At 37.5% G+C, this 48,794-nt stretch carries 51 protein-coding genes (1 of these 51 only partly in view); 29 read left to right on the top strand and 22 right to left on the bottom strand.

All coding sequences use genetic code 11. The features are described 5' to 3' along the window. Positions 1 to 404: 404 nt before the first annotated feature. A complete protein-coding gene (locus tag WFN33_RS20490) occupies positions 405 to 614 on the top strand; it encodes a GNAT family N-acetyltransferase (RefSeq protein WP_419327772.1) in 210 nt (69 codons plus the stop codon). A 353-nt stretch (positions 615 to 967) separates the two neighbouring features. Here the strand turns inward: WFN33_RS20490 and WFN33_RS17450 are convergent, their stop codons facing one another. Further along, positions 968 to 1,399, bottom strand: a complete 432-nt coding sequence (locus tag WFN33_RS17450; RefSeq protein WP_336954287.1) for a hypothetical protein — start codon at positions 1,397 to 1,399, stop codon at positions 968 to 970. 389 nt (positions 1,400 to 1,788) lie between these two features. On the opposite strand from WFN33_RS17450, the gene prfA reads away from it, so the two are divergent. Both prfA and prmC read left to right on the top strand, forming a co-directional pair. After that, on the top strand, positions 1,789 to 2,877 hold the full coding sequence (gene prfA, locus WFN33_RS17445; protein ID WP_336954286.1) for a peptide chain release factor 1: 1,089 nt from the start codon (positions 1,789 to 1,791) through the stop codon (positions 2,875 to 2,877). Next, positions 2,877 to 3,695: a peptide chain release factor N(5)-glutamine methyltransferase gene (gene prmC / locus WFN33_RS17440; protein WP_336954285.1), complete on the top strand. Its 819-nt coding sequence runs from the start codon at positions 2,877 to 2,879 to the stop codon at positions 3,693 to 3,695. The genes prfA and prmC overlap by 1 nt, the downstream gene beginning before the upstream one ends. Before the next feature lie 137 nt (positions 3,696 to 3,832). Here prmC and WFN33_RS17435 read toward each other — a convergent pair whose 3' ends face one another. From WFN33_RS17435 to WFN33_RS17415, 5 genes are all read right to left on the bottom strand, one after another. Next, positions 3,833 to 4,744, bottom strand: a complete 912-nt coding sequence (locus tag WFN33_RS17435; RefSeq protein WP_336954284.1) for a bestrophin family protein — start codon at positions 4,742 to 4,744, stop codon at positions 3,833 to 3,835. A 112-nt stretch (positions 4,745 to 4,856) separates the two neighbouring features. After that, entirely contained in the window at positions 4,857 to 5,690 is an 834-nt protein-coding gene (locus WFN33_RS17430) for an ABC transporter permease (protein WP_336954283.1), read from the bottom strand. After that, positions 5,690 to 6,673, bottom strand: coding sequence for an aliphatic sulfonate ABC transporter substrate-binding protein (locus WFN33_RS17425; RefSeq protein ID WP_336954282.1), 984 nt, complete (start codon positions 6,671 to 6,673; stop codon positions 5,690 to 5,692). The genes WFN33_RS17430 and WFN33_RS17425 overlap by 1 nt, the downstream gene beginning before the upstream one ends. Positions 6,674 to 6,950: 277 nt before the next feature. Beyond that, positions 6,951 to 7,298: a hypothetical protein gene (locus tag WFN33_RS17420; RefSeq protein WP_336954281.1), complete on the bottom strand. Its 348-nt coding sequence runs from the start codon at positions 7,296 to 7,298 to the stop codon at positions 6,951 to 6,953. Between the two features lie 219 nt (positions 7,299 to 7,517). Next, positions 7,518 to 8,534, bottom strand: coding sequence for an AraC family transcriptional regulator (locus tag WFN33_RS17415; protein ID WP_336954280.1), 1,017 nt, complete (start codon positions 8,532 to 8,534; stop codon positions 7,518 to 7,520). A 271-nt stretch (positions 8,535 to 8,805) separates the two neighbouring features. On the opposite strand from WFN33_RS17415, the gene WFN33_RS17410 reads away from it, so the two are divergent. The 5 genes from WFN33_RS17410 to WFN33_RS17390 all read left to right on the top strand — a co-directional run bounded on the left by WFN33_RS17410 (position 8,806) and on the right by WFN33_RS17390 (position 16,129). Beyond that, entirely contained in the window at positions 8,806 to 9,189 is a 384-nt protein-coding gene (locus WFN33_RS17410; RefSeq protein ID WP_336954279.1) for a hypothetical protein, read from the top strand. A gap of 228 nt (positions 9,190 to 9,417) precedes the next feature. Continuing rightward, positions 9,418 to 10,188 (top strand): 3-hydroxyacyl-CoA dehydrogenase, encoded by a 771-nt coding sequence (locus WFN33_RS17405; RefSeq protein WP_336954277.1) that lies wholly within the window; start codon positions 9,418 to 9,420, stop codon positions 10,186 to 10,188. 204 nt (positions 10,189 to 10,392) lie between these two features. After that, positions 10,393 to 11,526 (top strand): acyl-CoA dehydrogenase family protein, encoded by a 1,134-nt coding sequence (locus WFN33_RS17400; protein ID WP_336954275.1) that lies wholly within the window; start codon positions 10,393 to 10,395, stop codon positions 11,524 to 11,526. 272 nt (positions 11,527 to 11,798) lie between these two features. Continuing rightward, the gene (locus WFN33_RS17395) at positions 11,799 to 13,445 is read left to right on the top strand and encodes an AMP-binding protein (protein ID WP_336954273.1); all 1,647 of its coding nucleotides are present in this window, start codon (positions 11,799 to 11,801) and stop codon (positions 13,443 to 13,445) included. A 218-nt stretch (positions 13,446 to 13,663) separates the two neighbouring features. Beyond that, entirely contained in the window at positions 13,664 to 16,129 is a 2,466-nt protein-coding gene (locus WFN33_RS17390; RefSeq protein ID WP_336954272.1) for an ExeM/NucH family extracellular endonuclease, read from the top strand. Positions 16,130 to 16,289: 160 nt separating this feature from the next. On the opposite strand, the gene WFN33_RS17385 is transcribed toward WFN33_RS17390, so the two are convergent. The 3 genes from WFN33_RS17385 to WFN33_RS17375 all read right to left on the bottom strand — a co-directional run bounded on the left by WFN33_RS17385 (position 16,290) and on the right by WFN33_RS17375 (position 21,099). After that, positions 16,290 to 18,230: a sensor histidine kinase gene (locus tag WFN33_RS17385; protein ID WP_336954271.1), complete on the bottom strand. Its 1,941-nt coding sequence runs from the start codon at positions 18,228 to 18,230 to the stop codon at positions 16,290 to 16,292. Continuing rightward, entirely contained in the window at positions 18,176 to 18,868 is a 693-nt protein-coding gene (locus WFN33_RS17380; RefSeq protein ID WP_336954270.1) for a response regulator transcription factor, read from the bottom strand. Before WFN33_RS17380 ends, WFN33_RS17385 begins: the two co-directional genes overlap by 55 nt. A gap of 779 nt (positions 18,869 to 19,647) precedes the next feature. After that, on the bottom strand, positions 19,648 to 21,099 hold the full coding sequence (locus tag WFN33_RS17375) for a SulP family inorganic anion transporter (protein WP_336954269.1): 1,452 nt from the start codon (positions 21,097 to 21,099) through the stop codon (positions 19,648 to 19,650). A 214-nt stretch (positions 21,100 to 21,313) separates the two neighbouring features. Between WFN33_RS17375 and WFN33_RS17370 the strand changes: the two genes are divergently transcribed. The 3 genes from WFN33_RS17370 (at position 21,314) to WFN33_RS17360 (ending at position 23,074) form a co-directional block, all read left to right on the top strand. Next, positions 21,314 to 21,925, top strand: coding sequence for a glutathione binding-like protein (locus WFN33_RS17370; protein WP_004719407.1), 612 nt, complete (start codon positions 21,314 to 21,316; stop codon positions 21,923 to 21,925). Positions 21,926 to 22,129: 204 nt separating this feature from the next. Next, complete coding sequence (locus tag WFN33_RS17365) at positions 22,130 to 22,711, top strand: NAD(P)H-dependent oxidoreductase (protein ID WP_336954267.1); 582 nt, start codon at positions 22,130 to 22,132, stop codon at positions 22,709 to 22,711. 48 nt (positions 22,712 to 22,759) lie between these two features. Continuing rightward, a complete protein-coding gene (locus WFN33_RS17360) occupies positions 22,760 to 23,074 on the top strand; it encodes a putative quinol monooxygenase (RefSeq protein ID WP_336954266.1) in 315 nt (104 codons plus the stop codon). A 221-nt stretch (positions 23,075 to 23,295) separates the two neighbouring features. On the opposite strand, the gene WFN33_RS17355 is transcribed toward WFN33_RS17360, so the two are convergent. The 7 genes from WFN33_RS17355 to WFN33_RS17325 all read right to left on the bottom strand — a co-directional run bounded on the left by WFN33_RS17355 (position 23,296) and on the right by WFN33_RS17325 (position 27,608). Continuing rightward, positions 23,296 to 24,000 carry a hypothetical protein gene (locus tag WFN33_RS17355; RefSeq protein ID WP_336954265.1) on the bottom strand — a complete coding sequence of 235 codons (705 nt, stop codon included), beginning with the start codon at positions 23,998 to 24,000 and terminating at the stop codon, positions 23,296 to 23,298. Next, positions 24,000 to 24,680, bottom strand: coding sequence for a hypothetical protein (locus WFN33_RS17350; protein WP_336954264.1), 681 nt, complete (start codon positions 24,678 to 24,680; stop codon positions 24,000 to 24,002). Before WFN33_RS17350 ends, WFN33_RS17355 begins: the two co-directional genes overlap by 1 nt. Positions 24,681 to 24,757: 77 nt before the next feature. Continuing rightward, positions 24,758 to 25,558, bottom strand: coding sequence for a thiazole synthase (locus WFN33_RS17345; protein WP_336954263.1), 801 nt, complete (start codon positions 25,556 to 25,558; stop codon positions 24,758 to 24,760). A gap of 14 nt (positions 25,559 to 25,572) precedes the next feature. Further along, positions 25,573 to 25,770 carry a sulfur carrier protein ThiS gene (gene thiS / locus WFN33_RS17340; protein ID WP_336954262.1) on the bottom strand — a complete coding sequence of 66 codons (198 nt, stop codon included), beginning with the start codon at positions 25,768 to 25,770 and terminating at the stop codon, positions 25,573 to 25,575. A 50-nt stretch (positions 25,771 to 25,820) separates the two neighbouring features. Further along, positions 25,821 to 26,186 (bottom strand): DUF423 domain-containing protein, encoded by a 366-nt coding sequence (locus WFN33_RS17335; protein WP_336954261.1) that lies wholly within the window; start codon positions 26,184 to 26,186, stop codon positions 25,821 to 25,823. A 174-nt stretch (positions 26,187 to 26,360) separates the two neighbouring features. Next, on the bottom strand, positions 26,361 to 27,230 hold the full coding sequence (gene rpoH, locus WFN33_RS17330) for an RNA polymerase sigma factor RpoH (RefSeq protein ID WP_336954260.1): 870 nt from the start codon (positions 27,228 to 27,230) through the stop codon (positions 26,361 to 26,363). 138 nt (positions 27,231 to 27,368) lie between these two features. Continuing rightward, on the bottom strand, positions 27,369 to 27,608 hold the full coding sequence (locus WFN33_RS17325; RefSeq protein ID WP_336954291.1) for a sulfurtransferase TusA family protein: 240 nt from the start codon (positions 27,606 to 27,608) through the stop codon (positions 27,369 to 27,371). A 382-nt stretch (positions 27,609 to 27,990) separates the two neighbouring features. Between WFN33_RS17325 and WFN33_RS17320 the strand changes: the two genes are divergently transcribed. Together WFN33_RS17320 and rhlB are read left to right on the top strand one after the other, a co-directional pair. Then, positions 27,991 to 28,203, top strand: coding sequence for a cold-shock protein (locus tag WFN33_RS17320; protein WP_004822370.1), 213 nt, complete (start codon positions 27,991 to 27,993; stop codon positions 28,201 to 28,203). 106 nt (positions 28,204 to 28,309) lie between these two features. Next, entirely contained in the window at positions 28,310 to 29,461 is a 1,152-nt protein-coding gene (rhlB, locus tag WFN33_RS17315; protein ID WP_336954259.1) for an ATP-dependent RNA helicase RhlB, read from the top strand. 93 nt (positions 29,462 to 29,554) lie between these two features. Here the strand turns inward: rhlB and WFN33_RS17310 are convergent, their stop codons facing one another. Further along, on the bottom strand, positions 29,555 to 29,935 hold the full coding sequence (locus WFN33_RS17310; RefSeq protein ID WP_004719430.1) for a hypothetical protein: 381 nt from the start codon (positions 29,933 to 29,935) through the stop codon (positions 29,555 to 29,557). Positions 29,936 to 30,261: 326 nt separating this feature from the next. Between WFN33_RS17310 and WFN33_RS17305 the strand changes: the two genes are divergently transcribed. The 9 genes from WFN33_RS17305 to WFN33_RS17265 all read left to right on the top strand — a co-directional run bounded on the left by WFN33_RS17305 (position 30,262) and on the right by WFN33_RS17265 (position 39,431). Continuing rightward, positions 30,262 to 30,837, top strand: a complete 576-nt coding sequence (locus WFN33_RS17305) for a nitroreductase family protein (RefSeq protein WP_336954258.1) — start codon at positions 30,262 to 30,264, stop codon at positions 30,835 to 30,837. Positions 30,838 to 30,912: 75 nt separating this feature from the next. Then, complete coding sequence (locus tag WFN33_RS17300) at positions 30,913 to 31,986, top strand: NAD(P)H-dependent glycerol-3-phosphate dehydrogenase (RefSeq protein ID WP_336954256.1); 1,074 nt, start codon at positions 30,913 to 30,915, stop codon at positions 31,984 to 31,986. A gap of 91 nt (positions 31,987 to 32,077) precedes the next feature. Continuing rightward, positions 32,078 to 32,533 (top strand): SixA phosphatase family protein, encoded by a 456-nt coding sequence (locus WFN33_RS17295; protein ID WP_336954255.1) that lies wholly within the window; start codon positions 32,078 to 32,080, stop codon positions 32,531 to 32,533. A 38-nt stretch (positions 32,534 to 32,571) separates the two neighbouring features. Further along, positions 32,572 to 33,714, top strand: a complete 1,143-nt coding sequence (gene gspL / locus WFN33_RS17290) for a type II secretion system protein GspL (protein WP_336954254.1) — start codon at positions 32,572 to 32,574, stop codon at positions 33,712 to 33,714. Next, positions 33,714 to 34,193, top strand: a complete 480-nt coding sequence (gspM, locus tag WFN33_RS17285) for a type II secretion system protein GspM (protein WP_336954252.1) — start codon at positions 33,714 to 33,716, stop codon at positions 34,191 to 34,193. Before gspL ends, gspM begins: the two co-directional genes overlap by 1 nt. 89 nt (positions 34,194 to 34,282) lie before the next feature. Next, positions 34,283 to 35,287: a quinone-dependent dihydroorotate dehydrogenase gene (locus WFN33_RS17280; RefSeq protein ID WP_336954251.1), complete on the top strand. Its 1,005-nt coding sequence runs from the start codon at positions 34,283 to 34,285 to the stop codon at positions 35,285 to 35,287. 3 nt (positions 35,288 to 35,290) lie between these two features. Continuing rightward, a complete protein-coding gene (locus WFN33_RS17275; protein ID WP_336954249.1) occupies positions 35,291 to 35,884 on the top strand; it encodes a CvpA family protein in 594 nt (197 codons plus the stop codon). Positions 35,885 to 35,908: 24 nt separating this feature from the next. Next, positions 35,909 to 37,453, top strand: coding sequence for an amidophosphoribosyltransferase (gene purF / locus WFN33_RS17270; RefSeq protein ID WP_336954248.1), 1,545 nt, complete (start codon positions 35,909 to 35,911; stop codon positions 37,451 to 37,453). 85 nt (positions 37,454 to 37,538) lie between these two features. After that, on the top strand, positions 37,539 to 39,431 hold the full coding sequence (locus WFN33_RS17265; protein WP_336954247.1) for a M48 family metalloprotease: 1,893 nt from the start codon (positions 37,539 to 37,541) through the stop codon (positions 39,429 to 39,431). A 110-nt stretch (positions 39,432 to 39,541) separates the two neighbouring features. Here the strand turns inward: WFN33_RS17265 and bioB are convergent, their stop codons facing one another. Continuing rightward, positions 39,542 to 40,531 (bottom strand): biotin synthase BioB, encoded by a 990-nt coding sequence (gene bioB / locus WFN33_RS17260; protein ID WP_336954246.1) that lies wholly within the window; start codon positions 40,529 to 40,531, stop codon positions 39,542 to 39,544. A gap of 305 nt (positions 40,532 to 40,836) precedes the next feature. Next, positions 40,837 to 41,931, bottom strand: coding sequence for a tRNA epoxyqueuosine(34) reductase QueG (queG, locus tag WFN33_RS17255; protein ID WP_336954244.1), 1,095 nt, complete (start codon positions 41,929 to 41,931; stop codon positions 40,837 to 40,839). A 46-nt stretch (positions 41,932 to 41,977) separates the two neighbouring features. Between queG and WFN33_RS17250 the strand changes: the two genes are divergently transcribed. Genes WFN33_RS17250 through WFN33_RS17235 form a run of 4 tightly spaced genes read left to right on the top strand, consistent with a single transcriptional unit; the run spans position 41,978 to position 45,002 of the window. After that, positions 41,978 to 43,453 (top strand): NAD(P)H-hydrate dehydratase, encoded by a 1,476-nt coding sequence (locus WFN33_RS17250; RefSeq protein ID WP_336954242.1) that lies wholly within the window; start codon positions 41,978 to 41,980, stop codon positions 43,451 to 43,453. Between the two features lie 7 nt (positions 43,454 to 43,460). Then, positions 43,461 to 43,733 (top strand): acylphosphatase, encoded by a 273-nt coding sequence (locus tag WFN33_RS17245; RefSeq protein ID WP_336954241.1) that lies wholly within the window; start codon positions 43,461 to 43,463, stop codon positions 43,731 to 43,733. 50 nt (positions 43,734 to 43,783) lie between these two features. Next, complete coding sequence (locus tag WFN33_RS17240; RefSeq protein ID WP_336954239.1) at positions 43,784 to 44,668, top strand: hypothetical protein; 885 nt, start codon at positions 43,784 to 43,786, stop codon at positions 44,666 to 44,668. After that, entirely contained in the window at positions 44,661 to 45,002 is a 342-nt protein-coding gene (locus tag WFN33_RS17235; protein ID WP_336954238.1) for a hypothetical protein, read from the top strand. Before WFN33_RS17240 ends, WFN33_RS17235 begins: the two co-directional genes overlap by 8 nt. Before the next feature lie 110 nt (positions 45,003 to 45,112). Here WFN33_RS17235 and ruvC read toward each other — a convergent pair whose 3' ends face one another. Next, on the bottom strand, positions 45,113 to 45,658 hold the full coding sequence (gene ruvC, locus WFN33_RS17230; protein WP_336954237.1) for a crossover junction endodeoxyribonuclease RuvC: 546 nt from the start codon (positions 45,656 to 45,658) through the stop codon (positions 45,113 to 45,115). A 311-nt stretch (positions 45,659 to 45,969) separates the two neighbouring features. On the opposite strand from ruvC, the gene WFN33_RS17225 reads away from it, so the two are divergent. After that, positions 45,970 to 46,536 carry an FxsA family protein gene (locus WFN33_RS17225; RefSeq protein WP_336954236.1) on the top strand — a complete coding sequence of 189 codons (567 nt, stop codon included), beginning with the start codon at positions 45,970 to 45,972 and terminating at the stop codon, positions 46,534 to 46,536. Positions 46,537 to 47,011: 475 nt separating this feature from the next. Beyond that, complete coding sequence (locus WFN33_RS17220) at positions 47,012 to 47,641, top strand: LysE family transporter (protein ID WP_166782296.1); 630 nt, start codon at positions 47,012 to 47,014, stop codon at positions 47,639 to 47,641. On the opposite strand, the gene WFN33_RS17215 is transcribed toward WFN33_RS17220, so the two are convergent. After that, positions 47,638 to 47,826: a hypothetical protein gene (locus tag WFN33_RS17215; protein WP_336954290.1), complete on the bottom strand. Its 189-nt coding sequence runs from the start codon at positions 47,824 to 47,826 to the stop codon at positions 47,638 to 47,640. The genes WFN33_RS17220 and WFN33_RS17215 overlap by 4 nt on opposite strands. A gap of 294 nt (positions 47,827 to 48,120) precedes the next feature. On the opposite strand from WFN33_RS17215, the gene WFN33_RS17210 reads away from it, so the two are divergent. Beyond that, complete coding sequence (locus WFN33_RS17210; RefSeq protein ID WP_336954235.1) at positions 48,121 to 48,372, top strand: hypothetical protein; 252 nt, start codon at positions 48,121 to 48,123, stop codon at positions 48,370 to 48,372. A gap of 258 nt (positions 48,373 to 48,630) precedes the next feature. On the opposite strand, the gene metK is transcribed toward WFN33_RS17210, so the two are convergent. Continuing rightward, positions 48,631 to 48,794 carry the 3' end of a methionine adenosyltransferase gene (gene metK / locus WFN33_RS17205; RefSeq protein ID WP_004719464.1) on the bottom strand. The gene runs 1,003 nt beyond the window's last position, so 164 of the gene's 1,167 nt are visible here — the last part of the coding sequence; its start codon lies off the right edge, out of view; its stop codon occupies positions 48,631 to 48,633.

Here is a 48,794-nt window from a genome sequence, read left to right as displayed (position 1 = left end):
GTTTAATCTTTTCAGGAAACTCGAAGTTTTGATGACAAACCAAACTCTACAATTTACGTGTAGTGATAGCTAATCACTACAAAGAACAAGATACAAGATGACAAAAATCTTTCGTTTAACAGGGCTCTTGCGCTGCAAACAAAGCAGTGCTTTATTTTTGCTCATATACCCTCACCCAACGGAGACATCCATGTCGCCCCACGGTAGGATAACCATCTAGGATTCACAAATACAAAAACTTATTCATAGCCAAAACTTCTCGATTTCATACAAAAAACATTAGCTTCATTGATGATCAATGACTGGATGAAAATCATTTGTATAAATAATTAGGGGGTTTGACTATAACGAAACGTGATAGTGATATGTGAATAAATATGAAGAATCGCTCGGGCTAAAGACAAATGATCGAAACTGAACGTTTAATTTTAAAACCATTTATGGAAAAAGATTTATTGGAAATCTCTGCTTTATTTCAGGATGAAGATTTTATGGCTTTTTCTCCCAATGGGGTTTTAACGACTGAGTCTGCCATAGGGCGATTTTGGGAGATTGAGAAACATTATAAAGAATATGGCTATGCAAAAATGGCGATTTTCTTAAAAGCAACTTAGCAAATTATTGGATATTGTGGTTTTGGAAAATGCGTATTGAATGGTAATCAAACCGTTGAATTAGGATTTCGTTTACTAAAACAAGAAAGGCGAAAGGGCTAGATAAAAGAAGCTGCAATCAAATTATGTGAAGATATTCAAGCTAGAGGCTTTAAAAATATAATTGCATTTTCTGAATAAAATAATGTTTCTGCGCATCAATCTTTACTTAAACTTTTATTTATACAAAGACTTACTTCTCATTTTTAAATATGCAGGTCATTTTTTTTGAAAAAGAAGTTGAAGAAAACGGAGCAGAGTAATATGAAAAATAAAAAAGCACCCGAAGGTGCTTGATATCATTCACGGATCAATTAGTGATGACGACGGTGTTTTTTGTAGTACTTTTTATTGTACTTACGTTGATCTGCATGGCGGTCTTGAGAAACTTTTTTTCCGAGAACCGAACCACCCGCCGCACCAGCAGCAGCACCAATATAACCACCTGTGGTACCACCCATATTTTTACCGACGGTATAGCCACCAACGCCACCTAAACCACCACCGATTGCAGCCGCAGTACGGTCTTTTCTATTGGTTGATGCTGCAGCACCACCTGCACCACCTACTGCTGAACCAATCATTGCGCCAGTGTTACCACCAATTTGTTTACCTACTGCAGTACCAACGACACTACCTAGAGCAGAAGTTGCTGCAATACGTGTTGAGTTGTCAGCATGGGCACTTACTGTCAATACTGAAGTTACTGCTAATATAGTGCTTAATATGATCGTATTAAATTTCATGTGTTGCTCCATGTCCTTATTTGGACAGTTCTATCTATATTCGATGTGGCAAATGTAACAAAAATTTTTCCAAAAAATGTGGAGAGGAATCTGAAAATTGATAGCGTTTGGTATCTGAATGTATATTTTCTATTAAAAGTGAATTTAAAACACCCATATTAGTCAACAAATAGCATGAATAATGGAGAAAACAAACATCTAATCAAAAATCATGTTGATCATCTTGCTATAAATTCTACTGCTTATTTTGATGGTTCTTATATAAATGTGTCATTTAAATGGCAGAATCGGTAAACTAGGCACAATTTTAGAATTTTCTTACCAATTTTAAATGGGCTGTTATAAAGCTCGATGTTTTTGGTGAGGCTTAGATTGAGAATGTATTTAAAATGAAAGAATCGTTACGTTTACGATTAGACCAACTTTGTGATCGACATGAAGAGTTAGAAGCATTATTAGCAGATGTTGAAGTCATTTCAGACAATAAGCGTTTTCGTAATTTGTCCCGTGAGCATAATGATTTATCCGAAATTACTGATGTCTGGAAAAAGTACAAGCAAGCTGAAGAAGATATTGAAACCGCAGAAGCTATGTTAACTGATCCAGATTTTAAGGATATGGCTGTTGAGGAAATCAAAGAGAACAAAGCTTTAATTGAACGACTCGAAAGTGAGTTGAATATTCTCATGATTCCTAAAGATCCCAATGATGCCAACTCAGCATATTTGGAAATCCGTGCGGGTACAGGTGGTGATGAAGCTGCAATTTTCTCGGGTGATTTATTCCGTATGTATAGTAAATATGCTGAAACTCAAAACTGGCGTATTGAAATCTTATCTGAAAATGAAGGCGAACATGGCGGATATAAAGAAATTATCTGTCTAGTGAATGGTGAAGGTGTTTACGGTCGTTTGAAGTTTGAAAGTGGAGCGCATCGTGTTCAACGTGTTCCAGCTACTGAGTCACAAGGCCGCGTCCATACTTCAGCTTGTACTGTGGCAATTCTTCCAGAAGTTGATGTAGACACTACTGTAGAGATTAATGCTGCGGATTTACGTATTGATACTTACCGTGCTTCTGGTGCGGGTGGTCAGCACATTAACAAAACGGATTCTGCTGTACGTATTACCCATCTTCCAACAGGTACTGTTGTGGAATGTCAGGATGAACGTTCACAGCATAAAAACAAAGCAAAAGCGATGGCATTATTGGCTTCACGTTTAGAAAATGCGAAACGCGCTGCTGCCGATGCAGCAACTTCTGAAATGCGCCGTGACTTGGTGGGTTCCGGGGATCGTTCGGAACGTATCCGCACATATAACTATCCACAAGGTCGTATGACAGATCACCGTATTAATTTAACTTTATACAAGTTAGATGCCGTAATGGAAGGTGATTTGACTGAGCTACTTGACAGTTTACATCGCGAATATCAAGCAGATCAGTTGGCGATGCTTGCACAACAAAATGGTGGTTAATGAATATTGCAAAGGCTTTGGCCTTACGTGGAGAAGCTGAAAGTTACGAGCGTCAAGAAAATGCTTGGTTACTTGAGCATATTTTAAAAATTGATGCATTTGATTTGTCACTTAAATCTACGCAAGAATTAACGGTTGAGCAAGAACAGCAATATGTTAACGGTTTAGCGCGGATTGCTGCTGGTGAACCATTGGCTTATGTGACTGGCTCACAACCATTTTGGACTTTGGATTTAACGGTTAGCAAAGATACTTTAGTTCCTCGTCCAGATACTGAGGTCTTGGTTGAAACAGTTTTAAATCTTGATTTGCCTGAAGATACTCGTATGGTTGATTTAGGTACAGGTACAGGTGCAATTGCATTATCACTGGCGAGTGAGCGTCCTAATTGGTCTATTATTGCCACAGATATCTATGAACCAACTCTAGAAGTTGCTCTACATAATGCTGAAAAGCATGACTTAGGGCAGGTCAAATTTTTCTTAGGAAGTTGGTTTAAAGCTCTGAATCGTCAATTTTTTGATGTGATTGTTTCGAATCCACCCTATATCGATGTTGATGATGAACATATGCAGCATCTCGCTTCTGAGCCTGAACGTGCTTTGGTTGCCCAACAGCATGGTTTGGCGGATATTGAGCATATTATTCAGCAAGGTAAAAAATGGTTGGCAACACAAGGCTGGATTGTACTTGAGCATGGTTATGATCAAGCTGAAGCAGTTCAAAACATTTTTAAAGGTGCTGGTTTTAAACAGGTCAGAACTGTTAAAGATTATGGTGGAAATGATCGTGTGACTTTAGGTCAATGGATAAATTAGAATTGGATTGTTGTTTTAAAAAGACTTTGTTGGGTTGCAGTGATTGCTCAATCAACAAAGTCTTTTTTAACGCACAATAAACTTTAAAAGAATTCGATGTATTTTTATATTTTGAAGTTGAGCTTTAGAAAAATAGCTTAAGTCAAATTACTTTTAACCAATTGAATTGGCTCTAACAGTTCTTCACCTAAAGAGCTGAGCATTTCTCTTTCAATTAAACGGGTAATCGAATCTAAAGGTAAATCATTTTCTTGTAGGCCAAATGGTTCTTCAAGCTGGGCACTCAAAGCATCTAGACCTAAAAATAAATAAGCAATTAAACTGACGATAACAGGTGTCCAAATACCTAAGCTAGCTTCTAAGCTAAATGGTAGAATCAAGCAAAAACAATATACTGTACGATGTAATAAGACTGAATAGGAATAAGGCAGGGGGGTACTTAAAATACGATCACATCCGGCCTGAATATTACCAAGTGCAACAATATGTTGGTTTAAACCCTGATAGATAATGTCAGAAATTTCACCTGTTTTAAGTGATTGAACTAAAGATTTTTGAATTTCTTCTAAAACAAATTGTGAGGCATTGAGGTGATTTTTCAGCTGGTTAAAGGTCAATTCATCTAAATCGACTTTATTATTATAAAAATTAATGGATTGGTTTTGATTGCGTAAGCGATTTCTTAATAAACAGGTAAAAAGCATCACACGATACATTAAAACTTTACGCTGGCTTTCTTTTAAAACATGAGTATCACGAGAAAGGTGTCGTGATGTTGCAATCAATGAACCCCAGAGTTTACGACCTTCCCACCAACGATCATAGCAAGCAGTATTCCTGAAACTTAAGAAAATAGAGAGGATAATGCCGAACACGGTAAATCCAATTGCTGGTACAGCAGGAATTGTAAAATAGTGATGTGATGATAGGTAAACCAGAACTGTCGAGATCAGCACAACAAAGGTTAATGCGGGTAAGACTTTGGGAAGAATGGTGCCGTGCCAAGCAAAGAGAAGTGCGAAGCTGTTACTTTTATCTCGAATGATCATACTGTCTACCTAAATATTACTGCGACAGTGTTTCATAGAGAAAAGCAGAAATGCAAGTTGCAAATAAGCAATTTAAAAAAATACGGCTGATCAAAAGCCGTATCTGAATGGTTTAAGTTCTCCAACGTAAAAACCAGTTTTCAATCAATTTCATTAGACTGTCTGTGATTTTACCGAGGACAGCCAGCAAGATAATCGCAATAATCACAATATCGGGCCGTGAGGTTTCTCGACCATCACTGAGCAGATAACCGATACCTTGTGTAGCTGCAATCAGTTCTGCTGCAATCATAAACATCCACGCTAGGCTTAAACTATTTCTTAGTCCAACGAGAATTCCAGGAGATGCAGCAGGCAGAACAATTTGGAAGATAGTTTGTAGATAGGTCAGACGGTATACTTTTGCCACTTCTAACAACTTTGTATCAACACCATGTATGGCAGATACGCTATTGGTATAGGTGGGAAAGAATGCACCAATCGCGATTAAAGTAATTTTGGAGGCTTCATCAATGCCTAACCACAAAAGCAATAACGGAATCCAAGCAAGGCTTGGAATAGATTTGATTGCTGAAAATGTAGGTTCTAAAAATTCCTCAATGTGTTTGTTTAAACCCACTGCAAGTGCAAAAATTAGCCCCAATAAGCTACCAATAAAAAATCCTAAAAATACGCGCCAAGTGCTGGTATAAATATGGGTAAATAAATCACCTGCGGCAAGCTCCTTGAATGAGCTAACTAAGCTACTTGGGGCAGGGAGAAGATAAGACTCAATCCATCCAAAACGAACTAAATACTCACATAATAAAATGAACAACAACGGAATCGTAATTCCTTTGACCCATTTTAAAACATTGGTCTTAAAGGCAGGTTTGTATAAACCCGCCTGCGCTATATGTACATTTGATTGTCTGTGCGTCGATTGAGTATGTGTAAACCTTGTCATTACTTCTCAGCAACCTTGCCAATGACCTTTTGCGCATATTTGCTGTCAAATAGTTGATCCACAACTTGATTTACATTAGTTCCTTTTCGAACCAATTCCTCTTCAGTCAAAATAGTGCCTGCTTTCTTTAGCGCATTAAGATGTTTCGCGGTTGGAATATTTTGATCTAGATTAGTTCGACTCAATTGCAACTTCGCCACTTCAAGTGGTAATTTTGCTTCACGTGCTAATAATTCTGCAAGCTTATCTGGATTGGCTTTTGCCCATTTACGTGCTTGTTCATAAGCTTTAATTACAGCCTCAACTGCTTCTGGGCTTTGGGTTCTAAATTGATCTTTTACACTTAACACACTGTAACTATTGAAAGCGATATTGCGATAGAGCAGTTTTGCACCTGTTTGCAATTGTGCAGACGCCATCAGTGGATCAAGACCAGCCCAAGCATCTACCTGACCACGTTCTAAAGCTGTTTTTCCATCTGGATGTTGTAGATGTACCAATTGCACATCGCGTTTATTTAAGCCAACCGTTTCAAGTGCTTGAAGAGTGAATAAGAATGGATCTGTACCTTTTGTTGCAGCAATTTTTTTCCCTTTGAGGTCTTTTAAGGATTTGATTGCTGAGTTTTTAGCTACGACTAATGCAGTCCATTCTGGCTGGCTTTGGATATAAACCGTTTTAATCGGACTGCCATTGGCACGACTCAATACTGCTGCTAAACCCGCAGTCGAGGCGAAATCGATACTGCCACTGTTTAAATATTCAAGTGAACGGTTACTGCCTTGGCTAAATACCCATTTGACCTCGGTTTTGGGTAAGGCTTTTTCTAACAGCTTTTGTTCTTTAACCACTAAACTTGTTGGGGCGTAATAGGCATAGTCTAATTTCAATGTTGTTGGGATGGCTGCAAAAGAATACGTTGCGGTTAAACTTAAGGCTAAGGTGGAAACTAAGCGTGTCATTTTTTTGCTAAAAACTTTCATATATACCCCATAAAACTCAAAGAGAAACACAGAGCTAGATATGTATATTTTTTAGGGTGAAAGCACAAAAAAGAAAAACAGATATTGACTTCTTAAAATATGAAATGTAAAAAATATTGGTTTAACCATTTGAATTAATTTATGTTTCTGGGATATGCATATTTGTTTGTTGAATAGATGATTATTGAAATGAGTTATAAAAAAATATTCTAATTAAATTTTAGTCATTAGACAAAAAAAATGCCTCGGTATCGAGGCATTTTTGGATTGGGGTAAATTAAACTGGATAATCTTCCAGACTATCTGCAATTTCAACTTGGTCTAATGCATTGGTTTCAAGTGCCAGACAGAGCGCAACAATTTTTGCAGTATCAGCAATATTTTCTTTTTTCATTGCTAAGCCTGATTGAATTGCATCTAATCGTTCTTGGTGAATATCAAGCGCTTGTGCGACTTCTGATGCATCATTGGTTTTGAAAAAATCATTCATGGCATGTTCAAAGTCATGATCTGAAGCTTTTAAAATACCTTCGATAAGCTCATCTAAATGTTCAGTTTGAGCAGAAAGGGAATGGATAAAGTTTTGAACTAGATTTTGTTCTAGTACATCAATCATCTTAATCATGTTAGTGACCTAAAAGTGATTAAAGGGGAGGAGGGTACAACAGGGAATAAGCAGAAAATCTGCTTTAAATTGGGTAATAAATATACCATTTTTGATCAAATTGCAACCTGATTCAGATGAGCTGTAAACAGAGAGCCTGACTTTATATTGATATATTTTTTTATTATAGTTTTGATTTAAAAGAAATTTCCTAAAATACTGTTTTTTTATTGAACGATGTTATTTGGGTTCTCTATAAGCACCTGGACTTAGACCAGTCCATTTTTTAAATGCCCGATGAAATGCGCTGGCATCCTGAAAATTCAACAGCTCACTGATGTCTTGTAAGGTATATGTGGTTTTACAAAGTAGTTCAATCGCCATGTCCCGCCGTATATCATTTTTGAGTTGTTGGTAACTGCTACCTTCATTTTTTAAACGGCGTTGTATAGTGGCTTCTGAAATATTGAGCTGCGCAGATAGTTCACCAAGTTCTAACCATTCAGCAGGAGCAATAGAAAGTAATTGCTTGCGAATCATTGAACTTAAAGCCAAAGGATTCTTAAATCTTAATAGTAGATTTTCGGGGGTGTTTTTAATAAAACTATACCAAGATTTTTGGTCGCGTTTGATTTGAATATTTAAGTAGTTTGCATCGAATTGCAGATAATTTTCAACTGCTTGGTAAGTAATATTTTCACAGAATCGAACGCGATAATCGTTGTCATCTTCAGGAGGCATGCATTTTAATTGTAATTGATTGAGTAAAATTCTTTGATCTGCTAACCAACAGATTAAACTGTGAACCAACATGATATAAGTGGCATAGCAGAACATGCGCTTGGTTTGTAATTTGTCTGTAATGACAATGTATGCATAATTTTCATCTACAATCATTTTGCTGGAGAAATCATCCAAGACAAAATTAAAATATTGCAAAATTTGTTCAATCGCAGTCTGTAGGGTATCCGCTTGCATGACCATTTTAGACAATAAATTATAACAACCACGTCGCATCTGATGCGAGTCCATGCCAAAGAACTCATCATTCATATGGTCAGCTATTTTAGTCCAAAGTTTTGCATAAGCAGAAACAGCAATACGTGATTTGGCTGCCTGAAATATTTCCATTGGTATTTCTGCATCATGCAAAATCTGCTTTATATCATAGCCCTTATCTTGGGCACTGTTCAGGGCTTCATGTACCAATGCAATAGAAATTGTGCCTTTGCTTTCACTGAATTGTTGAATATTCACAAGGTATACTTTAATAAAACCAGATAATTTATGAAATTTTAAACAAAATTAAAGTAATTATGCATTTATTTTATTGTGGAAATAAAATGAATACAGAAACATATACTCAAATTTTATTCTAGATTCGTCAATGAATAATATGCTTTTTCTTGGCTTTAGCTCAATCTTTTATTACAAGAATGAAAGGGCTAGCTGTTGCAATTGATTAGCATTGAAAATAAATGATAATTTGTTATTTTAATGCATCTATGATCAAAAATAATGTATAAAAATGAAATATTCACTTTTATTGCCATTACTGGTATTGCCAATCACAGTATTTGCACTTGAAAATACAAATAAAGAGCGACAGTGCCTGAATGTAAACGAAAGTATTACAGTTAAGTCTTGTCTAATAGTCCATGGGATTGGTACTGATGCTGAATATGTTGAACTTAATTTTAGTAAAAAAGTGTTTTTTATTGAAAAGCCAATAATATGTTATAACACCGAGTGTGATGTAAGACTTGGTGATCAATTTAATCATCTCAAAGTTGCTGAAGTCTATTATTTAAGTGAGAAAAATAAAAAGCAAACAACACGGTTAATTGGTAAATATTGGACGTGCTATAAACAAATCGATGGAAAAATTAATGTGTGTTATAGAGAAAAATAAGTATTTTAAGATTATAAGAGCATTGATCCATTCTCTCCTATTCTTTTATGTTGTGATTTGACGCTGTTGATCTTATGAAATATTGCTATTGTCCAAATACATCATACAAGATGCAACTTTTGGAAATTGTACTCAAGCTTGACTATGTTTACTCTGCATCTTAAGTCGAAAGTGGGTTTAATTCATCATTTAAACTGCTCTATTCAAACAATGAACTAGGAAAATAAAATGAAAATTGAAGGAAAAGTTTTTGTAGTGACTGGTGGTGCATCTGGATTAGGTGCTGCTACAGCCACACATTTGATTGGTCAAGGTGCGAAAGTGATCATGGTGGATATGAATCACCAGCTTGGCGAAGAAATGCAGAAGCGCTTAGGTGAAAAATCAAAATTTGTTCAACTTGATGTGACGGATGAAATTGCTGTTGAACAATTCTTTAAAAATGTGGAACAGGATTATGCGCAATTAAATGGCTTAATTAATTGTGCAGGGATTGGTCCATCCGCCAAAGTTCTGGGTAAAAATGGCATCCATGCTTTAGATGCATTTCAAAAAGTATTGAATATTAATGTCGCAGGAACATTTAACATGCTGCGTTTTGCCGCAGATGTCATTTCTCGTTATGAGTTACAAGTAGGTGAAGAAGATCGTGGTGTGATTATTAACACTGCTTCAGTGGCTGCGTTTGATGGCCAAATTGGTCAATCCGCTTATGCTGCGTCTAAAGGTGCTGTTGTTGCAATGACATTACCTTTGGCTAGAGAACTTGCGCAACATGCCATCCGTGTGATGACCATTGCACCAGGGATTATGGAAACCCCAATGTTGAAATCATTACCACAAAATGTTCAAGATGCGCTGGGTGATATGGTGCCTTTTCCTAAACGCCTTGCGAAGCCTGAAGAGTTTGCACAGCTTGTTGGTCATATTTGTGAAAATAGCTATTTAAATGGTGAAACAATTCGATTAGACGGCGCAATCCGTATGCAGCCAAAGTAATCCGGTCTAATCTATCTGCTTATGTCTAAATTTGCTTTAACGCAAGCAATAGCAAACTTTTAAAAAATCAATACTGCCTGACATGATCTCAACCATCGTGTTAGGTGGACTTCAGCCTAAATTTATACAAACAACAAGATTTGACTGGTCGCTGATCATGATTGCAGTGATTTAAAATTTAAAAGTGCTGAGAGGGATGCTCATATGATTCTCAATGATGAACAAAAAATGGTTCAGGAAATGATGCGGAATTATTCGCAGAATAAACTTAAATCCACTGCTGCTGAACGTGATAAAACTGCAAAATTTCCTCATCAAGAACTCAAAGAATTGGGTGAACTGGGTGCATTAGGCATGACCGTATCTGATCAATGGGGTGGCGCAGGTTTGGACTATATTTCCTTGGTGACGGCAATTGAAGAAATTGCCGCAGGAGATGGTGCAATTTCAACCATTGTCAGCGTACAAAATTCTTTGCCTTGTGGAATAATCCAAAAATATGGGACAGACCAACAAAAACAAGACTACTTAATACCATTGGCAACAGGTCAATGGCTTGGCTGTTTCTGTTTAACCGAACCACAGGCGGGTTCAGACGCAGGTGCTTTGCTATGTAAAGCAGAACGTGATGGCGATTCATGGGTAATTAATGGAACCAAACAATTCATTACGTCTGGAAAGCACGCACAAGTGGCGATTGTATTTGCAGTTACGGATAAATCCGCAGCGAAGAAAGGGATTTCTTGTTTTATCGTTCCAACCAATACAGAAGGTTATATCGTTTCTCGGATTGAAGACAAAATGGGGCAACATTGCTCAGATACTGCAACAATTGTTTTTGAGAATTGTCGGATTCCTGCTGAGAACATATTAGGAAATGAGGGGGAAGGATATAAAATCGCCTTGTCGAATTTAGAGTCAGGTCGCATTGGTATTGCCGCTCAATGTGTGGGAATGGCACGAGCAGCATTGGAAGCTGCGGTTGAATATGCCAATCAGCGTAAAGCTTTTGGAGTAGAGTTGGTACAACATCAGGCTGTAGCATTTCGCTTAGCCGATATGGCCACTCAAATCGAAGCAGCACGGCAGTTGATTTACCATGCCGCAACTTTAAAAGATACAGGTTTACCTTGTCTAAAAGAAGCATCAATGGCGAAGTTATTTGCATCTGAAATTGCTGAAAAAGTCTGTTCAGATGCGATACAAATTCATGGTGGTTATGGTTATGTCGCTGATTTTCCGGTTGAGCGAATCTATCGAGATGTTCGAGTCAGCCAGATTTATGAAGGCGCTTCCGATATTCAACGTTTACTTATCGCAAGAGCGGTGATTCAGTAAGTTCAATTGTAGATTAGCGCATCAAAATTCTATCTCAAGACCAGCTTCGCACTGGTCTTTTTTTTAAAGCCTTCCACCATGACAGGAAAAACAGATGTTCAAAAACCGCAATACAATTGAGGTATTTGGAAATTGTGTGTGAATTCTAATCATGATTATCTATAAGCATAGAAACACATGTTGAATGATTCAACATTTTTAAGAAAAGCTAGAAAGCAAAATATGGAACCGCACATCGAGATGGTTTGTGCTGAAAATACAAGGATATTGCCATGAAAACATTGGAACAAGCCTATCAAGAATTCGATTATGAAAAACTAATCAATGAGCAACTGGTTGGCAACCCACAGTCAATCAATGCCTATATCGAGTGCTGCGAGCGTTTTGTTGGTTTAAATAAAGTGGCTTTGATCTGGGAAGGAAAAAACGGTGAGTGTTCACAATGGACCTTTGAACAACTGGCACAAGCAGCAGGAAAATTAGCCAATTATTTACAATCGCTCGGTTTAAAAACAGGCGATTGTATTGCTGGTTTGTTACCACGTACTCCAGAATTATTGATCACCATATTGGCAACATGGCGTATTGGAGCAATTTATCAGCCCTTATTTACCGCTTTTGAATCAAAAGCGATTGAGCATCGTGTAGCAACGGCCAATACCCAACTGATCATCACCAACATCGAACAACGTCCCAAACTAAACGGGATTGAACTTCCGCATATTCTGACCGTTCATCCACAAGATTTTGCCACAACAAAGCATGCAGATTTTTGGCAAGAACTAGAAAGTCAATCAGCTGAATGTGCACCCGTCATGATGAGTTTTGCAGATAATTTTTTAATGATGTTTACCTCTGGAACAACAGGTTTGGCAAAATCTGTTCCAGTGCCATTAAAAGCAATTTTGGCCTTTAAAGAATATATGCGTCACGCTGTTGATTTACGTGAAAATGATTCATTTTGGAACCTCGCGGATCCAGGTTGGGCATATGGTCTATACTATGGTATAGCGGGCCCATTGGGATTGGGACACAGTATCATCATGGATGAACGAGCATTTAGTGTCGACCATGCTTTGGAAATTATTCAAAAATACCAAGTCAGTAATCTTACAGGTTCACCTACAGCATTTCGTATGTTCTTTGGTTTTAAAGAAAAATTTAATACTTCGATCAAAGATCATTTACGTGCCGTTAGTAGTGCTGGTGAACCTTTAACTCCTGAAGTAATTCATTGGTTTAATCATGACTTAAATGTCAATATTTATGACCAATATGGGCAAACAGAATTAGGTATGGTAATAGGTAACCATCATGCTTTAACACATGCAATAAAAGTCGGCTCAGCAGGTTTTGCTAATCCTGGTCATCGTTTTGCAGTGTTAAATCAAGACAACCAAGAAGTTGAACGAGGTGAGATTGGAACGCTAGCAATTGACTTCTCTCAATCGCCACTCACATGGTTTAAAGGTTATGGTGGGAATAATCGTAAATCCTTTGTTGGTCATTATTACTTAACTGGAGATACGGTCCGTTTGAATGAATTAGGTGGGGTGGATTTTATTGGTCGTGCAGACGATGTCATTACAACTTCAGGTTATCGTGTTGGGCCATTTGATGTTGAAAGTACACTTTTGGAATGTGTCGAAGTTTTAGAATCTGCAGTCATTGGCAAACCTGATCCAGAAAGAACAGAGATCGTAAAAGCTTTTATTGTGCTCAAGCCTCAATTCAAGGGTTGTCAGCAATTGAATGCTAAATTACAAGAATATGTACGTTCACGATTATCTAAGCATTCTTATCCACGAGAAATTGAGTTCGTTGAAAGCTTACCTAAAACATCTAGTGGCAAAATTCAACGTAATTTATTGAAGCAGCAAGAAGTAGCTAAATTACAGCAAATACAATTGCTGGCTTAATATATTTTAAAGTTCCATGCTTTGCACCCGAAAGGGTGCTTTTTTTTATGATCAGCATGAGATCTCGTATTTCTAAGGTTCTTATAACAATTTTAGTCCACTTTGCCAGTAGTATATTTTGTCTAAACTATAAATGGATCAAATAGAATGATTTAAATTCACGATATTGTCATTAATAAAAATTAATCTGCTTTAAATTTCAACAAACGTTAAAAATTATGCAAAATTTAAAACTACATACACTTTGTTTAAGCCTTGCACTATTGGGCTGTTCATTTCCAAGCTATGCACAATTGATGTTTAGCCAATACATTGATGGTACAGTAAATAGAAAAGGCTTAGAAATTTATAATCCAGATGGCAGCACTGTAAATCTTGCAGATTATCAAATTGAACAATATACCAATGGGGCAACGAGTAAAACAGCAACTTACACCTTAGAGGGAAATTTAGCCAGTAAAGCAAAATTTATTATAGGTCGTACCGAATTACAGGCTGAACTTGGCACTAAAGTGAATCAGGTTGCTGGTTTGTCATTTAATGGTGATGATGCCTTGGTCCTTGTTTATAAAGGTACACCTGTAGACCGCTTTGGACGGATTGGGGAGAAACCAGCAAGTGGCGGGTGGGGAACAACAATCACCAGCTATCAAAATAGCCTAAGTAGAATAAAAAATAAAAATGATGTCAGCGCTGTAGATCCAAATAGTGCCTTTGATTTGGACAGTGAGTGGAGCAAATGGTCAGATCGTAATGCATTCAGTAGCTATTTAGGTACTGGTACAACGACACCGCCAATCACTGCAATCAGTTGTAGTACTGCTGATACTGCAATTGCAGATTTACAATCTGCGGCACAAAACCAACAATATGTGGTTCGAGGTGTAATTACTGCGGATTATCGCTATCAAAATGGTTTTTCAGGTTTTTATATTCAAACTCCTGACAGTAAAGCTAAAGCAAATTTAAGCAATGCGATTTTTGTCTATCTCCCTGCTGCAAGCACAATCACTGGCGGTAAAGTGGGTGAAGAAGTGATTCTGAAAGGGCGTTTAACCAATTATGAAAATCAATTGCAAATTGATCAACTGAGCAGCAATATTCAAACTTGTAATAATCAAGCCGCAAGTTTGGTGAGTTCTACTCCGATTCAACTGCCATTTTCAAGTTTAACCGATGCTACAGGCAATGCACCTAAGCGCTATCAAGGCATGTTGGTGAAAATTCCTCAAACCCTAACGGTTAGCGAGAATTATGATTATGGTCGATATGGTCAATTGTCTTTAAGTTTGGGACGCTTATATATCCCAACCAATTTATATCCTGCGAAATCCAATGAAGCGGTTGCTTTAGCAAAACAAAATTTACTGTCTAAGATTATCTTGGATGATGGTTATAACAATCAAAACAGAACACCATGGTTGCCACAAACATTTAATGCGGCAAACACTTTACGTACAGGCTATCAGCTTAAAAATGTTGAAGGGATTTTGGAATACCGTTTCAATGCTTGGCGTATTCAACCGATTCAAAACAAAGCTTTGCCTGAGGTTGTCAAAGACAGTAATCTGCGGAATTCAACCGTCTTGGCAAAAGAGACTAAACAGGTTCGTGTTGCCGCATTTAACGTCTTAAATTATGACAATTCTCCGCTGATTGGTGTTAAACCAGATCGTGGTGCAAACACCGAGACAGAATTTAATCGTCAACATGCCAAAATAGTCAGTGCGATTAAAACCATTGATGCAGATGTTTATGGCTTAATGGAAATTGCCAACAATGGTTATGGCGAAAAAAGTGCTGTGAATTACTTAACCAAAGCTTTAGGTGCAGATTGGAAATATGTCATCCCACCGAATATGGATAAGTTAGGTACTGATGTGATTGCAGTTGCGATTATTTATAATAGCAAACGTGTAAAAGCTGTTGGTAATCCTGTGGTATATGATGATTTGACACAGAAAAACCGAGTCACGATGGCACAAAGCTTCCAAGCGGTAACGGGAGGAAAAACCTTTACTGTTGTACCAAATCACTTAAAGTCTAAAGGTAGTTGTCCTGACGATAAAACTTCACCAGAAGCAAACCAAGGTGATGGTCAAGGCTGTTGGAATCCGACTCGTGTTACTGCAGTACAAAAGTTGATTCAGTGGATTGCAACCAACCCGACCAAAGCTGAAAAACCAAATTATTTATTGGTCGGGGATATGAACAGTTATGCCAAAGAAGATCCAATCTTGGCATTTGAAAATGCGAACTACAAAATATTGCTAAATGATGAAAAAGTAGGGCAAGGTAAATCTGCATATAGCTATGTCTTTGGTGTGGCCAGTGATGCAACCGGGAATGGTGGTGCGGGTAATTTAGATCATGCCATTGCAGATGCAAACTTATACCCAATGGTTAAACGTACTTTTGCATGGCATATCAATGCTGATGAACCAACAGCATTAGACTACAATGAAGAATATAAGACTGAAGAGCAAATTGCTTCTTTCTATGCGCCAGATGCTTTCCGTTCTTCTGATCACGATCCGGTTATTGTTGATTTAGATTTAAATGAATCAAGTGGTACTACAGGTGGGCATAAGAGCAGTGGGGGCAGTACGGGGCTGTGGTCTTTATTTGGACTGATGTTGCTTACAACGAGCTCAGTATTAGCGCGTTCTAAAAAGAAATCCTAATACGCGATATCTTTTTTAAAGAGAAACTAGTGATCTAGTTTCTCTTTTTTATGCTTTTATAAAACTATAGAACATAAAAAATTGCACCAACTGATTTAAGACTGAATCTCTTCATAGATCAAGCGAATGATTGGTCGAAATTCTATTTCATCCATCCAAATCATTCAGTTTTATCTTTCAACGGTATTATGGCTCGGATCACGGTAAAACCCTGCTGAGAATGGATTTCAAAACTACCTCCAATTCTTTTTACTCGCACTTGCATACTCTGCAAACCCACATGCAAGCCAGCTTGAACTTGATCTACTTCAAAGCCAATGCCATTGTCTTGAATGGTTAAAACGAGTTGTTGTCGTTCATCTTCAACCAATGAAACTTCGACATCAGTTGCATGGCTATGTTTTACAATATTGGTTAAGGCTTCTTCTGCGACACGAGAAAAGGTTAAACAAATCAATGCAAGCGGTTTATGTTTCCATTTTTCTGCAAAAATCCAAGTCGATTCAATCTCCATTTCTTCGAAAATTTGTATAAAACGATGACGCAATGGCGCAACCCACATCACTGGACTTTCTGGTATTTTTGCCCCAGCACTGCTTCCTGAGTCAATCACTTGGCGTAAGTCATTTCTTAACAGTTTAAACATAGAGATCACTTGTTGTTTTTCAATATGTTCACTGTGATCCAGTATAATCATCGAGCGAACAATTGAACCACCCAGTCCATCATGTAATTCATGGGACAGGTTTAGACGCTCTTGCAACCGCATATTATCAATTTCGAGTTGGTATTTTTTATCTAAAGATTGTTCTAAGTCAAACGTGACTTTTTCAATAGTTTCTTCAAGCGTCTGATTAAATTTTTCAATACGTCCAACATTTTGCGAAATACGATAAGCCAAGATAAACGAAATCGCTAAGCTGGTAATTGGTGCGGCCAATGGCGTCCAATAGAGCGTTTGATCCAGATGATGGATCATGCTATAAAAATCATGAACAATAATAAGTAAATAGATAAGGAAAATAAACGCAAGCAGGAGAATGTCCATCTTTCTACGTTTAAAAGCAATCCACTGGAAAAACAAGCAGTTAAAAATAAATACCATGCCAGAATAGAAAAAGACAGAGGATAAGCTACGTTCTAGATAATTGATCGGTGTCAACAGCAATGCCGCAATTGCGATTGTAGAAGTTACTAAAAGTAAACGTTCTAAATACGGATAATGGCGATTGGCAAAACGCCAAGCAAATAAACAGAGGCAATAGGTATATCCAACTAAAAACACCAGATTTAGACGTGCTGTTAAGATACTGTCGGTAAAAGGAATAGGAATGGTCGAAATAATATTATAGGCAAACAATACCCATAAAAATGAAGTTAAACCAAACCACCCAAAGGCTTTTTCTTGGCGTCGAAATAGCCAAATGGTAAAACCTGTAGTTCCCACCACAAAGGTAATAATAATATTGATAAAAAATAAAGTTCGCCGTTCAAAAACCAACTGATCCTGTTGATTGGCGATATCTTCGGCCTGACCAAATTTAATTTTTCCTAGGCCTGAATGTTGTGATGCAACCCCTACAACACGGACTAAAATTTCATTTTGCTGGTTTTGAATAGATGTCGCAGGGAGTACCCAATACCTTGGCATATTCCAACTTCTAGACAATGGCTCTACTAAGGATTTGTCTTTCCATAACAGTTCATTATTGCTATAGACAGCTCCTGCAATATTGATTCGTTCAATCAATAAAGCGACAGGTTGATTTTCCTGATCACACTGATATTGCCATTTGATTTTATACCAAGCAGCGCCTGTGTAGTTTTTCCAGCGCGTTTCCCAGTCATCGGGTAGTTTGACTACTTCCCATCCCCGCTGGGGAACTTGTTCCAGATTTGGAAGCGCTTTGACAACTTGTATACTTTGGATTTGAAAATAGCAGACTGCATCTGTTGCATTGGGCTGAGCTGTTAAGAGAGCACCAGCAAAAGCAAAATGTTGTGTCAAACTTAGGATAAGACCGAAAAGCCCGATTAACTTTAGAATTAGTCGAGTAATCCTAAGTTGCGTGCTGTATCGATGGCTTTGGCTCTGTTGCATACCGCAAGTTTCCGATAAATATGTTTAATATGAGATTCAACGGTATAACGGGATAAATTGAGTTGATCTGCAATTTCCTTATTGCTTAAGCCTTGAGAAACTAGTTCTAAAATTCCCAATTCTCTTTTGGATAATACACTGTCCTGATCCATTACCTTCTGAATGGGCGATGTTTTATTTGAATTATTTTTCTCATTAAAATGTAGTTGTTTTAAAATTTTTTGGGCAATAAATGGATCAATAGGGGCCCCACCACGTAAAACACTTTTAATCGAAAGAGAAACTTCCAAGTCATCTCTTTCTTTCAAAACATAGCCTGTTGCACCTGCACTTAATGCATTGAGAATGGCATCTTCAGTGCTCCAAGCTGAGATCACTAAAATCATGATGGTTGGATCATAGTTTTTTAAAATTTCAATAAACTCAATTCCATTTCCATCAGGCAAGCCTAAATCAACCAATGCAAATGAAGCTGAATGTATACTGAGTTGTTCTTTGGCTTGAGCTAAACTTTGGGCAAAACGTAAATCTGAAATTGAGTATCCAAGATTAATTAATATGTCAGTCAGTCTTTTTTGTATAAGAGGCTCGTCTTCTACGATGATAACTGGAACAGGTAAACTTAACTCATTGTTCATGATGTAAAAAACTCGCCCATGTCTATTGGACTTAGTTTTTCAGATATTGGTGACTTTATCTATACCTGATAATAGGTATTTTTAGTATTTAATAAGGGTCTGTTGATATTTCATAAATGGCTTGCGTTGTAGGTTAAAATTGAGCATGAGACGTATACGTCGTAAAGCATGAAGAGAATAGCGAGACTATTTTCAAGTTTCATAATGAAGGCTGAGATAATTTTAACCACAACCCTGAGCAAGAACAAAGCACTGCTTTGTTTGCAGCGCAAGGCGCAGCGGGGACTAGCGTGTTTTTTGCCTCTACGTCGTTACCTTGCGAAACGATGTTTCTCATCATTTAGAATGACTAAATTTCGTATTTCGCGCCTAGTATCATCTAAAAATATTCGTAGTCGCAAACATAGACGAATTGTCAACAGACCCAAAGTGATTAGAAATGAATATTCAGTTTATTACAATCGAGTTTTAACGCGCTAAATGAGTATCAAATGATGTCTAAAGTCAATTTATTGAGATCAAGTTAACTTTTTGAGATAAGGTTATTGAGACTGGTTAAGTAAATATTCAAATTTTAGTAGATAAAAATCACAATTTAAAAGCAAAATATCGGTTATATTCGATAAATAATGGATTATTTTTATAATGGATGTCGTTTACGATGATTAAATTCCTTAGAAATTTGGCAGTGATACAATGTATTGCGATTACCATTTTGGCTATTGTTCTTTACTTGTATTAAACACTTAGCATCACTGCCTTAAGAAAAATAAAGATGTTTATTTTACCGCGCTAAATTGATCAACTAAGCTTCGACTTGCTTCATTCATCCCTATAATTTCAACCTGAATGTTATTTTGCAGAAACTTGTTCTGTGCCTGATTGAGCATACTGACAGAGGTAATATCCCATATATGGGCATGAGTTAAATCGATAATGACATGATCAATAGATTCATTAAAATCGAAAAACTGAAAGAATTTGTCTGAACTGCTAAAGAAAATTTGCCCAAAAATTTGATATTTACGGGTCGTGCTGTTCAATAGATGAGACTGGACACGCACTGCATTTTCTAATTTATTGACTAAGAAAAGTGCAGATAAAAGTACACCAACCAATACACCTAAAGCTAAATTATGCGTCATTAGTACAATGACCACCACCGCAAGCATCACGCTATTGCTTTGTTTGGGATGTTTTGAAAAGTTTTTGACTGAATCCCAGTTGAATGTAGTAAAAGCCACCATAATCATAATTGCCACAAGTGCAGCCATTGGAATATAAGACAGCCATTCTTTTAAAAAGACCACTAAACACAGTAAAAAAATACCAGCAATCAAGGTCGATAGGCGAGTTCGTGCGCCAGAAGATACATTGATAATTGATTGCCCAATCATGGCACAACCTGCCATCCCTCCCATAAATCCACTGACCATATTGGCGATGCCTTGACCACGACATTCTTTATGACGATCACCTTCAGTTTGCGTCACTTCATTAACAATTGTAGTTGTCATCATGGTTTCGAGTAAACCCACGGTGGCTAAAGTGATGGCATAAGGAAAAATAATTTTTAAGGTATCCACGTTAAGTGGAATGTCTGGAATCAGAAATAGTGGTAAAGTGTCTGGAAATTTTCCTAAATCACTAACTGTACGCATATCCGAACCCAAAAATAAGGCAACTAAACTTAGTACAATAATGCACACTAAGGGTGAGGGAATGAGTTGACCGATTTTGGGAATATAGGGAAAAAGATAAACCAACCCTAAGCCAAAGGCGACAAATAGATAAGCCGTCAGATCCATACGTTGTAATTCAGGAATCTGTGCCACAAAGATGAGAATGGCCAATGCATTAACAAAACCATAGACGACAGACTGTGAAACAAAACGCATCAGCTTTGCAACTTTAAAATAGCCAGCAAGAATCTGAATAATTCCAGTCAAAATTGTGGTGGCAAATAAATACTGTAAACCGTGATCTTTGACGAGGGTAACCATGAGCAATGCCATCGCGCCTGTGGCTGCGGAAATCATTGCAGTACGTCCACCGAAGAAAGCAATGCTCACTGCAATACAAAATGATGCATACAGACCAACTTGTGGATCTACACCTGCAATTGCAGAAAAAGCAATTGATTCAGGAATAAGTGCTAAGCCCACGACCATTCCAGCAAGTACATCTGTACGAATATTGGAAAACCATTCCGCTTTTTTTAGACTAATCACTACAAACCTTTCATCATTCTTTAAAGATGCGTATGTTAAAACATCTCTTAGTGAAAAAGCAGTTAACTTTGACTTGAAAAAGTCTTCATTTTGTTGAATATTCAAGTTATAGCTGATTTTATAAATTTATGCTTTTTGCAATTTTATGTTTTACGACTTGAAATTGTGATCTGAGCCATTTACAACTTAAACAGTCATATAACAAGGATTAGATATGAAATTATATTATTCACCAGGTGCATGTTCTTTAGCGGCCCATATTTTACTCAACGAAATTAATGTTGATTTTGATCTAGAACGTGTTGATTTAAAAACGCATAAAACAGAAAAGGGCGCAGATTATTACGAAATCAATCCAAAAGGCTATGTACCCGCATTAGAAATCAATCCAGGGTTACTTTTAACTGAAAATGTTGCAGTACTGCCTTTTATTGCACAACACGATCCTAAACAAGATTTGATCCCACCATCAGGTTTGGGACGTGCTAAAGTTTTAGAATGGTTGGGTTATTTAAACTCAGAGTTGCATGATGAATATGCTGTCTTCTTTGATCCAGCAATCACTGAAGATGAAAAAGTACGTGGCTATGCAACCATAGATAAGATGTTGAAATATATAGATGACTATCTTGCCGAGTCTGAATACGATTATTTGGTTAATGACCGCTTTGGTCCTGCTGATGCGTACTTGTTTGTACTGACAAATTGGTCGAATTCAATTCATCATGATCTAACTCCATTTACCAATATTGTGGCATTACGTAATAAAGTTGCTGAACGTCAATCTGTACAGATTGCAATGCGTGATGAAGGTTTAATTCCTTAAGTATAGTGGAATAGAGCTACAAAGCACCTACGGGTGCTTTTTTATTGAATTGATTAAAGTGAAATGGGCAGAAGTAGAAAGAATTAGATATTTATTGTTGATTTTTAGTCAATAATGTTTTGTTTATTTTTACGTTTTTTGCAATAAAAATAAGCTCTATAGTTGCGCCATAAATCAAACGTATTGGCAAAACATAGGTAAACAATGAGTAATATCTTAATCGTAAATGGTGCAAAACAGTTTGCACATTCAAAGGGTGAATTAAACGATACTCTGACTGACTTGGGTAAAGCAGTACTTACCGATTTGGGGCATAGTGTAAAGGTGACACGTACTGATGCAAATTACGATGCTCAAGAAGAAGTGGAGAAATATCTCTGGGCTGATGTAGTGATCTATCAAATGCCAGGTTGGTGGATGGGTGCACCTTGGACCATGAAAAAATATATTGATGATGTTTTTACCACTGGTCATGGCCGTTTATATGCCAATGATGGTCGTAGCCGTTCTAATACTGCCAAGAAATATGGTTCAGGTGGTTTAATTCAGGGGAAAAAATATATGTTGTCATTAACTTGGAATGCACCCTTACAAGCGTTTGATGATCCTGAGCAATTTTTCCATGGTGCTGGTGTAGATGGTGTTTATTTACCTTTTCATAAAGCCAATCAATTTTTAGGGATGGAAAGCTTAGAAACATTTATTGTCAATGATGTGATTAAAGCACCGCAAATTGCGCAATATGAACAAGCATATCGCCAGCATTTGCAGCAGCTTTTTGCTTAAATTAATTGGTATTTTGAATATCTCATTTAAAAATTTAAGGAGTTTAAAATGTTGACCATTGTGGCTGATATCCGCGCATATCCAAATGGATTACACAAAGATAAAATTATCCAAGCATTTAAGAAAATCACCCCAACAGTATTACAAGAGCAAGGTTGTCATGGCTATCAGTTATTGGTTGACGCTGATGTTGATGTAAGTTATCAAATCAAGGATTGTGATTTGATTGTGATGCTTGAAAAGTGGGAAAGTATTGAGCTTCTCAATGCACACTTGCAAACTGAGCATATGCAAGCTTATCAACTTGAAGTAAAAGAGCATGTTGCTGATGTTAAAATCCGTATTTTAAACAATGGATTTTAAAATTTATACATTGCTGGATAGATTAAAAATATATAAATCAAAATGTCGAGCTTGATTATTGAATCTAATACTTAAAGTCAACCCAGCCGAGTTGGAGCGAAGTAGTTTAGTTTACTTTTGTGGGGGAGTGTTGGCCTTATTGCTTTTGTATGGAAGATACAGAGCATCTTCCATACATTCTTCCCCAGCTTTATGAATCGTTGGTAGATGTGAAAAGTGTTCTATTCAAATTCACCGTAGTCTTTAAAATTAATCTGCTCAAGTTTAAGTGAATAACTGTTCTTTAATTTAGACCAAGAAACTTGCTTAGCTTGATCCTGATTTTCAAACGCACTACCTCCCGTAGTATTTTTAATTTTACCTGTTAGAAAATTGATACTTTTCGCACTGGTTTCACCAGAAGCGCGATGGAAGTAATCTGTATCGTAACCAATTAGTTTAAAAGACTGGTTTTGATAACGAAAAGTAAAAGCGTTGTTATAGACAGACCATGAACCGCAACTGAGCCAATAATGTAAATTAATTTTAACTAATCCATTTTTGATGTTGAGTGGATCGCTTTCACCTAAAGGGTCAGTAAGACAGGGTGATTCTTGATCTCCCTCAGTAGGAAGCAAGGAATTACTTGCAATAAGACGATAGCCTTGAGGGCCTTTAAATAAAATTAATAACTTTCGATTGTTTAAATTCAGCTGAGGATTACCTAATCCCTCATTTGTCACAATATTTTTTGGATCTGTATTTTCAATAATTAAAGCAAGATCCGCTTGTTGATCACCATTTAAATCACCTTGTGCTTTACTCAGTACTTTCCAGTTTTTGGGGACAAATGATTGATAGTCAGCTTTGGTATTGGTGTCTGCCCAAACCAAAGCTGAGCATATTGTTAATGTACAAAATAAAAGTAACCCAGTTTTGTTTTTCATTATTTTTCTCCAATAAATTTAACGCTAAAGTTATGAATAAATTCTTCACTATCCCAAGGGATATTTTCCAAAGTATAGCCTGTCGAAGTTCTCAGTGTTTTCCAAACAATTTTGGCTGGCGTTTCAACTTGTGCAAAGATATTTGGAGTTGTGGTTACTTTGGCTTTGTTGCTTAGAAAGTTAAGGCTGGTTTCTTTTAGTTTGCCACTAATTTTATCTAAATCATAAACATCAAATCCAATGAGGTGGAATTGATTGTTCTTCAGTTTAAACCCATAGGTATACATCAAGCCATATGTATTGCTACAAGATGACATGGTATTGAATAACACATCTAAGCGTTGATTTTCTATCGTCAACGTAGAATCATCTAAAGCATCTTCGATACAGAGTTCTTCTGAACGATAGGTCCAGTTAGAAATTTGCCGACTTAGCTTGAGTTGTAATTGTTGATCTTTTCGAAACAGCACTAATAGCTTTCGATTGTGCTGGTTTTTATTTTTGGGTTGAATGATGATAGCAATATCCTGTCTACCATCCTGATTCAAATCACCCTCTGCTTGAGCAAGAATTTCCCAATTATTTGGAATAAATTTTTGTAATGAGTTGGAAGGTTGATTTGCAAAACTTAGCGATGAATAAGCGATCAGGAGAAGGGTGGTATTTATTATTTTAGTCATGATCTCTCTCAATGAATGTATCAAGATATTTTGAGCCTAAAAGTACTTCGGAAAATCCTTTTAGGCAATTCAAACTATTATTTAAAGAAATAACCTGTTTCAGGTGAGCTTGCATTTGCCATACGTTTACGTGGCATACGACCCGCCAAATACGCTTCACGTCCAGCTTCAACCGCTTTCTTCATTGCTGATGCCATTAAAACTGGATGCTGTGCAGCGGCAATCGCGGTATTCATGAGTACACCATCGCAACCTAGTTCCATTGCAATTGCGGCATCGCTCGCAGTACCTACACCAGCATCAACCAAAACTGGCACTTTGGCATTTTCTTTAATAATTGAAATAGTATGTGGATTTAAAATGCCTAGACCAGAACCAATCAAGCTACCTAAAGGCATAATCGCAACACAACCCATGCTTTCGAGTTCTTGGGCGACAATAGGGTCATCTGATGTATACACCATCACTTCGAAGCCATCTTCAATCAATGTGCGAGCAGCATCAAGTGTTGCTGTTATATTGGGATAAAGGGTTTTCTCATCACCTAATACTTCCAATTTGACCAAGTTATGACCATCTAAAAGTTCACGTGCAAGCATACAAGTACGTACTGCGCTATTGGCATCAAAACAACCGGCTGTGTTTGGTAAAATGGTATATTTTTCAGGAGGAAGTATCGACAGTAAGTTGGGTTGATCTGGATTCTGCCCAATATTTACTCGGCGAATCGCAACAGTCACAATTTCAGCGCCACTGGCTTGAATTGCTAAATCAGTTTCTTGCATATCTTTGTATTTACCCGTACCAACAAGAAGGCGTGATTGAAAAGTACGAGAACCGATAATAAGAGGGGAGTTTTCAGTAGGAAAATCTAGCATGGGAGAGCTCCAAATTAGCCGCCACCGACAGCGTGAATGATTTCAATACGGTCTTTTTCAGTAATAGGGGTAAGTTCAAGTTTACTTTTTGAAATGATCATTTCATTCATTTCTACGGCAAAGCGTTTACCTTCGAGTGAAAGTTCCTGAACCAGTTGTAAAAGATTTTGGCAAGCGGTTTCTTGAGGCTCACCATTTAAGAAAATTTGCATATACATTCCATTCGATTGCGCAAATTGTGAGGTCTAAAATCAAAATAAATTTATTTAGCGTATTTCAATGCGTTCCATGCAAGAACTAGCCAACCTGCAATCATGAGTGCTCCACCAATGGGTGTAATAGCACCTAAACCTCGTGGTAAACCTAGTGCCATGACATAAAGCGAACCGCAGAAAAATAAAATACCGATTTGGATGAGTAAGAAGCTAGCTTTGATTGGAAGTTGTGGAATGACTTTACCGAGAATCGCCAATGCCAATAGACCTAGTGCATGGTAGAAAAAATAATCGGTTGCTGTTTGCCACCATACCAACTGAGCTTCAGTTGCATGAGCTTTTAAACCATGTGCGCCAAATGCACCTAAGATTACTGCAAGCGCTAAATTCAGTGCTGAAATTGCAATCCACATAAGCCAGTCATCTGCATTAATTTGCGCATAACATTAACACAATTTCAAAGCGGGATTAAAGGCAAAATCTATTAAGAATAAAGATTTGACAAAAATATCTGGCAAAATAAAAGGGCATGTCGCCCTTTTATTGAAAATTTAAATTTTATTTTGTATGTAGACAGTTTTGAAGATTTAGTTGGATGACATGGCAACTTTAATTTTGTCCATAGCATTTTTTTCTAACTGACGAATACGTTCAGCAGATACATTGTACTCTGCAGCCAGTTCATGCAAGGTCGATTTATCATCATCTAACCAACGGCGCTGTAAGATGTTGCGTGAGCGATCATCTAACTGTTCCATGGCATTATGCAAAGCTGATGTACTTTGTTCTTCGTAATCTTCTTCTTCGACTAAACGGGCAGGATCATAGCGGTTATCTTCAAGATAAAGTGCTGGTGCAACATGGGTTGAGCCTTCGTCATCGTCATCGCCTTGAGCTTCAAATGCAGCATCATAAGCAGTTAAACGACCTTCCATTTCCAAGACTTGTTCAGGTGTTACATTTAAGTCGTTGGCAATCGATTTTGCTTCTTCAAGTGTGAGTTTTTTACTCGATTTTTTTAGGCTACGTAAATTAAAAAACAATTTACGTTGCGCTTTGGTGGTCGCAATTTTGACAATACGCCAATTGCGAATCACATATTCATGAATTTCAGCCTTAATCCAGTGCACAGCAAAAGACACCAAACGTACACCCATATTCGGGTCAAAGCGTTTGACTGCTTTCATTAAACCGAGATTACCTTCTTGAATTAAATCACCTTGTGGCAAACCATAGCCCGCATAACTGCGCGCAATATGCACCACAAAACGTAAGTGAGACATCACTAACATTTTCGCAGCATCTAAATCTTGATCGTAAAAATAGCGATCAGCTAACTCTTTTTCTTGTTCAGCTGTCAAGATTGGAATCTGATTTACGGTGCTGATATAAGCACCTAAGTTAACACCTGGTGCAGATAAGGACAGGGGCATCAACTGATTGCTGCTGTCACTCATGGGTTCTCCTTATAGGAATTTCGTTGTATAGCTAATGTATTCATCTTAATTCGAATATTGTACATAAGTAAGGAAATTTGGGTATCGAAATGTAAAAATATATGCAAATTTGCAAAAAATAATTTGAATCGAAAATAATTAAGATTCAATTAAGTAATGAAATTCATGCTCTGATCGTTTAGTCAATTGGCAAGTTATCTTATTGATCTCGCAATAACGAGTAATGTCAATTTCGCTGTGCGGATCAGAGGACATTAAGAGAAATATTTGATTAGGCAATGCTCTTTTTAGTTCACGTTTTAACATTAATAGAGGCATTGGGCAGGGTTTGCCCATACAATTTATTTCAATAGTTGTCTGACCTAAAGTTTCATTCATTTTTTGGCAAGGTAACAATAGGGTGATGGAACGCATATTTTACCAAGTTTATTGAAACACCCCAACAAAAATTGGAAAATTCTTCAACAAATAAAAAATAATCGTGAAGCTGTTTAAAAAACACGCTTGATATCGAAAATAATTATCAAAAAAAATTCTATTAATTGTCATAAACCCATGTTAAGCTCGTTGCGTATTTAGGATTTATCAGAAACAATTCTTGTTTTGAAACCCTATTACAAGATGGATGTAACCGGGATTTTGTTAATAGTTTTACAGAATGATTACAAGCTTTGAAATTAGAAAATATTTTAAAACTTTGTTTGCTCTGCTGTTTGCAACACCGGGTGGTCCCTTTTTCTTAATAACTGAGGATTAACTTATGACAGCTCGTGAACAAGGCGTAGTTAAATGGTTCAACGACACTAAAGGCTTCGGCTTTATCCAACGCGCAGGCGGTGATGACGTATTCGTTCATTTCCGTGCTATCCAAGGTGACGGTCATCGTTCACTTCGTGACGGTCAACGCGTTGAATTCAGTGTTGTGCAAGGTCAAAAAGGTTTTCAAGCTGAAGAAGTTCAGCCTTTAGACTAATCTTAAATTTTTAAAATTTAAGTGGCGCTCCAATTTCTTATAAATTGGGGCGTTTTTTGTTTATAATGGGCGCAATTAAAAGTGTCTACAGTTAGAGCTCGTATTTATGTCATCAGGTTTCGAAACCCTTAATTTACATCCGCAACTTAAACAAGCGATTGATGCTTTAGGGTTTAAAGAAATGACCCCAATTCAGCAAAAAGTATTGAAATATACTTTAGCAGGTCATGATGCGATTGGTCGTGCTCAAACCGGCACAGGTAAAACAGCAGCATTTTTAGTCAGTATTATTAATGATTTGCTCACAAACCCAATTCAAGAACAACGTTTCCGGGGCGAGCCACGTGCATTGATTCTTGCGCCAACACGTGAACTGGCAATTCAAATTGAAAATGATGCAAAGGATTTGGTCAAATATACCAATCTAAATGTCGTGACTTTGGTTGGTGGTGTAGATTTTGATAAACAAAGAAAGCAATTGGATCAAGGTTTTGTCGATATTTTAGTAGCAACCCCGGGTCGTTTAATCGATTTCACCGAACAAAAAGAAGTTTGGTTAGATCAAATTGAATTTTTAGTGATTGATGAAGCTGACCGTTTATTAGATATGGGCTTTATTCCATCAGTTAAACGGATTGTGCGTTTTTCTCCACGTAAAGAACAGCGTCAAACGTTAATGTTCTCGGCAACATTTAGCTATGATGTTCTCAATCTTGCACAACAATGGTTATGTGAGCCAGTTACAGTAGAAATTGAGCCTGAAAAGAAAACCAATGCTGATGTGGAACAACGTGTATATGTGGTCGAAAAGAAAGATAAATATCGATTATTACGTGAAATTTTGGCAGATGAACCCATTGAAAAAGTGATGATCTTTGCCAATCGGCGTGATCAAGTTCGTAAACTTTATGACCATTTAAAAGCTGATGGTTATAAGGTGGTGATGCTATCTGGTGAAATAGCGCAAGATAAACGTTTGAAAATGTTGGATCAATTTAAAAATGGTCAACATAATATTATGATCGCAACAGATGTTGCGGGTCGTGGTATCCATGTTGATGGCGTATCTCATGTGGTGAATTTCACTTTACCTGAACAGTCAGATGATTATGTACATCGTATTGGGCGTACAGGTCGTGCAGGTACGCAGGGTGTGAGTATTAGTTTCTTATCTGAAGATGATGCATTTAATTTACCGACTATTGAGAAAGCGATTGGACAAAAATTGCCTTTAACTCGACTAGAAGGTTATTGCTAGGTTTTTTGTTTCTTTATCGGATTGTGCGTAAAAAACCCACTTATTTAAAGTGGGTTTTTTAATGGCTATTTTTAATTTAGAAGACTAAACGGATTAACTTGCTTTACAGCTAAAGGTCAGAGTTGTTTGATAGTCAGTATCTTTTTCAATACCGTAATTTTTGCCCATCACTGAACCTAATACGCCTGCTGCTGCAGTGATCATTTTTCCAGTTTGTTCATCGACTACACCTTTTAAGCTGCCATGGTATTCAGTTTTTTCATCAACCAAGACGGGCGCACCTTTTTTACCACAAGCCTTGTTTGCTGCAGTAATGGCATTGTTTTTTGCCGTAATTTGATCTTTACCTAAGCCAGTAACTTCATACTGGTTATCTGCTTTTTGAATCGCTAAAGTTTGTGTTGGATTTGATGCACATGCTGTGAAGAGTAATGCTGAACTAGCAAGTAAAGTGATCGTTGTTAATTTATTCATATTGATTCTCAAATTCCTGTACTAAAAATTAAAAAGATAGTGCTTTTAAATTAGTTATAATTTGAGCATAGAATGTGGGCTAAATATTGAGAAACATGTATAAATTTTGCAGTTTTTTTTGAGTTTATTGATGATTTGGCTTTATTTTTAAAGCCACAGGGTATTGAAGGCATTTTTTTTGTGAGCAATCATGATCATTGATAACCTAACAATAAGTTGTATGCATTATTGACAGATGCTAAGTAAATTTTGTTGGAGATAGCTTAATGATTTTAGATTATGCTAATCTTGAAACAAGTGAAATTAACTAGATAATAGATAGGTCAATGTCAGATTTAAATTTCAAAGCAGTACATGACAATATTCATCAACGTCAATCAGTCGGTCATTTGGTTGAACCAGCACCTTCACACGAACAACTGAATATTGCATTTAAAGCCGCTTTAACAGCACCCGATCATCATCGTTTAAAGCCAACACAATTTATTGTAGTGGATGTTGAACAACGTGAAGCATTTGGCGCATTACTGGCACAATCTATTGCTGACTTAGGTGAATTAGATCCAGCCCAAGTTGAACGAGTAAAACTTCATCCTTTTAGAGCACCTATTTTAGTACTTGCTGTGACTAAATTCCAAGACCACCCTAAAGTGCCTTTTTTTGAACAAACGCTGAGTTCAGGGGCAGCAATTGAAAACTTTTTATTGTCGATGCAGGCACAAGGTTTCGCAACAATGTGGCGGAGTGGGGCTGTTGTTGAATCTAAATTATTAAAATCAGCATTGGGTTTAGCTGAGCGAGATTTAATTTCAGGCATTATTTATGTTGGCACAGCGGCAAAAGCGATTGCCTCGCGTGCAGAGGTTGAAACAACACAATATGTTCATTTTTGGCAAGCTTGAGTCAAAAAAATATTGATATTTTCAGATTGAAAAAATCATTGGGTTATTAGGATAAGCATTTTAGGATAACAATAAATGTCGGATTTACAATTTAAAGATTTAGTTGAACCTATTGTTTTGGGTCAGAAAACAGCATTACGAGTGACTGTACTGGGTGGCGGTAGTTTTGGTACTGCAATGGCAAATACAGCAGTACGTAATGGTTGCGACACCATGATTTGGATTCGTGATGAAAGTATAGCTGCCGAAATTAATGCAACCCATGTAAATAAACGCTATTTACCTGATTTTCAATTGGAGACGGGCTTACGTGCTGAGTCAAATCTAGAAGATGCAGTGCGTGATCGCGATATTATTCTGGTCGCAATTCCAAGTCATTCTTTTCGTGATGTTTTACGTCAAATTAAACCTTTTATCAGTGCGCAAGCCGTTGTTTCATTAACCAAAGGGATTGAAGCAAAAACCTTTAGTTTTATGAGTGACATCATTCGTGAGGAGCTTCCTGAAGTTCCTTATGGTGTTCTTTCAGGGCCAAATTTAGCCAAAGAAATTGTTGCAGGACAACCTGCGGGTACAGTGATTGCCAGTGATAGTGAGTTAGTACGTTATGCCGTACAACAAGCACTGCATAGTGCCTTGTTTCGAGTATTTGGCAGTGACGATGTGCATGGTGTCGAATTGGGGGGGGCACTTAAAAATATTTATGCTGTTGCAATGGGAATGGCGGCAGCTTATAAAGTCGGTGAAAATACCAAGAGTATGATTTTAACCCGTGCCTTGGCTGAAATGAGCCGCTTTGCAGTTAAGTTGGGTGCAAATCCTTTAACCTTCTTAGGCTTGTCTGGTGTTGGTGATCTTTTTGCGACCTGTAATAGCCCGTTGAGCCGAAATTATCAAGTTGGTTTTGCCTTGGGTTCTGGAAAGACACTGGAACAAGCAACATCTGAACTGGGTCAAACCGCTGAAGGGATCAATACCATTGTACAAGTCAATGCACGTGCAAAGGAGTTGGATGTCTATATGCCAATTACAACTGCGTTGTATGAGGTTATTTTTGACGGTGCACCACCACTCAATATTGCTGTTTCTTTAATGAAGAATGGGCATCGTAGTGATGTAGAGTTTGTCCTTCCACATAACGAAGTTTAATGGCATGTTGTTAGGACAATATTTCAAGCTTTAGAGATGGATTTGTAACAAAGCCTCGTTATAATCAGTGCAATATTTAAAAGGAAATCTTATGCAACTGACTTTGGTGCGTCATGGTGAAGCAGCTCCACCCGTCAATGGGGTGGACAGTAAACGACCTTTAACACAACGCGGGCATTTACAAGCAGAACAAACGGCTAATTTTTTAAAACAAAACGTACAGCCTGATGTATTTGTTGTAAGTACTTTATTGAGAGCACAAGAAACATTGGCGCACATACAGACTTACTTCCCAGATGTATCAGTATTAGTCTGTGATAAAATAAAGCCAGATGATGATGCAAAATTAGCAATCGAGTGGTTGTCACAATTGCCATTTGAACGTATTGTTGTGGTATGTCATATGAATGTTGTTGCACATATTGCTGAACAGTTGACACATGAACATTTTAATCCTTTTGCCTTAGCAGAGGCTCGTATCTATGAGCAAACTGTGATTGCAAATGGTCTATCTACACAAGATAAAGCCTTTATTCCAACTGTATAAAAGCATTGTTAAAAGAACTTAACGGCAGAAAACGATAAATGTTGTACTTATGGATGCCTGAAGCCAATGGGGTTTGGCAGTGGTCTCGAGGAAGTGATTGGACTAAATCTTCGACCCTAGAACAATTAATACAAGATATTAAACTTTACCAAGGTGAAGAAGCTGTGGTTTTCTTCCCCAGTCGTGAAGTGCAAATTCTTCAACAGAAATTTAGTAAAACTCAATATAAACAATTGGGTGTAGATGGTGTCAAATATTTATTAGAAGAATATGTGATTTTGCCGATTGATCAGATGAAAGTGTTTTCATACTTTCAACAACCGGATCAGGTTTCAATATTGGGGATTCATCAATATGCTGTCACAACAATGCAGCATTCCTTGTCATTGATTCCGTTAAAAATCGTATCTTTATTACCTGACTTTTTGATGCTGCCCGCACCAGAAGCTGGACAGACGATTTTGGCCAATATCAATGGGCAATTATTGGTTCGAGAAGGTGAGTTTCTTGGTAATTCGATTGATGATATCAGTGTATATTTAGATTTTGCTGATCGAGAAAAAAATTATCTATATAGTGGATTGACAGATGAGCAAGCGGTCAGCTTATTTGCCATTGCTACAGCGGATCAACGTGAGCCTTTTGATTATCAATTTAGTGAAATCAAAAAAACTAAACAACATCCTTATAATGTATTGCCAAAAGCCAAGCAAGCCAATCAAGGTGTTTCTCGTTATTGGCAAGCCTGTGCAGTATTGGTGGTTGTGTTGATCATTGCGCAATTGAGTTATGATGCTTTGCGTTGGATTAAACTAAAGAAAGTTGCGGATCAAACTGCTTTAATTGCAGTGGATCAGTACAAAAAGTGGTTTCCAAATGAGCAACGGATTACAGAAGAGTCTGTAGAGCGTCAGTTTAAAAATAAATTAGCACTTAGTCAGAGTGCCAATACGCAAGCTTTACAATTACTCAGCCGTGTTGGGCCTATTCTGATGCAACATCAGATCATTGCCAGTCGTGTGAATTATGATACAGCTGTGTTAAATATGGATCTGGTGGCGAAAAATGCTGAAGGCTTACAGACCTTGGTAACGCAACTGAATCAACAGGGCTTTAAAGCGGAATTAGGTAATGTTCAGACGCAAGGTGCATCTGTCGTTGGTTTGGTGAAGATACAATAATGAAAACAATGGAAAATGTGCAAAATCGACTGGATATATGGTCTGAGAAAATCGCAGATAATTTAGAAAAAATATCACCACGTGAACGTGTCATGGTTATTTTCACTACGATTTTTGTCACTGTGGCAATTGTGGGTGCGGCATTGTGGTACACCCATAAAGCTGCCGAAAAACAGCAAGCACGTTTAAATCAGATGAAAGATCTTGTGGTTTGGATGCAAAGTAATGTGGTGACTATGAAGCCTGCAGATGACTTGGCTTTAACCACCGCAGATAAAATTCAACGTGTAGCACAACAACAAGGGCTTTCGGTTGCCTCGCAGCAAGTGGGTGAGCAATTTCAGATTATTGCACAACATCAAAACTATGCCGTTTTAGCAAACTTTTTAACCCAAATTGCCCAAATGGGTGTAAGTTTGGAAAAGATGGAGTTAGCCAAAGAAGGTGGGAAGATTAAATTAACAGCGACGGTACAGTAGTAGCGAAAATAAACACAGTTCAAGCATAGCCTTTTCAACATACTGTGCCTATAATATGGCAACTTAAAAAGCAGTAGACTTTTGTAGCTATGATGTATTCACTTGCTCGCCCTTTGTTGTTTTCTTTAGCACCAGAGCGTGCACATGAACTCACATTATCCATGCTTAAATCTGCCCATAGAATGGGGGCGATTCGTCAAACTGTTGCTGCCAAACCAGTCACTTGCATGGGAATTGAGTTTCCAAATCCAGTTGGCCTAGCAGCAGGACTAGATAAAAATGGCGCTTATATCGATGCCTTAGCGGGTTTAGGATTTGGTTTTATTGAAATTGGAACCATTACGCCTAAACCACAAGAGGGCAATCCCAAGCCACGCCTTTTCCGTATTCCCCAAGCCAAAGCAATTATTAACCGTATGGGGTTTAATAATGATGGTGTGGATCAATTGGTTGAGAATGTTAAAGCCGCAAAATTTAAAGGCATTCTTGGTATCAATATTGGTAAAAATGCCACAACACCAGTTGAAGATGCAGTTTCTGATTATTTAGTTTGTCTTGAAAAAGTTTATAACTACGCATCTTATATTACTGTTAATATCTCATCTCCAAACACCAAGAATTTACGTTCTTTACAAAGTGGCCATGCCCTCACTGAACTTTTGGAAACACTGAAAAAACGTCAGTTAGAGTTGGCAGAAGAATTGCAACACTATGTTCCTTTAGTGTTGAAAGTTGCACCAGATCTAGAAGCTTCAGATATTGAATTTATTGCATCACAATTGTTGCAGTTTAAAATTGATGGATTGATTGTGACCAATACAACATTATCCCGTGAGGGGGTTGAAGGTTTACCATTTGGTGATGAAGCGGGTGGTTTATCCGGTGCGCCAGTATTTGAAAAGAGCACGGCATGTTTGGCGGCTTTTTCAAAAATTTTGCAGGGGAAAATTCCTTTAATCGGTGTTGGTGGAATTTTATCTGGTGAACAAGCTGTTGCAAAACAACAAGCCGGCGCAAGCTTAGTCCAAATTTATAGTGGTATGATCTATACAGGTCCTATACTCATTAAAGACTGTGTTGACGCTATGATTTAAAATATGAATACCTTAGACATTATTATTCTGATTCTATTGCTCATTGGAGGGCTAAACGGTTTGCGACAAGGATTCGTGAAAGCCTTTGCGAACTTGATAGGATGGATATTTGCACTGATTGTCGGTGCCAAATATGCCAATATCATCGCACCTTCAATGTCTGCACTCAGTCAGGATCCTGTGGTGCAGAAAATTGCTGCATTTGCTTTTATTGTCTTGGTCATTATTGTTTTAACATGGATTGTCACTGCTTTACTTAATCAGATTTTAAAAACTTTAAAACTCGGTCCATTAAATCGTTTAGCTGGAAGTGCTTTGGGTGCCTTGAAAGGTTTGTTCATCGTCCTCATTACTATGCAAGGTTTAGGGCCGTGGGTTGAAAGTTCTCCAACTTGGAAACAATCCAAATTCATTCAGACGCTTTTACCATTTGCACCTTTGGCATCTGAAATCTCTAAAGATGCTGCAAATGAAGCATTACATCATATACATTCAGAAGATCGTTCCGATGATGCTTCTGTAACGAAGACTGATCGATCATCGGATATTCAAAACGATGAAAAATCAGCACATTCGACAAAGAATCCGTTTTATTAGTCCTAGCTGGTCTGCGAGGTAGTTATGTGTGGAGTCGTTGGTATAGCAGGTAAAGCACCTGTAAACCAAATGTTATTTGATGCGTTGACGATGTTACAACATCGTGGGCAAGATGCGGCTGGGATTGTGACTTGTCATAATGGACGTCTTTTTCTAAGAAAAGATAATGGTATGGTACGTGATGTATTTCATACTCGCCACATGCGTGCGTTACTCGGTAACTATGGTATTGGTCACGTGCGTTATCCAACTGCTGGTTCTTCAAGTAGTGCAGAAGCGCAGCCTTTCTATGTAAACTCACCGTATGGGATTACTTTGGCTCATAATGGTAACTTAACCAATGCAGCTGATATTCACGATGACTTATTCAAAACTGACTTACGTCATATGAATACGGACTCAGACTCAGAAGTATTGTTAAACGTTTTTGCTCATGAATTGCAAAAATGTGCATCATTAACGCCAATGCCTGATGATATTTTTCATACGGTTAAACGTGTGCATGAGCGTTGTAAAGGTGCTTATGGCGTCGTTGCAATGATCACAGGGCATGGCATTGTTGGTTTTCGTGATCCGAATGGTATTCGTCCACTTATTTATGGTTCACGTTTAACTGAAAATGGTGAAACAGAATATATCATCGCATCGGAATCTGTTGCAATAACAGCATTAGGATTTAAGGTAGAGCGTGATATTGAGCCTGGTGAAGCGATCTTTATCAATTCAAAAGGTGAATTCTTTTCACAACAGTGTGCTGCAAATTCGCGCTACCGCCCATGTATTTTTGAATACGTTTATTTTGCGCGTCCAGACGCAATAATTGATGGTATTTCGGTATATAAAGCACGTTTGAAAATGGGTGAAACCCTTGCGAAGAAAATTCTTCATGAATGGGGTGATATGCATGACATCGACGTGGTGATTCCAATTCCAGATACAAGTCGTACTTCTGCTTTAGAGTTGGCGAATATGCTGGGTGTGAAATTCCGTGAAGGTTTCATGAAAAACCGTTATATTGGCCGTACCTTTATTATGCCGGGCCAACAACAACGTACCAAATCCGTACGTCAAAAACTCAACCCTGTAGAGCTTGAGTTTAAAGGTAAGAACGTTTTGTTAGTTGATGATTCGATTGTACGTGGTACGACTTGTAATGAAATCATTCAAATGGCACGTGATGCTGGTGCAAAAAAAGTCTATTTTGCCTCTGCTGCACCTATGGTGAAATATCCAAATGTGTATGGTATTGATATGCCAGCAAAAGCAGAATTGATTGCTTCACATCGTAGTGTCGAAGAAATACAGGGAATCATTGGCGCCGATCGTTTAATCTTTCAAGACTTGGATGATCTAAAAGCTGCAGTAAGAACCAGTAAGGTTCCTGTAGTGCAAGAGTTTGATTGTTCAGTGTTTGATGGTGTTTATGTGACAGGTGATATTGATGAACAATATTTAACTGATCTGGAGCAAAGTCGTAGTGATACTGCTAAAAAAGAGAAAGATGGTTATATTGATGTCAATATCGATGCTGCATCTGTTGATTTGAGTGGTATCAAAGAAGAAATGTAATCAACTTTGATTTACATTGAGAAAAAGCGGGAAGTTCCCGCTTTTTTCATTTATAGTATTTTGCAATGTAATGAGGAATTTTACATTGAAAGATGTCAGTCATTATTTGATAAAAAACAAAAATATGTTGTGGTCTGCAAGTATTTGTTTACTTGCGGTCATTTTGACGATTTTTATTCTAAATACTGTTTTAGGGTTGCTGGTTCACTATGCAGACCCAGATCAAGAGATTTGGTGGAATATTCTCAGCCCATACTGTGTAGGCTTGATCATTGTCATTATTGGATGGTCAATCGCATATGAATTTTATGTCTTCCGTACAGGTGGTCATTCACTTGCAAAGCAATTAAAAGCCCGTCGTTTAAGTCAAATTGAAAGCACACCTGAAGAAAGTGTAGCATTAAAACTAGCAGATAAATTTGCGGAGACTTTTGAAATTGATGCACCTACATTATATGTTTTGCCAGATGAAGTTGGGGTTAATGCATTAACTGCTGGATTCCATCCAAGAGATACAGTGATTATCCTGACTTGGGGTGCATTACAGAACTTGGATGAATTAGAACTTTATGGTTTGCTCGGTCATGAGTTTAATCAAATTTTGTCAGGTGAAGCACGTGAAAATACCCGACTTAAAATTTTATATAGTGGTTTAATTACCTTTAGCCAGTTGGGAAGTAAAATCGCAAAACAGGGTTTTAATCGTTATAACGCCAAGGGAAATCAGCATAAATTTGAAACCAGTTTTGTTGCTGTTGGTGGCGTGATTTGGCTGTTAGGTAGTATGGGGATTTTAATTAATCGTTTGATTAAATATTTCACTTTAGGGGGGCGTACTTTTTATAACGATTATAAAACTAAAAAGTTATTGTTAAATAATGCCAATGTACAAACGTTATTACGGATCTATGTGCATCACGCAGGTTCTCAAATTCATAGTGAGTTTTCAGAAGCCATTGCGCATATGTGTTTTGCTAATTCATTAAGTCCGCAAAGTTGGTTAAATATCCATCCAAGTATTGAAGACCGTATTTATGAGTTAAATCCAACACTATTACAGGATTTACAGCTCGAAAATTTAAAAAAATTACGCAGTCAGCCTTTATTTAGTTTGTTGCGACCTTTGGAAGAATCAACAGGGGATGTTTATAACCCGTGGGTATCTCCACAGCCGCTACCTCTGTTACGATTATCGCCGATTAGTTTTGCTTTAAACGATGCAATTAAGCCTTTAAATCCAGAAGTACGCCGTCAAATTGAGCGTTCTGACTTGATTCAGCGCGCTATGCAAACAGCAACGGGTTCTCGTGAGGTGATGGTCGCCATCTTAATGATTCGACAGTATCGCGAATTTATTCCATCTGATGCAGAGGTGAGTCGTGCAATTATTGACTCACTTTTGAATTTAGATGGTCGGGTGCATATTCAAATTTTCCATGATGCCTGTGAAAATCTTGGTAATATGCCTGCGACCAGTGCACGTCAATTTGTGACCAAGCTAGCGAAAATTATTCAAGAAGATGGCGAGATTGGTTTGTTAGATGCATTGCTGATTGAACGTGTAAAGGCTGAATTGCATTTGCTGCCGATGCATACACCCTCATCATTGGAAACGGTGAAGCCGCAAATTGTGCGCTTGATTGATGCATTACTGCACGTACAGCAAATTAACAGTGCCAATCAGCTTGATGTACGTTATGAGATTTTAGAACGGGTTTTGTCTAAGGATGAGTTAGAACTGTTTGAGGAAATCTCAGATGAACCTATTGATTTGGGAGAAATCTTAAATGATATTGCAGGGTTATTATTACGTGATCGCCTAAGTATTTTGGGCGTGGCTGAAATTTGTTTGTGGAATGATCGAATTATTACGCAAGATGAACTAGATGTACTGCAATTGCTGTATTGGCGACTTGGCTTTGTCACAGATGATATCGTAGATCAAATGCAAAAAAAGAATAGTGTGATGATTATTTAACAAATGTAAAGTAAGTTGTAGTGACGTAATCATAGAAAGTATAATAAAAAGAATCAAATGGGAAACGCGAACACCCCTTTTTTTTGAAGTGGTGTTCACGAAACTTTGAATTAACTCGCCATAGCATCGACAGAAAGCTCAGCCACTGTTGGTTTGGCTTTTTCTGCTTTTAAACCTAACTTATTAAACAGTTGTTTGTCTTTACCTTCGCCTGCATTCGGTGTGGTTAATAATTTTTCACCACTAAATAGCGAGTTTGCACCTGCCATAAAGGCTAAAGCTTGATCTGAGTCAGTGAGAGATTCACGGCCAGCAGAAAGACGGATATAGCTGTGTGGCATGATAATACGCGCAACCGCAATAGTACGAATCCATTCTGTGACATCAAGTTTTTCAACATCTGCAAGTGGTGTACCTTCAATTGGGACAAGCATGTTGATCGGTACAGATTCAGGATGAACAGGCAAGGTTGCTAATTCATGTAATAATCCAATACGATCATTACGATTTTCACCCAGTCCAACAATACCGCCACTACAGACTTTCATACCTGCATTACGAACATGATCCAAGGTGTCTAAGCGATCATCAAAAGTACGGGTGCTGATAATATGTGAATAGTATTCACGAGACGTATCTAAGTTATGGTTGTAATAATCTAAGCCTGCTGCATGTAAACGTTCAGCTTGTGATTGGTTAAGCATACCCAGTGTCATGCAGGTTTCTAAACCTAAGGCTTTAACTTCACGCACCATTTCGAGGACATAAGGCATATCACGCTCATGTGGGTTTCGCCATGCTGCACCCATACAAAAACGCGAAGAACCTGATTCAATGGCTTCTTTTGCTTCACTGATTACTTTATCAACCGCAATACGTTTTTCAGCTTCTAATTTTGAATCATAGCGTGCAGATTGCGAACAATATTTGCAATCTTCAGGGCACTTACCAGTTTTAATTGAAAGTAAAGTACTGACTTGGATGGTATTGGCATCAAAGTGTTCACGATGAATTTGCTGTGCTTTGAAAACTAAGTCTAAAAAAGGCTGTTCATATAAAGCTTGAATTTCTTCACGAGCCCAGTCATTACGTACTGTCATTAATTAAATCCATGATAATCATTATCTATCCCTGTATATAATACATAATTCATGCCAATTCTATAGGGCAAAAAAGTACAAATATGATGGTATCTTACGATTAAAATGATCAAGAGTATAGAGAACTAAAATTATAAATATAGTTGCAAAGTTAATCACATTTCTTGTGATTTACTCACAAAATTTTAACTTTAATTTTTGTTAACTTCAGTGTATTGGTTATTAAAATATTCAAAAATTACGAACTTTGTAACGATCTGAAAATTATAATTTGGCACAAATTAAGGGCATAAATGAGCTTGAATTTAGCCTTGTTTAGAGCTTTGCTCTTTAATAGCCCAATCAATATGGACTTGCACAACTTCATCATGTAGGGCTCTATTTTGGGTCAAAGCTGTAATAATTTGGGCTGAATACGGTGCATTACCTAAGCCGATTGCAATATTGCGCATAAAGCTTTGAAAGCCTGTACGTCGGATGGGACTTCCTTCAGTACAGTTGAGGAAGGTTTTCTCATCCCATTGCCATAAATCTAATAAATTAATATTGTCTAAGCCATAACGTGGATTAAAGTCTTCAATTGAGGCTTTTTTGGCAAAACTGTTCCAAGGACAAATCAGTTGACAATCGTCACAGCCAAAAACACGGTTACCAATACCACGTCTTAACTCTTCAGGAATAATTCCCTTATATTCGATGGTTAAATAGGCGATACATCTACGCGCATCCAGCATATACGGCTCAACGATCGCTTGTGTTGGGCAAATATCGATACAGGCTGAACATGAACCACAATGAGGCGTTGACGGTTCATCAAAGGGTAAATCAAGTGAAGTAAATAATTCACCTAAAACAAAAAAGGAACCCGATTTTTTATGAATCAATAAAGTATGTTTACCCGTCCATCCCATTCCTGCACTTTCTGCCAGTGATTTTTCAAATACTGGTGCCGAGTCCGCAAAGGGGCGAGATTCAAACGGACCAACTTTTTCTTTAATGAGGGTTGCCAAGGTTTTTAACCGACCACGCATGATTTTATGATAGTCACGTCCACGTGCATAACGGGCAATAATGGCTGAATTGGGTTCATCTGGGACATAACGTGGTTTTGGTGTTTCAACCAAATAGTTCATTCGTACACAGATGATACTTTTCGTGCCTGGAACCAGTAGTGTGGGATCCGCTCTTTTTTCTAAATTTTCTTCTAAAAACTTCATATCGCCATGGTATCCGCGTTTTAAATATTCTTTAAATCGTGGTAATTCAGCTTGAGCATCAGGACGAGCAATGACACAATCAGCAAAGCCCAGTTGCAAAGCCTTTTGTTTGATCCAAGACTTTAGTTCTTGAAGATCAAGCTGTTGCAAGGGAATGGATTGCGAAGTTAAAGTTGCCGACATAATGAATCAATGCGCTATAAAATAGTGAGAAGAAAAGGACAGAATGATGCATCAGCAAGTTTATCACAGCCGTGAAATACAAGCATGGGAAGCGCGTTGGTTTGCTCAGCAAAATAGCACTTTTGGTTTAATGCAACAGGTGGCTTGGTCGATTGCGCAACACTTAAATATTTTGTTTCAACAAGCTTCTCCCCCAATTACTACTGTTGCGCTGTGGTGCGGTGCGGGAAATAATGCTGGTGATGGCTATTGTGTTGCTCATTATTTGCATCAATACGGTTATCAAGTCGAAATATTTGCAACTGAAGCAGGGCATTCTCAGCAGTTGAAGGCGGCAATTGAATTAGCACAGGCAGATCAACTCAAAATCCATCCACATTTTAATATCCAAAAGCGGTTTGATTGTCATATTGATGCATTGTTTGGTATTGGTTTAAATCGTGATTTGGATGATGCATTGCAATCGATTATTCAACACTATAATACCCAATCAGGTTTAAAAGTAGCCATTGATATTCCGAGCGGTTTAAGTGCCAATACAGGACAACCTTTACCTGTGGCGGTAAAAGCAGATCAAACATTGACTGTTTTAGGCCTTAAAGCGGGTTTGTTTACAGGACAAGGTCGAGAATATACGGGGCAAATTGAGCTCATTTCAGTCGTCCCAGTAGACTCGCAATTAAAAGCAGTCGCACAGTTGTCACCCAAACAGATCCAATTGCCACAACGCCAAGCGTTTGGTCATAAAGGCAGCTATGGGCATGTTTTGGTAGTTGGTGGGCATGCAGAGATGGGGGGAGCAGTCATGTTGGCTGCTGAATCTGCATTTAGTGCGGGTGCAGGAAAAGTCACGATTGTATGCCATGCCAAACATCACACTGCAATTCTGGCACGCTCTCCTAATATCATGCTGAGAGATATCAATGCTTTAAATGATTTAGATATTCAAGATTTATTAAGCCATGTGGATGCTGTTAGTTTTGGCATGGGTTTAGGACGTGATGCTTGGGCAAAACAACAATTTTCAAAATGGTTTTCACCTATTCAATTAAACCCACAGCTACAGGTGGTTTTAGATGCTGATGCTTTATGGTTTTTAGCTGAACAAGCTGTTCAACTCAATCAACGAACTTACCTGACCCCTCATCCTGGTGAGGCTGCTAAATTATTAAATTGCTCAGTGGCAGAAATTGAACATGATCGTATTGCTGCGATTCAAAAACTTCAGCAAAAATATTCAGGCCAGTGGGTACTTAAAGGTTCTGGAAGTTTGATTTTAGAAAAACATTTATGGATCTGTACTGCGGGGAATGCAGGCATGGGCACTGGTGGAATGGGGGATGTTCTTGCAGGAATGATTGCTAGTTTAAAAGCACAGTTTGATGAAAATATTCATTTACATGAAATTGTCACCTTGCATGCTTTGGCAGGTGATAGGCTCGCAAAAAACGGTATGCGCGGTTTACAGGCACAGCAAATGCGTGATGCTGTGTACTATGTGGTCAATCATTGTGAGGAGTGAGTTTGCGATGAAAGCGGTTAAATTGTTAATTCGTGGTAAAGTTCAAGCTGTAGGTTACCGTCGGTGGTTTGAAAAAGAAGCTTTACAATTGAATTTAAAAGGTTATGTGAAAAACCTAACTACAGGAGAGGTTGAAGCTGTTGTGATCGGAGATGAACAAGCGATTTTAAGTTTGATTCGTCATTGCTATGTTGGTCCGTTACGTGCTGAAGTGAGCAGTATTGAACAACAAAACCTTAATCATGGTTTAGACTATACTGATTTTAAGATGATTCGTTAAAGAGATTATTTAGAATAGCAACCACATACTGATATCAATCAATATTACATATGATGATCAACAAAATTTTATTAAGCTGTATTTTGATTTGCGGTATTCATACTGAGCTTGTCGCACAACCAGTAGATGCTGTGACAAATAAGAATAAGATTGCTTTAAAAAATTTGGACTTTAAAACTGTGATGAAGTCTTTTTATCAAAAACAGATCCAATATGTCAAAATCCCTCAATTAGATCAGAGTAACATACAGTATGTCGGGATTAAAAATCCCGAATATACCCATGTCTTTGATCGTGATGATGCTGTAATTGTATTTAGCCCTGCGAGTGCTTATCAAAATGCTCAAAATGAGTTGCGCTATCTTATAAGTACGACAGAAGTTTCGATAGATAAAAATAATGAACTACTAAACTTTTGTGGTGTATGCGCAACATTTACTAAAATCTACCTATTTAAGAAAAATGCTTTAGGTCAATTTGAGTTAGTGAGCCAGAGTCAGGATGAAAATAGTTGGATGAATGCAGATTTTAATTATTTGCCTTATCCGACTGAAAATATAGTTAAAAATATTCGAAAAATTGGTCCGAGAATAAAAGGCTATGTTGAAGAACAAGCCTATAGTCGACAAGGCTATTCAACGAGCACGCTCTATATCATCCCATTTGATGAAAACCCTGCAATGGTCAAATTGGAAGTTGCAGAAATTGGGAATGACAATGAAGTGACAGGAAGTGATAAAATCTACAATACACAAGCTGATTATCGTTTTTTAAGCACTGAGCATGAGGGTTTGTACGATATTGAAATTCACTATTCTGGTACGCAACAAATCTATGTTGGTGATATCGCTAAAATTGTGCCTATAAATGAAACCCATGTTTATCAGTATAATGAAAAACAGCAGAAGTATATTCGAGTGAAATTACATGATTGATAAATATTTAGTTGTTGGAATTGTATTTGCTGCGTGTTTGGTATTGATTATTTATACCCAACTCGATAGTGGAAAAAAAGAAGATAAGTCTTTGTCATTTAAAGCAAAGTTGCAAAAAGAATTTCCAAGTTATACCATTCTTGAACGGAATCAAAATTTCATAATATGTCGAGAAGGGAGTAATCCACGTATCCCTGAAGAGTTGGTGTTGATTCGTGTTGATTCTGAACAGAAGAAAAATTTAAGAACTTCTGGAAAAATGTTAATTGCAACCTATACGAAGCAGCCCAGTATTCGTGAGATTCGAAAAGATACTTTGCCTTATTTAACTTGAGATGGGCTGTACCATCTCAATAAATAAAAACGCTTTGAATTCACCTTTATGACTGATATAGCTTGGGCTTAGACATGGGTAGAGCGAGGCGTTTTGGTGGAGTATATAAATTAACGTCGACGACTACTATTGCGACTCCGCCCACGAGCCATACCGCCTAAAGCATTCAGTACAGCTAGTTTGCTCATACTGCCAGAAGCATGGGCATGGCAAATTGCTGCAGCGAGTGCATCGGCAGCATCTTGTTGGGGTTGGATTGATAAGTTGAGTAACTTCATCACCATCAACTGAACTTGTTCTTTGTCTGCAGCACCATAGCCCACAACAGATTGTTTAATTTGACGAGCTGTATATTCTGCAACTTGTAAGTCTAAATTGACCAATGCGGCAATTGCAGCACCACGCGCTTGCCCAAGTTTTAAAGCAGAATCAGGGTTTTGTGCCATAAATACTTGCTCTACAGCAGCTTCTGTAGGGCCATGAAACTGAACAATGCGTTCAACTCCAGCAAAAATTCGTTTGAGTCGCTCAGGCATTTCAGTTGTTTCAGTGCGAATTGTACCAGCATCAACAAAAGTAAGTTTTTGACCATCTTTTTCAATGATGCCATAACCTGTTAAGCGTGAACCGGGGTCAATTCCAATAATTAAAGGCATAATACTGCTTATCGTAAGTCTTGCTTCAATTATATGATTCTAAAAATGAATTGTAAGTAAAATTTTCACTTAGTTGTATAATCAAAGTACACATCAGTATTATTTCCTATAAGCACAGTGCGAGGGTGCTCATTATTTGTAAAACCTTAGTCAATAAATTGCACAAATATACAAAATCGCTGTTAGAACACAAAATTACCCTTTAAAATTTTTTAACTGCCCATATAAATGATAGAAGCAACGAAATTCATTGTTTTTATATGTGAATTTTCAAGCTCACTTTTAATTTATCTTTGAGATGCCTTGTTTCGATGAAACTTTTTCCTATTATTTTAATTGGTACGATTCTTGAAATTGCTGTATGGATTGGTGTAGCCCAGTTCATTAGCGGTTGGTACGTATTTTTCTGGTTTATCATTGCTTTTGTAATTGGTTTAAACTTATTGCGCTCAAGTACCGCAACAATTATGCCGCAATTACAACAAATGCAAATGACAGGAATGATGGGGAATGATCCTGCAATTGCCAAAAAAATGGCGACAGCATTTGCGGGTATTTTGTTGATGATTCCAGGTTTAATCACCGATGTCTTGGCGCTACTGGTTATTCTTCCACCTGTACAGAATGCAATTAAAAATGCAGGTATGAAATATATGGCGAAAAAGCAACAAGCCATGATGAACAATATGATGGGTGGAATGGGGGACATGGGTGGTGCTCAAGGTCAAAACCCATTTGCAGATTTGATGCGTCAAATGCAGGATATGCAAAACCAGCAATCTGGGCAACATCGTGATTCAACCATTATTGATGGTGAAGCGCATGAAGTTGAACCGCAGCATAAACAAATTGAATTGAAAGATATAAATAAAAAGTAAAATACAGTCTACGATGTTGAATAGAACGCCGAATCAATGATTCGGCTTTTTTATGCCTGAAATCATAGGGTCTGTGGACAATTCGTCTACGTTTGCGACTATGAGTTTTTTTAGGCGATACTAGGCACGAAATACGAAATTTAGTCATTCTAAATGATAAGAAACATCGTTTCGCAAGGTAACGACGTAGAGGCAAAAAACACGCTAGTCCCCGCTGCGCCTTGCGCTGCAAACAAAGCCGTGCTTTGTTCTTGCTCAGGGTTATGGCTAAAATTATCTCAGCCTTCGTTATGAAACTCGAAAATAGTCTCGCTATTCTCTTCATGCTTTACGACGTATACGTCTCATGCTCAATTTTAACCTACAACGCAAGCCATTTATGAAATGTCAACAAACCCTAAAGCAAGCATAATTTCTTAAACATATTTTTGATCAAACGATATAATCACTGAGTCACAATTTCTAAGATTTTATTATGTCGATGTTATTGACTATTTGTGCACTACACTTTGTTGCACAGTTGAGTCCTGGTCCAGATGTATTACTTGTCGCTAAAAGCTCAGCATCGACAACACGTGCCAATACTTTAAAAATCATTCTAGGCATCTCTGCCGGTGTGGTGGTATGGGTTGCTTTAACTTTGCTTGGTTTTACGGTTTTATTGGAACAATGGCCGTGGATTCAACAGGTCTTGATGCTGATCGGAGGCCTGTTCCTTGCCAAAATGGGCTATGCAATGTTGAGAGGCGGCATTGCAACACTTAAACAAAATACCAATTTAGATGGCGTGATCGAGCAACCCCCTAAAAACTATTTTCTATTAGGGCTTTATACCAATTTAGCTAATCCTAAGATTGTGATTTATTTCAGTAGTGTTTTTTCATTGGCATTGAGTTCAACAGCAGGTGCAGATTTAAAACCGCAATTGGCAGTGATTATTCCCATTCAAACATTTTTAGTTTTCAGCCTATTGATGATGATCATGTCAATTCCTAAAATTAAGCGCATTTATCAAAAATCTGGAAGTTATATCGATATTGTTTCAGGAAGCTTTTTCTTATTATTTGCTATTTTCCTGTGGGTCGATGTTTTGAAAATGTTTTAATGGTCAGGATGTGGTTGAGATTTTAAAAGCTGTTCTTGTGACGGTTGATCATTGCGACTGTGGTTCGGATCTTGAGTGGTATACCGATGCGGATCTAAGGTTTTCATATTATTCTCAGATTGCGTGTATTTACGACTGCGATTTGCACGTTCTCTTAATCCGCCTTTTTTAATCAGCTGTACCAAAATAATCTCCAAAACAATTTCTTTCACTTCGTAGATTATAGCCTGAATCAGTGTGATACAGAATATTGAATGAATGATCCACAATTAGATAGTATTGATTTATAATCATTTATTTTTATTATGTAAATTTAAGTTGTTGAATTTATATAAGAATATATTGAAACAAATTTGTCTTGTCAAAAGATGCGAATCATGTACACTAAAAAAAGAAACAGATTTTTTGCATTACATATATGGATATAATTGTAGTGTAATAATTAAAAACAATAATAGTGCCTAAAAGGAGATCTGAATATGATTCTACAATATCATTGTGCTTGTTGTGATGAAGCGGTCAGTTCAACACAAAAAGTTTGTCCAAAATGTGGCTCTCAACATATTAAAAGCCCATATGGATTATGGACGTTTTGTCTTGTTGCTTGTTTGATTGCAGCAGTAACGTTTAAAGTGGGACATATTTATTTGCAAAATCACAATACAGAAACCCCAGCACAAGTTTCTTTATTGAGTGTGTTACAGCCAGATTCTAAATCAGATGGTCAATAATTCATGTACGTGTAGATGGTAGGTTTAATTGTATAAAGGTTTGATTTTTTAAAAAACAATAAAATTAGATCATGCTAATGATTAAAATAAACAAACCATTAGAGCTGTTTTAAGTTATAAATATCGATAGGATATTTAACATATAGAAATTCAGTGGTGTAGAGGAGGAAAAATTTTGAGGTATTCATCCCGATAACATTAATTCAATAAAAAAGCTCGCATTTGCGAGCTTTTTTAGATTTAGATCTTAGGCTAGAATTACAAATTTGCAGAAGCTTTAAGCGCTTCAACTTTATCTGTCTTTTCCCAAGTAAATGCAGTATCTGAACCTTCTCGACCAAAATGGCCATAAGCAGCGGTTTGCTTATACATTGGTTGAATCAAGTCAAGCATACGTGTGATACCGTATGGACGTAAGTCAA

It is taken from the genome of Acinetobacter sp. AS167 (genome assembly GCF_037152175.1).
Classification (GTDB): Bacteria; Pseudomonadota; Gammaproteobacteria; order Pseudomonadales; family Moraxellaceae; genus Acinetobacter.
Note: the sequence above shows the minus strand (reverse complement) of the source record. Positions and strands in the feature narration are given on the sequence as shown.

Bases quoted from the DNA above. Each gene is read 5' to 3' on its own strand.
- WFN33_RS20490 (WP_419327772.1), top strand. From the start codon at position 405: ATGATCGAAACTGAACGTTTAATTTTAAAACCATTTATGGAAAAAGAT.
- WFN33_RS17450 (WP_336954287.1), bottom strand. From the start codon at position 1,399: ATGAAATTTAATACGATCATATTAAGCACTATATTAGCAGTAACTTCA.
- prfA (WP_336954286.1), top strand. From the start codon at position 1,789: ATGAAAGAATCGTTACGTTTACGATTAGACCAACTTTGTGATCGACAT.
- prmC (WP_336954285.1), top strand. From the start codon at position 2,877: ATGAATATTGCAAAGGCTTTGGCCTTACGTGGAGAAGCTGAAAGTTAC.
- WFN33_RS17435 (WP_336954284.1), bottom strand. From the start codon at position 4,744: ATGATCATTCGAGATAAAAGTAACAGCTTCGCACTTCTCTTTGCTTGG.
- WFN33_RS17430 (WP_336954283.1), bottom strand. From the start codon at position 5,690: ATGACAAGGTTTACACATACTCAATCGACGCACAGACAATCAAATGTA.
- WFN33_RS17425 (WP_336954282.1), bottom strand. From the start codon at position 6,673: ATGAAAGTTTTTAGCAAAAAAATGACACGCTTAGTTTCCACCTTAGCC.
- WFN33_RS17420 (WP_336954281.1), bottom strand. From the start codon at position 7,298: ATGATTAAGATGATTGATGTACTAGAACAAAATCTAGTTCAAAACTTT.
- WFN33_RS17410 (WP_336954279.1), top strand. From the start codon at position 8,806: ATGAAATATTCACTTTTATTGCCATTACTGGTATTGCCAATCACAGTA.
- WFN33_RS17405 (WP_336954277.1), top strand. From the start codon at position 9,418: ATGAAAATTGAAGGAAAAGTTTTTGTAGTGACTGGTGGTGCATCTGGA.
- WFN33_RS17400 (WP_336954275.1), top strand. From the start codon at position 10,393: ATGATTCTCAATGATGAACAAAAAATGGTTCAGGAAATGATGCGGAAT.
- WFN33_RS17395 (WP_336954273.1), top strand. From the start codon at position 11,799: ATGAAAACATTGGAACAAGCCTATCAAGAATTCGATTATGAAAAACTA.
- WFN33_RS17390 (WP_336954272.1), top strand. From the start codon at position 13,664: ATGCAAAATTTAAAACTACATACACTTTGTTTAAGCCTTGCACTATTG.
- WFN33_RS17385 (WP_336954271.1), bottom strand. From the start codon at position 18,230: ATGCAACAGAGCCAAAGCCATCGATACAGCACGCAACTTAGGATTACT.
- WFN33_RS17380 (WP_336954270.1), bottom strand. From the start codon at position 18,868: ATGAACAATGAGTTAAGTTTACCTGTTCCAGTTATCATCGTAGAAGAC.
- WFN33_RS17370 (WP_004719407.1), top strand. From the start codon at position 21,314: ATGAAATTATATTATTCACCAGGTGCATGTTCTTTAGCGGCCCATATT.
- WFN33_RS17365 (WP_336954267.1), top strand. From the start codon at position 22,130: ATGAGTAATATCTTAATCGTAAATGGTGCAAAACAGTTTGCACATTCA.
- WFN33_RS17360 (WP_336954266.1), top strand. From the start codon at position 22,760: ATGTTGACCATTGTGGCTGATATCCGCGCATATCCAAATGGATTACAC.
- WFN33_RS17355 (WP_336954265.1), bottom strand. From the start codon at position 24,000: ATGAAAAACAAAACTGGGTTACTTTTATTTTGTACATTAACAATATGC.
- WFN33_RS17350 (WP_336954264.1), bottom strand. From the start codon at position 24,680: ATGACTAAAATAATAAATACCACCCTTCTCCTGATCGCTTATTCATCG.
- WFN33_RS17345 (WP_336954263.1), bottom strand. From the start codon at position 25,558: ATGCTAGATTTTCCTACTGAAAACTCCCCTCTTATTATCGGTTCTCGT.
- thiS (WP_336954262.1), bottom strand. From the start codon at position 25,770: ATGCAAATTTTCTTAAATGGTGAGCCTCAAGAAACCGCTTGCCAAAAT.
- WFN33_RS17335 (WP_336954261.1), bottom strand. From the start codon at position 26,186: ATGTGGATTGCAATTTCAGCACTGAATTTAGCGCTTGCAGTAATCTTA.
- rpoH (WP_336954260.1), bottom strand. From the start codon at position 27,230: ATGAGTGACAGCAGCAATCAGTTGATGCCCCTGTCCTTATCTGCACCA.
- WFN33_RS17325 (WP_336954291.1), bottom strand. From the start codon at position 27,608: ATGAATGAAACTTTAGGTCAGACAACTATTGAAATAAATTGTATGGGC.
- WFN33_RS17320 (WP_004822370.1), top strand. From the start codon at position 27,991: ATGACAGCTCGTGAACAAGGCGTAGTTAAATGGTTCAACGACACTAAA.
- rhlB (WP_336954259.1), top strand. From the start codon at position 28,310: ATGTCATCAGGTTTCGAAACCCTTAATTTACATCCGCAACTTAAACAA.
- WFN33_RS17310 (WP_004719430.1), bottom strand. From the start codon at position 29,935: ATGAATAAATTAACAACGATCACTTTACTTGCTAGTTCAGCATTACTC.
- WFN33_RS17305 (WP_336954258.1), top strand. From the start codon at position 30,262: ATGTCAGATTTAAATTTCAAAGCAGTACATGACAATATTCATCAACGT.
- WFN33_RS17300 (WP_336954256.1), top strand. From the start codon at position 30,913: ATGTCGGATTTACAATTTAAAGATTTAGTTGAACCTATTGTTTTGGGT.
- WFN33_RS17295 (WP_336954255.1), top strand. From the start codon at position 32,078: ATGCAACTGACTTTGGTGCGTCATGGTGAAGCAGCTCCACCCGTCAAT.
- gspL (WP_336954254.1), top strand. From the start codon at position 32,572: ATGTTGTACTTATGGATGCCTGAAGCCAATGGGGTTTGGCAGTGGTCT.
- gspM (WP_336954252.1), top strand. From the start codon at position 33,714: ATGAAAACAATGGAAAATGTGCAAAATCGACTGGATATATGGTCTGAG.
- WFN33_RS17280 (WP_336954251.1), top strand. From the start codon at position 34,283: ATGATGTATTCACTTGCTCGCCCTTTGTTGTTTTCTTTAGCACCAGAG.
- WFN33_RS17275 (WP_336954249.1), top strand. From the start codon at position 35,291: ATGAATACCTTAGACATTATTATTCTGATTCTATTGCTCATTGGAGGG.
- purF (WP_336954248.1), top strand. From the start codon at position 35,909: ATGTGTGGAGTCGTTGGTATAGCAGGTAAAGCACCTGTAAACCAAATG.
- bioB (WP_336954246.1), bottom strand. From the start codon at position 40,531: ATGACAGTACGTAATGACTGGGCTCGTGAAGAAATTCAAGCTTTATAT.
- queG (WP_336954244.1), bottom strand. From the start codon at position 41,931: ATGTCGGCAACTTTAACTTCGCAATCCATTCCCTTGCAACAGCTTGAT.
- WFN33_RS17250 (WP_336954242.1), top strand. From the start codon at position 41,978: ATGCATCAGCAAGTTTATCACAGCCGTGAAATACAAGCATGGGAAGCG.
- WFN33_RS17245 (WP_336954241.1), top strand. From the start codon at position 43,461: ATGAAAGCGGTTAAATTGTTAATTCGTGGTAAAGTTCAAGCTGTAGGT.
- WFN33_RS17240 (WP_336954239.1), top strand. From the start codon at position 43,784: ATGATGATCAACAAAATTTTATTAAGCTGTATTTTGATTTGCGGTATT.
- WFN33_RS17235 (WP_336954238.1), top strand. From the start codon at position 44,661: ATGATTGATAAATATTTAGTTGTTGGAATTGTATTTGCTGCGTGTTTG.
- ruvC (WP_336954237.1), bottom strand. From the start codon at position 45,658: ATGCCTTTAATTATTGGAATTGACCCCGGTTCACGCTTAACAGGTTAT.
- WFN33_RS17225 (WP_336954236.1), top strand. From the start codon at position 45,970: ATGAAACTTTTTCCTATTATTTTAATTGGTACGATTCTTGAAATTGCT.
- WFN33_RS17220 (WP_166782296.1), top strand. From the start codon at position 47,012: ATGTCGATGTTATTGACTATTTGTGCACTACACTTTGTTGCACAGTTG.
- WFN33_RS17210 (WP_336954235.1), top strand. From the start codon at position 48,121: ATGATTCTACAATATCATTGTGCTTGTTGTGATGAAGCGGTCAGTTCA.